This window comes from Kitasatospora sp. NPDC094028, from assembly GCF_049543595.1.
Classification (GTDB): domain Bacteria; phylum Actinomycetota; class Actinomycetes; order Streptomycetales; family Streptomycetaceae; genus Kitasatospora.
Genome location: NZ_JBMVFA010000001.1, coordinates 188,781 through 244,578 on the forward strand (window position 1 = coordinate 188,781; position 55,798 = coordinate 244,578).

54 protein-coding genes and 2 riboswitches (2 of these 56 only partly in view) are annotated in these 55,798 nt (G+C 72.9%); of the genes, 28 read left to right on the top strand and 26 right to left on the bottom strand.

Translation table 11 applies throughout. The annotated features are described in order from the left end of the window. Positions 1-81, bottom strand: the 5' end (the start) of a protein-coding gene (locus ACPC54_RS00805) for an NAD(P)/FAD-dependent oxidoreductase (protein ID WP_498959692.1). 1,251 nt of this gene lie to the left of the window's left edge; 81 of the gene's 1,332 nt are visible here — the first part of the coding sequence; its start codon is at positions 79-81; its stop codon lies off the left edge, out of view. Positions 82-574: 493 nt separating this feature from the next. After that, positions 575-1,480 (bottom strand): TIGR01777 family oxidoreductase, encoded by a 906-nt coding sequence (locus tag ACPC54_RS00810; protein WP_498959694.1) that lies wholly within the window; start codon positions 1,478-1,480, stop codon positions 575-577. A 64-nt stretch (positions 1,481-1,544) separates the two neighbouring features. Between ACPC54_RS00810 and ACPC54_RS00815 the strand changes: the two genes are divergently transcribed. Together ACPC54_RS00815 and ACPC54_RS00820 are read left to right on the top strand one after the other, a co-directional pair. After that, a complete protein-coding gene (locus ACPC54_RS00815; protein ID WP_498959696.1) occupies positions 1,545-2,042 on the top strand; it encodes a GNAT family N-acetyltransferase in 498 nt (165 codons plus the stop codon). Positions 2,043-2,155: 113 nt separating this feature from the next. Continuing rightward, positions 2,156-3,205, top strand: coding sequence for a DUF2510 domain-containing protein (locus ACPC54_RS00820; RefSeq protein WP_498959698.1), 1,050 nt, complete (start codon positions 2,156-2,158; stop codon positions 3,203-3,205). A 37-nt stretch (positions 3,206-3,242) separates the two neighbouring features. Here ACPC54_RS00820 and ACPC54_RS00825 read toward each other — a convergent pair whose 3' ends face one another. The 7 genes from ACPC54_RS00825 to cobU form a co-directional block, all read right to left on the bottom strand. Further along, positions 3,243-3,758, bottom strand: coding sequence for a DUF4240 domain-containing protein (locus ACPC54_RS00825; protein ID WP_498959700.1), 516 nt, complete (start codon positions 3,756-3,758; stop codon positions 3,243-3,245). A 154-nt stretch (positions 3,759-3,912) separates the two neighbouring features. Then, complete coding sequence (gene sucB, locus ACPC54_RS00830; protein ID WP_498959702.1) at positions 3,913-5,658, bottom strand: 2-oxoglutarate dehydrogenase, E2 component, dihydrolipoamide succinyltransferase; 1,746 nt, start codon at positions 5,656-5,658, stop codon at positions 3,913-3,915. Between the two features lie 66 nt (positions 5,659-5,724). Beyond that, positions 5,725-7,113 (bottom strand): dihydrolipoyl dehydrogenase, encoded by a 1,389-nt coding sequence (lpdA, locus tag ACPC54_RS00835; protein WP_045692197.1) that lies wholly within the window; start codon positions 7,111-7,113, stop codon positions 5,725-5,727. A gap of 413 nt (positions 7,114-7,526) precedes the next feature. After that, positions 7,527-9,032 carry a leucyl aminopeptidase gene (locus ACPC54_RS00840; protein WP_498959705.1) on the bottom strand — a complete coding sequence of 502 codons (1,506 nt, stop codon included), beginning with the start codon at positions 9,030-9,032 and terminating at the stop codon, positions 7,527-7,529. A gap of 257 nt (positions 9,033-9,289) precedes the next feature. Further along, positions 9,290-10,081: an adenosylcobinamide-GDP ribazoletransferase gene (locus ACPC54_RS00845; protein ID WP_498959707.1), complete on the bottom strand. Its 792-nt coding sequence runs from the start codon at positions 10,079-10,081 to the stop codon at positions 9,290-9,292. Positions 10,082-10,199: 118 nt separating this feature from the next. Continuing rightward, the gene (locus tag ACPC54_RS00850) at positions 10,200-11,321 is read right to left on the bottom strand and encodes a nicotinate-nucleotide--dimethylbenzimidazole phosphoribosyltransferase (protein ID WP_498959711.1); all 1,122 of its coding nucleotides are present in this window, start codon (positions 11,319-11,321) and stop codon (positions 10,200-10,202) included. Positions 11,322-11,332: 11 nt separating this feature from the next. Next, positions 11,333-11,917 (bottom strand): bifunctional adenosylcobinamide kinase/adenosylcobinamide-phosphate guanylyltransferase, encoded by a 585-nt coding sequence (gene cobU / locus ACPC54_RS00855; RefSeq protein ID WP_498959713.1) that lies wholly within the window; start codon positions 11,915-11,917, stop codon positions 11,333-11,335. Between the two features lie 112 nt (positions 11,918-12,029). On the opposite strand from cobU, the gene ACPC54_RS00860 reads away from it, so the two are divergent. Next, entirely contained in the window at positions 12,030-12,230 is a 201-nt protein-coding gene (locus ACPC54_RS00860; protein ID WP_498959715.1) for a hypothetical protein, read from the top strand. A gap of 22 nt (positions 12,231-12,252) precedes the next feature. Here the strand turns inward: ACPC54_RS00860 and ACPC54_RS00865 are convergent, their stop codons facing one another. Further along, complete coding sequence (locus tag ACPC54_RS00865; RefSeq protein WP_498960530.1) at positions 12,253-12,993, bottom strand: methyltransferase domain-containing protein; 741 nt, start codon at positions 12,991-12,993, stop codon at positions 12,253-12,255. 158 nt (positions 12,994-13,151) lie between these two features. After that, entirely contained in the window at positions 13,152-13,751 is a 600-nt protein-coding gene (locus tag ACPC54_RS00870) for a DUF3043 domain-containing protein (RefSeq protein ID WP_498959717.1), read from the bottom strand. A gap of 301 nt (positions 13,752-14,052) precedes the next feature. Between ACPC54_RS00870 and ACPC54_RS00875 the strand changes: the two genes are divergently transcribed. Beyond that, positions 14,053-14,865, top strand: coding sequence for a PspA/IM30 family protein (locus tag ACPC54_RS00875; RefSeq protein WP_498959719.1), 813 nt, complete (start codon positions 14,053-14,055; stop codon positions 14,863-14,865). A 32-nt stretch (positions 14,866-14,897) separates the two neighbouring features. Further along, positions 14,898-15,191 carry a PspA-associated protein PspAA gene (gene pspAA / locus ACPC54_RS00880; protein WP_498959721.1) on the top strand — a complete coding sequence of 98 codons (294 nt, stop codon included), beginning with the start codon at positions 14,898-14,900 and terminating at the stop codon, positions 15,189-15,191. Between the two features lie 85 nt (positions 15,192-15,276). Here pspAA and nadA read toward each other — a convergent pair whose 3' ends face one another. Beyond that, complete coding sequence (nadA, locus tag ACPC54_RS00885) at positions 15,277-16,461, bottom strand: quinolinate synthase NadA (protein ID WP_498959723.1); 1,185 nt, start codon at positions 16,459-16,461, stop codon at positions 15,277-15,279. Positions 16,462-16,770: 309 nt separating this feature from the next. Here nadA and ACPC54_RS00890 point away from each other — a divergent pair, with 309 nt between their 5' ends. After that, positions 16,771-17,235 (top strand): Lrp/AsnC family transcriptional regulator, encoded by a 465-nt coding sequence (locus tag ACPC54_RS00890; protein ID WP_045692189.1) that lies wholly within the window; start codon positions 16,771-16,773, stop codon positions 17,233-17,235. A gap of 221 nt (positions 17,236-17,456) precedes the next feature. Then, the gene (locus ACPC54_RS00895; RefSeq protein WP_498959725.1) at positions 17,457-18,824 is read left to right on the top strand and encodes a pyridoxal phosphate-dependent decarboxylase family protein; all 1,368 of its coding nucleotides are present in this window, start codon (positions 17,457-17,459) and stop codon (positions 18,822-18,824) included. A gap of 81 nt (positions 18,825-18,905) precedes the next feature. Here the strand turns inward: ACPC54_RS00895 and ACPC54_RS00900 are convergent, their stop codons facing one another. Beyond that, positions 18,906-19,766 (bottom strand): GNAT family N-acetyltransferase, encoded by an 861-nt coding sequence (locus tag ACPC54_RS00900; RefSeq protein ID WP_498959727.1) that lies wholly within the window; start codon positions 19,764-19,766, stop codon positions 18,906-18,908. Between the two features lie 268 nt (positions 19,767-20,034). On the opposite strand from ACPC54_RS00900, the gene erpA reads away from it, so the two are divergent. Then, positions 20,035-20,388, top strand: coding sequence for an iron-sulfur cluster insertion protein ErpA (erpA, locus tag ACPC54_RS00905; RefSeq protein WP_045692187.1), 354 nt, complete (start codon positions 20,035-20,037; stop codon positions 20,386-20,388). Between the two features lie 75 nt (positions 20,389-20,463). On the opposite strand, the gene ACPC54_RS00910 is transcribed toward erpA, so the two are convergent. Together ACPC54_RS00910 and ACPC54_RS00915 are read right to left on the bottom strand one after the other, a co-directional pair. After that, positions 20,464-21,129 carry a hypothetical protein gene (locus ACPC54_RS00910; RefSeq protein ID WP_498959730.1) on the bottom strand — a complete coding sequence of 222 codons (666 nt, stop codon included), beginning with the start codon at positions 21,127-21,129 and terminating at the stop codon, positions 20,464-20,466. Positions 21,130-21,230: 101 nt separating this feature from the next. Next, the gene (locus tag ACPC54_RS00915; protein WP_498959731.1) at positions 21,231-21,440 is read right to left on the bottom strand and encodes a hypothetical protein; all 210 of its coding nucleotides are present in this window, start codon (positions 21,438-21,440) and stop codon (positions 21,231-21,233) included. 283 nt (positions 21,441-21,723) lie between these two features. On the opposite strand from ACPC54_RS00915, the gene ACPC54_RS00920 reads away from it, so the two are divergent. Continuing rightward, complete coding sequence (locus ACPC54_RS00920) at positions 21,724-22,701, top strand: carbohydrate kinase family protein (protein WP_498959733.1); 978 nt, start codon at positions 21,724-21,726, stop codon at positions 22,699-22,701. Positions 22,702-22,708: 7 nt separating this feature from the next. Here ACPC54_RS00920 and ACPC54_RS00925 read toward each other — a convergent pair whose 3' ends face one another. Continuing rightward, a complete protein-coding gene (locus ACPC54_RS00925) occupies positions 22,709-24,103 on the bottom strand; it encodes a cysteine desulfurase/sulfurtransferase TusA family protein (RefSeq protein WP_498959735.1) in 1,395 nt (464 codons plus the stop codon). A 377-nt stretch (positions 24,104-24,480) separates the two neighbouring features. Between ACPC54_RS00925 and ctaC the strand changes: the two genes are divergently transcribed. The 4 genes from ctaC to ACPC54_RS00945 all read left to right on the top strand — a co-directional run bounded on the left by ctaC (position 24,481) and on the right by ACPC54_RS00945 (position 28,978). Further along, positions 24,481-25,335, top strand: a complete 855-nt coding sequence (ctaC, locus tag ACPC54_RS00930; RefSeq protein ID WP_498959737.1) for an aa3-type cytochrome oxidase subunit II — start codon at positions 24,481-24,483, stop codon at positions 25,333-25,335. After that, positions 25,332-27,110 carry an aa3-type cytochrome oxidase subunit I gene (gene ctaD, locus ACPC54_RS00935; RefSeq protein WP_498959739.1) on the top strand — a complete coding sequence of 593 codons (1,779 nt, stop codon included), beginning with the start codon at positions 25,332-25,334 and terminating at the stop codon, positions 27,108-27,110. Before ctaC ends, ctaD begins: the two co-directional genes overlap by 4 nt. Next, a complete protein-coding gene (locus ACPC54_RS00940; protein ID WP_498959741.1) occupies positions 27,107-27,523 on the top strand; it encodes a cytochrome c oxidase subunit 4 in 417 nt (138 codons plus the stop codon). The genes ctaD and ACPC54_RS00940 overlap by 4 nt, the downstream gene beginning before the upstream one ends. Before the next feature lie 198 nt (positions 27,524-27,721). After that, complete coding sequence (locus tag ACPC54_RS00945) at positions 27,722-28,978, top strand: L,D-transpeptidase (RefSeq protein WP_498959743.1); 1,257 nt, start codon at positions 27,722-27,724, stop codon at positions 28,976-28,978. 20 nt (positions 28,979-28,998) lie between these two features. On the opposite strand, the gene ACPC54_RS00950 is transcribed toward ACPC54_RS00945, so the two are convergent. The 5 genes from ACPC54_RS00950 to ctaE form a co-directional block, all read right to left on the bottom strand. Then, entirely contained in the window at positions 28,999-29,367 is a 369-nt protein-coding gene (locus ACPC54_RS00950) for a GntR family transcriptional regulator (RefSeq protein WP_498959745.1), read from the bottom strand. A gap of 110 nt (positions 29,368-29,477) precedes the next feature. Beyond that, positions 29,478-31,142 (bottom strand): cytochrome bc1 complex cytochrome b subunit, encoded by a 1,665-nt coding sequence (gene qcrB, locus ACPC54_RS00955; RefSeq protein WP_498959747.1) that lies wholly within the window; start codon positions 31,140-31,142, stop codon positions 29,478-29,480. After that, the gene (qcrA, locus tag ACPC54_RS00960) at positions 31,139-32,188 is read right to left on the bottom strand and encodes a cytochrome bc1 complex Rieske iron-sulfur subunit (RefSeq protein WP_498959749.1); all 1,050 of its coding nucleotides are present in this window, start codon (positions 32,186-32,188) and stop codon (positions 31,139-31,141) included. Before qcrA ends, qcrB begins: the two co-directional genes overlap by 4 nt. 8 nt (positions 32,189-32,196) lie before the next feature. Beyond that, complete coding sequence (qcrC, locus tag ACPC54_RS00965; RefSeq protein WP_498959751.1) at positions 32,197-33,006, bottom strand: cytochrome bc1 complex diheme cytochrome c subunit; 810 nt, start codon at positions 33,004-33,006, stop codon at positions 32,197-32,199. A 187-nt stretch (positions 33,007-33,193) separates the two neighbouring features. Next, positions 33,194-33,814 (bottom strand): aa3-type cytochrome oxidase subunit III, encoded by a 621-nt coding sequence (gene ctaE / locus ACPC54_RS00970; RefSeq protein ID WP_031071929.1) that lies wholly within the window; start codon positions 33,812-33,814, stop codon positions 33,194-33,196. Between the two features lie 398 nt (positions 33,815-34,212). On the opposite strand from ctaE, the gene ACPC54_RS00975 reads away from it, so the two are divergent. The 3 genes from ACPC54_RS00975 (at position 34,213) to ACPC54_RS00985 (ending at position 37,542) form a co-directional block, all read left to right on the top strand. After that, positions 34,213-34,638, top strand: a complete 426-nt coding sequence (locus ACPC54_RS00975) for a response regulator (RefSeq protein WP_498959753.1) — start codon at positions 34,213-34,215, stop codon at positions 34,636-34,638. Between the two features lie 160 nt (positions 34,639-34,798). Continuing rightward, entirely contained in the window at positions 34,799-35,875 is a 1,077-nt protein-coding gene (gene trpD, locus ACPC54_RS00980; RefSeq protein ID WP_498959755.1) for an anthranilate phosphoribosyltransferase, read from the top strand. Between the two features lie 108 nt (positions 35,876-35,983). Next, positions 35,984-36,101, top strand: a riboswitch (SAM riboswitch). A gap of 52 nt (positions 36,102-36,153) precedes the next feature. After that, positions 36,154-37,542 carry an aminotransferase class V-fold PLP-dependent enzyme gene (locus ACPC54_RS00985; protein WP_498959757.1) on the top strand — a complete coding sequence of 463 codons (1,389 nt, stop codon included), beginning with the start codon at positions 36,154-36,156 and terminating at the stop codon, positions 37,540-37,542. A 17-nt stretch (positions 37,543-37,559) separates the two neighbouring features. Here ACPC54_RS00985 and ACPC54_RS00990 read toward each other — a convergent pair whose 3' ends face one another. Together ACPC54_RS00990 and ACPC54_RS00995 are read right to left on the bottom strand one after the other, a co-directional pair. Further along, entirely contained in the window at positions 37,560-37,841 is a 282-nt protein-coding gene (locus ACPC54_RS00990; protein ID WP_045692172.1) for an Lrp/AsnC ligand binding domain-containing protein, read from the bottom strand. A gap of 41 nt (positions 37,842-37,882) precedes the next feature. Then, entirely contained in the window at positions 37,883-38,665 is a 783-nt protein-coding gene (locus ACPC54_RS00995) for a rhomboid family intramembrane serine protease (RefSeq protein ID WP_498959759.1), read from the bottom strand. Positions 38,666-39,087: 422 nt separating this feature from the next. On the opposite strand from ACPC54_RS00995, the gene ACPC54_RS01000 reads away from it, so the two are divergent. From ACPC54_RS01000 to ACPC54_RS01025, 6 genes are all read left to right on the top strand, one after another. Further along, positions 39,088-39,351, top strand: coding sequence for a hypothetical protein (locus ACPC54_RS01000; protein WP_498959761.1), 264 nt, complete (start codon positions 39,088-39,090; stop codon positions 39,349-39,351). Positions 39,352-39,484: 133 nt separating this feature from the next. Beyond that, a complete protein-coding gene (locus ACPC54_RS01005) occupies positions 39,485-40,924 on the top strand; it encodes an NYN domain-containing protein (RefSeq protein WP_498960533.1) in 1,440 nt (479 codons plus the stop codon). Positions 40,925-41,123: 199 nt separating this feature from the next. Continuing rightward, positions 41,124-42,161: a C40 family peptidase gene (locus ACPC54_RS01010; protein WP_498959763.1), complete on the top strand. Its 1,038-nt coding sequence runs from the start codon at positions 41,124-41,126 to the stop codon at positions 42,159-42,161. 354 nt (positions 42,162-42,515) lie between these two features. Continuing rightward, a riboswitch (cyclic di-AMP (ydaO/yuaA leader) is annotated at positions 42,516-42,669 on the top strand. Positions 42,670-42,679: 10 nt separating this feature from the next. Then, positions 42,680-43,783 carry a C40 family peptidase gene (locus ACPC54_RS01015; protein WP_498959765.1) on the top strand — a complete coding sequence of 368 codons (1,104 nt, stop codon included), beginning with the start codon at positions 42,680-42,682 and terminating at the stop codon, positions 43,781-43,783. Positions 43,784-44,008: 225 nt separating this feature from the next. After that, on the top strand, positions 44,009-45,055 hold the full coding sequence (locus ACPC54_RS01020; RefSeq protein ID WP_498959768.1) for a C40 family peptidase: 1,047 nt from the start codon (positions 44,009-44,011) through the stop codon (positions 45,053-45,055). Positions 45,056-45,228: 173 nt separating this feature from the next. Next, positions 45,229-46,263: a hypothetical protein gene (locus tag ACPC54_RS01025; RefSeq protein ID WP_498959770.1), complete on the top strand. Its 1,035-nt coding sequence runs from the start codon at positions 45,229-45,231 to the stop codon at positions 46,261-46,263. Between the two features lie 42 nt (positions 46,264-46,305). Here the strand turns inward: ACPC54_RS01025 and ACPC54_RS01030 are convergent, their stop codons facing one another. Further along, a complete protein-coding gene (locus ACPC54_RS01030) occupies positions 46,306-47,670 on the bottom strand; it encodes a glycosyltransferase 87 family protein (RefSeq protein WP_498959772.1) in 1,365 nt (454 codons plus the stop codon). A 217-nt stretch (positions 47,671-47,887) separates the two neighbouring features. On the opposite strand from ACPC54_RS01030, the gene ACPC54_RS01035 reads away from it, so the two are divergent. Beyond that, positions 47,888-49,024, top strand: coding sequence for a glycosyltransferase family 4 protein (locus tag ACPC54_RS01035; protein ID WP_498959774.1), 1,137 nt, complete (start codon positions 47,888-47,890; stop codon positions 49,022-49,024). Between the two features lie 49 nt (positions 49,025-49,073). Here ACPC54_RS01035 and ACPC54_RS01040 read toward each other — a convergent pair whose 3' ends face one another. Continuing rightward, the gene (locus ACPC54_RS01040) at positions 49,074-50,867 is read right to left on the bottom strand and encodes an AMP-dependent synthetase/ligase (protein WP_498959776.1); all 1,794 of its coding nucleotides are present in this window, start codon (positions 50,865-50,867) and stop codon (positions 49,074-49,076) included. A 382-nt stretch (positions 50,868-51,249) separates the two neighbouring features. Between ACPC54_RS01040 and ACPC54_RS01045 the strand changes: the two genes are divergently transcribed. The 5 genes from ACPC54_RS01045 (at position 51,250) to ACPC54_RS01065 (ending at position 55,610) form a co-directional block, all read left to right on the top strand. Next, positions 51,250-51,699 (top strand): SRPBCC family protein, encoded by a 450-nt coding sequence (locus tag ACPC54_RS01045; protein WP_498959778.1) that lies wholly within the window; start codon positions 51,250-51,252, stop codon positions 51,697-51,699. A 51-nt stretch (positions 51,700-51,750) separates the two neighbouring features. Continuing rightward, positions 51,751-52,923 carry an ArsA family ATPase gene (locus ACPC54_RS01050; protein ID WP_498959781.1) on the top strand — a complete coding sequence of 391 codons (1,173 nt, stop codon included), beginning with the start codon at positions 51,751-51,753 and terminating at the stop codon, positions 52,921-52,923. Between the two features lie 185 nt (positions 52,924-53,108). Continuing rightward, positions 53,109-53,543 (top strand): DUF5304 family protein, encoded by a 435-nt coding sequence (locus ACPC54_RS01055; protein WP_498959783.1) that lies wholly within the window; start codon positions 53,109-53,111, stop codon positions 53,541-53,543. 192 nt (positions 53,544-53,735) lie between these two features. Beyond that, a complete protein-coding gene (locus ACPC54_RS01060; protein ID WP_498959785.1) occupies positions 53,736-54,677 on the top strand; it encodes an ROK family glucokinase in 942 nt (313 codons plus the stop codon). Between the two features lie 171 nt (positions 54,678-54,848). Continuing rightward, a complete protein-coding gene (locus tag ACPC54_RS01065) occupies positions 54,849-55,610 on the top strand; it encodes an endonuclease/exonuclease/phosphatase family protein (protein WP_498959787.1) in 762 nt (253 codons plus the stop codon). Here the strand turns inward: ACPC54_RS01065 and ACPC54_RS01070 are convergent. Beyond that, positions 55,607-55,798, bottom strand: partial view of a hypothetical protein gene (locus ACPC54_RS01070; protein ID WP_498959789.1) — the 3' portion only. Its footprint extends 621 nt past the window's final position; the window shows 192 of its 813 coding nt (coding positions 622-813); its start codon lies off the right edge, out of view — the gene reads right to left on this strand; it ends in the stop codon at positions 55,607-55,609. The two genes, ACPC54_RS01065 and ACPC54_RS01070, sit on opposite strands and share 4 nt — an antisense overlap.

Here is a 55,798-nt window from a genome sequence, read left to right on the forward strand (position 1 = left end):
GCCCGCGAGTCCGGCACCGACCACGACGACGTCCGGGTCGGACGGTCGACGGGTACGGCGGGTGAAGTCGTACGTGGGCACTGGCGTGCTCCCTCCCAAGGGTTCCCGGGGCTCCGGCCGACGCGGGCGGCGAGGTGCCGGGCACGGTCCGACGATGTGATGCCCAGTCGATATGAGCATCAGACAGCCATACCGGGCCCGATCCGGGGGCCGGGAAGGGTTGTGCGGCACCGGCCGGGGGCGCGGTCACGGACAGTGCGCCGTGGTGGCCGCCAACCGGGGTCGACGGGCGCGTACGGTCACCGGGGGCGTGCGACGCGCCCGCCGTGTGCTCCCGTGCGCCCCCTCCCGGAGCCGGTCCGCTGGAGGCCCGATCGGGCCCGGCATATGCCCCTGGCCAGGGCGAACGTCGCACCGGACGTACTCCGCCGACCCACCCGCAGTCGGTGGCCGCAGCCGTCCGACGCGCCCCACCCGGCGCGCGTCGACGGAAGGGCGCCCCTGGTTGAGCGGGCGCCGGGAGGAGCCGGAGGGGGCGCTCCCGCAGCGGCGCGCCCCCCGCGTCGAGCGCCCGTCAGAGCGCCGCCCGCACCACCGAGTCCACGTCCGGGTGCGCGAACCGGAACCCCGCGTCCAGCAGTCGCCGCGGCACCACCCGGTGGCTGCCGACCACCTCGACCGCCAGTTCCCCGAGCACCGCCCTGAGCACAGCCTCCGGCACCGGGAACGGCGTCGGCCGTCGCAGCGCCCGGCCGAGCGCCGCGGTCAGCTCGGCGTTGGTGGCCGGCTCCGGCGCGGCGAGGTTGAAGGCGCCGGCGAGGTCCTCCCGGTCGATCAGGAACCGCAGCGCGGCGACCTCGTCGGCCAGCGAGATGAGGCTCCAGTACTGCTGCCCGTCGCCGAGCCGCCCGCCCAGGCCCAGCTTGAACAGCGGGAACAGCCGCTGGCCGGCGCCGCCGGCCGCGGACAGCACCATCCCGGTGCGCGGGTGGACGACCCGGATGCCGGCCCGCTCGGCCGGTCGCGCCGCGGCCTCCCACTCCACGCAGACCTCGGCCAGGAAGTCGTCGCCGGCCGGGGAGTCCTCGTCGACGACCCGGGCGCCGGTCTGCCCGTACCAGCCGACCGCCGAGGCGCTGACCAGGACGCGCGGCGGCTCCTTCAGCTCGGCCAGCGCGACGGCGAGCGTCTCGGTGCCGAGGACGCGGCTCTCCCGGATCTCGCGCTTGTACCGTTCCGTCCAGCGGCGGTCGCCGACCCCGGCCCCGGCCAGGTGCACCACCGCCTCGACCCCGGTCAGCCCGTCCCGCTCGACCTGGCCGAGCAGCGGGTTCCAGCCGATCGCGGTGCTGCCGTCCGGCTGTGGCCCGGTCCGGGAGCGGCTGCGGACCAGCCGCACCACCTCGTGACCGTCCGCCAGCAGCGAGCGGACCAGTGCCGAACCGATCAATCCCGTGGAGCCCGTGACAGCGATGCGCATGGGCCCATCCTCGCAGTCCTTAAACCGGTGTGACGTTCGCACACGCCTCCCTAGGCTGACGCCCATGCCCAACGACGATCTGATCATCCGACCGGCCCGGCCCGAGGACGAGCGCGAACTCGCCGCCCTCGACCGCGCCGCCTGGTCCACCCTGTCCGACGTCTCCCCGGCGCCGCGCGAGACGGACACCGTCTTCGACGAGCGGCACCGGCCCGAGCACTATCTGCTCGCCCTCCTGGGCGGCCGGATCGTCGGCTACGTCCGCCAGGTCCCGGCGACCCGGCTGGCGAGCAACGGGCACGTCCGCCAGATCCAGGGCCTGGCCGTGGACGCCGCGGTGCGCGGCCGGGGCGTCGGCCGCCGCCTGGTCGAGGAGGCCTGCGAGGCGGCCCGCGCCGAGGGCGCCCGCAAGCTGAGCCTGCGGGTGCTCGGCTGGAACGCCCCGGCCCGCCGGCTCTACGAGAGCTGCGGTTTCGTGGTCGAGGGCTCGCTGGCCGAGGAGTTCCTGATCGACGGCAGGTACGTGGACGACGTCTGGATGGCCCGCCGGCTGACCGGCTGAGCACCGCCCGCCCGGAAGCGCCTGACCAATCGTCAGAAACGCTGCCGGGGTGGTGCACAGTCGTGACCCAACCGCGCTGTCTGCGGCGCCGCCGGGCCGGGTACGGTACGCCCGTGAGCAACTCGACGCCTCCCGGGTGGTACCCGGTCCCCGGTGCGGACGGCACCCCCGGTCATGAGCGCTGGTGGGACGGCAGGGCCTGGACCGGCGAGACCCGCCCGCTCCCGGACGGCGCCGCCCGGCTCGCCGAAGCCCCGACCCAGGGCTGGCAGCCGCCCTCCCCGCAGCCCGGCTACGGCGGCCCGCAGCAGCAGCCCCCCGCCTACGGCTACCCGGGCGGCGCCCCGGCCCCGGGCTACGGCTACCCGGGCCAGGACGGCAGCGGCGCCGGCTACGGCTACCCGGGCCAGGAGTTCCAGGGCGCCGGCTACGGCTACCCCGGCCCGGGCTACCCGCAGCAGCGCCCCGGCCGGACGAAGCCGGGCGTGATCGTCGGCGTCTCCGTCGCCGTGCTCGCCGTGGGCGGGATCATCGCCGGTCTCGTGCTCAGCGGGGGCGACGACACCCCGCAGGCGGACCCGACCCCGAACCCCACGGTCAGTACCCAGAGCACCGCCCCCGCCCCCGGCCCGACGCCGAAGCCCAGCCCGCCCAAGCCGCTGCCCGCGGTCAAGTCCACGATCCCGGACTCGCAGCACGCGATCAGCGTCCCGGTCTACGACGGCTGGGACGCGGCCACCGACTCCCCGCACTCCACCGTCTACCTCGGCACCGGCAAGTACACCTGCCCGACCGGCGGGGCCTGCATCCGCGGCCAGTTCTCGGTCGAGAAGGACGTCATCCAGGGCTCCTCGGCCAAGGCCGCCGCCGACGCCGCGATGCCCGCCTACGCGGAGCAGATCTTCACCGGGATCACCTCGCACACCGACGCCGGCTCCGACAACGTCAGCGTCGCCGGCGTGCGCGGCTACGCCGTCCGCTGGCACGTCCGCACCTCGGACGGCACCCAGGGTTACGTGCTGCTGGCCGCCGTCCAGGCCAAGGGCGGCGGTTACGTGGTGTTCGAGGGCGGTGTGGACGACGACCCGCAGGCGCCGGACCCGTCGGTGCTCGACCAGATCCTCAAGGGCATCACCAAGGACGGCTCCGGCAGCGCCACCTGAGCCGGCCGGGGCCCGTGCCGGGCCCTGCCGGGGCGCCTCAGTCCCCGTAGCGCTCCCACAGCTTGGGGAAGCGCTTCGCCATCACGTCCGGGTCGTCGAAGTCCAGCGCGGGCCCGGCCGGGGCGGCCGGCTGGCGCCCGCCCACCTCGGGCAGCGGCAGGCCGGTCAGCCGCTCGTACGCCTCGTCGGCGGCGTAGCCGAGGTCCTCGGCCTCGCCGTCCTCCTCCTCGTCGAACTCGGGCAGCAGGTCCGCCAGGTCGTCCGGCTCGGCCAGGCCGCCTTCGAAGACGTCCCGGCCCTGGCCGATCAGCCAGCAGCGGAAGAGGTCGAAGACCTCCTCGGACGCGCCGTCCAGCAGCAGGTGGGCGGCGCCCCACAGGTCGTTGCGGTAGGCGCGCTGGAACCGGGCCTCGAACAGCCGGGCGAAGTCGATCACGTCGTCCGGGGTGAGCTGCACGAGCCGCTCCACCAGCAGGTCCGCCTGCTCGTCGGGATCGCCGTCGGCGCCGTCCCACGTCTCGTCGATGATCTGCCAGAAGTCCGTCTCGTCCATCACCGCTCCAGGATCCCCGTTCGTTCGTCTCCGCGCATGCCACGACCCGGGCCCGGTGCCCGGGGACGGCGGAGCCCCGCGTCGTCCGGGGACGACACGGGGCTCCGCACGGCCGCTGTACTCGACAGCCACTGTGTTCGACAGCCGATCGGCCTTACAGGCCGAGCTCGACCTCGAACTCGCCGGCCTCCAGGATCTCCTTGACCGCGACCAGGTAGCGGGCGGCGTCGGCGCCGTCCACCAGGCGGTGGTCGTAGGAGAGCGACAGGTAGGTCATGTCGCGGATGCCGATGGCGGTGCCGCCGTCGGCCTCGATCACGACCGGGCGCTTCACGGTGGCGCCGATGCCCAGGATGGCGACCTGGTTCGGCGGCACGATCACGGTGTCGAACAGCGCACCGCGCGAGCCGGTGTTGCTGATCGTGAAGGTGGCGCCGGACAGCTCGTCCGGGGTGATCTTGTTGCCGCGGACCTTGTCGGCCAGCTCGGCGGTCTTCTTCGAGATGCCGGCGATGTTGAGGTCGCCCGCACCCTTGATGACCGGGGTCATCAGACCCTTCTCCGAGTCCACCGCGATCCCGATGTTCTCGGTGTCGAAGTAGGTGATGGTGCCCTCGGCCTCGTTGATCCGGGCGTTGATGACCGCGTGGGCCTTCAGCGCCTGGGCGGCGGCCTTGACGAAGAACGGCATCGGGGACAGCTTCACGCCCTCGCGGGCGAGGAAGGAGTCCTTGGCCTTGCCGCGCAGCGACATGATCTTGGTGACGTCCACCTCGACCACGCTGGTCAGCTGGGCCTGCTCGTGCAGGGCCTTCAGCATGTTGTCGCCGATGACCTTGCGCATGCGGGTCATCTTGACCGTCTGGCCGCGCAGGGCGGACGGCGCGGCGGCGGCCTTCGGCGCGGCGGCCGGGGCGGCAGCGGCGACCGGGGCCGGAGCGGCCTTGGCGGCCTCCGCGGCGGCGATGACGTCCTGCTTGCGGATGCGGCCGCCGACGCCGGTGCCGGCGACGGCGGACAGCTCCACGCCGTGCTCGGCGGCGAGCTTGCGCACCAGCGGGGTGACGTAGGCGTCACCGGCGTCGGCCACCGGGGCGGCCGGGGCGACCGGAGCGGCCACGGGGGCCGGAGCCGGGGCGGCCACGGGGGCCGGGGCGGCGGCGACCGGAGCCGGAGCGGCAACCGGGGCGACCGGAGCCGGAGCGGCGACCGGGGCCGGAGCGGCCGCGGGGGCCGGGGCAGCGACCGGCGCCGGAGCGGCCACCGGAGCCGGGGCGGCGGCGACGGCACCGGCGGCACCGATCAGCGCGAGCTGGGCGCCGACCTCGGCGGTCTCGTCCTCGCCGACCAGGATCTTCACCAGGGTGCCGGCGACCGGCGACGGGATCTCGGTGTCGACCTTGTCGGTGGAGACCTCGAGCAGCGGCTCGTCGACCTCGACCGTCTCACCCTCGGCCTTCAGCCAGCGGGTGACGGTGCCCTCGGTGACCGACTCGCCCAGCGCGGGCAGCAGCACCGGGGTGGCGTCGCCGGCCGGAGCGGCCGGGGCGGCGGCGACCGGAGCGGCAACCGGGGCCTCGGCGACCGGAGCGGCGACCGGCGCCGGGGCGGCGACGGGCGCGGCCTCGGCGACGGGGGCCGGGGCGGCGGCCGGGGCGCCGGTGCCGTCGTCGATGATCGCCAGCTCGGCGCCGACCTCGACGGTCTCGTCCTCGCCGACCTTGATCGAGGAGAGGATGCCGGAAGCCGGGGCCGGGATCTCGGTGTCGACCTTGTCGGTCGAGACCTCGAGCAGCGGCTCGTCGACCTCGACACGCTCACCCTCGGCCTTCAGCCAGCGGGTGACGGTGCCCTCGGAAACGCTCTCGCCCAGCGCGGGCAGTGTTACTGAGACCGCCATGGTTTCAGCGACTCCTATCAAGTCTTGCGTACGGGAAGTACTGGAAAAGGGGGGTGGTGGGCGCGATCAGTCGTGCGCGTGCAGCGGCTTGCCGGCCAGCGCCAGGTGCGCCTCGCCCAGGGCCTCGGACTGGGTCGGGTGCGCGTGGATCAGCTGCGCGACCTCGGCCGGCAGGGCCTCCCAGTTGTAGATCAGCTGGGCTTCGCCGACCTGCTCGCCCATGCGGGCGCCGACCATGTGGACGCCGACCACGGCGCCGTCCTTGACCTGGACGAGCTTGATCTCGCCGGCGGTCTTCAGGATCTTGCTCTTGCCGTTGCCGGCCAGGTTGTACTTGAGGGTGACGACCTTCTCCTTGCCGTACAGCTCGACGGCCTTGGCCTCGGAGATGCCCACGGAGGCCACCTCGGGGTTGGAGTAGGTCACGCGCGGGACGCCGTCGTAGTCGATCGGCATCGGCTTGAGGCCGGCCAGGCGCTCGGCGACCAGGATGCCCTCGGCGAAGCCGACGTGGGCGAGCTGCAGGGTCGGGGCGAGGTCGCCGACGGCCGAGATGGTGGGCACGTTGGTGCGCATGTACTCGTCGACCAGGACGTAGCCGCGGTCCATCGCGACGCCGTTCTCCTCGTAGCCGAGGCCGGCCGAGACCGGGCCGCGGCCGATGGCGACGAGCAGCAGGTCGGCGTCGATCTGCTTGCCGTTCTCGGTGGAGACGCGGACACCGGTCTCGGTGTACTCGACGCCCGAGAAGCGGGCCTTCAGCTCGAACTTGATGCCGCGCTTGCGGAACGCGCGCTCCAGCAGCTTGGAGGAGTTCTCGTCCTCCAGCGGGACGAGGTGCGGCAGCGCCTCGACGATGGTGACCTCGACGCCGAAGGACTTCCAGACCGAGGCGAACTCGACGCCGATGACGCCGCCGCCCAGGATCACGGCCGACTTCGGGATCCGGTCGAGCTTGAGGGCGTGGTCCGAGGAGATCACGCGGTTGCCGTCGATCTCCAGGCCGGGGATCGAGCGCGGCACGGAACCGGTGGCCAGGACGATGTGGCGGCCTTCGATGCGCTGGCCGTTGACGTCCACCGAGGTCTGCGAGGAGAGCTTGCCCTCGCCCTGGACGAAGGTCACCTTGCGCGAGGCCACCAGGCCCTGCAGGCCCTTGTACAGGCCGGCGATGACGTCGTCCTTGTACTTGTGGACGCCGTTGATGTCGATGCCCTGGAAGGTGGCCAGCACGCCGAACTCGGCGGCCTCCTTCGTCTCGTCCGCGATCTCGGCGGCGTGCAGCAGGGCCTTGGTCGGGATGCAGCCGCGGTGCAGGCAGGTGCCGCCGAGCTCACCCTTCTCGACCAGGGCGACGCTCAGACCCAGCTGAGCGGCGCGGAGCGCCGCGGCGTAACCGCCGCTTCCGCCTCCGAGAATGACTACGTCGAAAACGGTGCTGGCGTCGTTCGCCACGTCACGTCCTCCATGCAATGGGGTGGGTCGCCGGGCCGGTCGCGGTCCGGTGGGTCGGAAGCCTTTGTGAGGCGCCCAGTCGTGCCGGAAATACATCTTCGCACTTGTTCGCGGTGGCTGATGTCCGGGTCTGCCCCGGGGGCGTCCCACAGAGTGGTCACCGGGGTGGTGGCACCCCCCGACGAAGGGCATCATCGCAGCTCAGCGCGGTGTTGACAGCCACCGGACGGGCGTCTTCCGCGCGTCCCGCCGGGGGCTCTTCCGCACTGTGGAACAAAGTTTCGCCCGCAGCGAACAGGGGTGCGCGCCACATCAGCGCCCTACTCGCAGGTAACCCGCCACGGAGTACGAGGCGGAGCGCGAAACGGGGCCCGGCGCACAAGCGCCGGGCCCCGTCGTGGAGCGGTACCGGATCAGGCCTTGCCGTTGGCGGCCGTCTGCTCGGCGAACCGGACCAGGGTGCGCACCGCGCTCGCGGTGCCGCCCTTCGGGGTGTAGCCGAACGGCGCGCCCTCGTGGAACGCCGGGCCGGCGATGTCCAGGTGAGCCCAGTCGATGCCCTCGGCCACGAACTCCTGCAGGAACAGGCCGGCCACCAGGCCGCCGCCCATCCGCTCGCCCATGTTGGCCAGGTCGGCGATGGTCGAGTCGGTCATGCCCTTGCGCAGGTCGGCCGGCAGCGGCATCGGCCAGGACTGCTCGCCGACCTCGCCCGCCAGGGTGTGCAGGGTGTCGCGCAGCTCGTCGTCGTTGGCCATCACGCCGAAGGTGCGGTTGCCCAGGGCCAGCACCATGGCGCCGGTCAGGGTCGCCACGTCGACGATGACGTCCGGCTGCTCCTCGCCGGCCTTCACGATCGCGTCGGCCAGCACCAGGCGGCCCTCGGCGTCGGTGTTCAGGACCTCGACGGTCTTGCCGCCGTACATCCGCAGCACGTCGCCGGGGCGGGTGGCGGAGCCGGACGGCATGTTCTCGGCCAGCGCGAGCCAGGCGGTCACGTTGACGGTCAGGCCGAGGCGCTTGGCGGCGACCACGGCGGCGAACACGGCGGCGGCGCCGGCCATGTCGCACTTCATGGTCTCGTTGTGGCCGGCCGGCTTCAGCGAGATGCCGCCCGAGTCGTAGGTGATGCCCTTGCCGACGAAGGCCAGGGTGGCCTTCGCCTTCGGGTGGGTGTAGGCCACCTTCACCAGCCGCGGCGGGTTGACCGAGCCGGTGCCGACGCCCAGCAGGCCGCCGAAGCCGCCCTTGGTCAGCGCCTTCTCGTCCAGCACCTCGACCTTGAGGCCGTGCTCCTTGCCGGCCGCCTGGGCGATCGCCGCGAAGCTCTTCGGGTTCAGGTCGTTCGGCGCGGTGTTGACCAGGTCGCGGGCGCGGTTCATCTCCTCGCCGAGCGCGGCGGCGCGCTCGACGGCGGCCTTGGCGTCCTTGCTGCCCTTGCGGGCGGTCAGCAGGACCAGCTCGCCGACCGGCTCCTTGCCGTTGCCCTCGCCCTTGTAGGTGCCGAAGGCGTACGAGCCGAGCAGGCCGCCCAGCGCCAGCGCCTCGATCTCCTCGGCGGACTCGGCCGGCAGGGCCAGCGCGGCCTTCTTGGTGCCGGCCAGGGTGCGGGCGGCGACACCGGCGGCGCGGCGCAGCGCCTCCAGCTCGTAACCGGACTCGGCGGCCTCGCCGAGGCCGACCGCGAGCACGAGCGCGGCCTTCAGGCCGGCGGCGGAGGGCACCTTGACGGCCTCGCCCTCGGCGCCGGTGGCGCCCAGGGTGCTGAGGACCTCGGCCAGCTTGCCCTCGAACGCCTCGTTCACGGCCTCGGCGCCCGGGGCCAGCACGATGCCCTTGGGGCCCTTGGCGACACCGACCACCAGGGCGTCCGCGCGCAGCGAGGCGGCGGAGGAGGTGCTCACAGACAATGCAGTCACGTAATGCGTCCTGTTCTTTCGCGGTCCACGGCCGGTCGCGGCGAGGCTGCCGCACCGGCGCAGCCCGCCGTCGCAGGCCGGTCCGCCGGCGCGCCTCCGGGTCCGGGCCCCCTGGTGCGCGCGTCCGCCGTCGCGGCCGCGCACACCAGAGGCCCCGGCTCCGCGGTACGGGCCGGACGGGCAGGACCTGCCACGGTGCAGGGCTGCGGTGCTCCAGGCATGGTAGTCCGCATGGTGGGATCACGCGCCGCCCGGTGTCAGCCGAGCAACGCCAAGGCGAACAGGGTGCCCGTGGCGGCCGTCTCCGCCATCGCGCCGAGCACGTCCCCGGTGATTCCGCCGAGGCGCCGCACGCACCGGCTGAGCAGCAGTCGGGCGAAGCCGACGCCGAGCACAACTGCCGCGGGGAGACGCAGGGCTGACCATCCGTCAAACAGTCCGAGCAGTGTCAGGGCGAGCGCCGTGCCGCCCGTCGCCGCGACCGCCGCGGCCGGCGTGACCGTGCTCGCCACCATCGCTCCGAGCCCGCCCGGCCGGGCGGCCGGCACCGACCGCAGGCAGCCCCAGGCGAGCGCGCAGCGCGCGGCGGCCGCCGAGGCCAGCACCGCGAGCGCGCCGCGCAGCGTCGAGTGCCCGAACTGTCCGGCCAGCGCGGCGACCTGGGCCAGCAGCACGAGCAGCAGGGTCAGCACGCCGAACGGCCCGATGTCGGACTGCTTCATGATCCGCAGCGCGTCCTCGGCCGGCTTGCCGCTGCCCAGCCCGTCCGCGACGTCCGCGAGGCCGTCCAGGTGGAGCCCGCGGGTCAGGGCGGCGAGCACGCCGACCGCGGCCACCGCGCCGAGGAGTCCGCCGGCCCGCCAGGCCGTGAACGCCCCGGCGCAGGCCGCGATCGCGCCCAGCGCCAGCCCGACCAGCGGCGCCGCCGTCATCGCCCGTCCGCCCGCCGCCCGGTCCCAGCGGTCGACCCGCACCCGCAGCACCGACAGCGTCCCGACCGCGAACCGCAACCCCTCGGCCCAGTCGGCCCGTTCACGCCCGTCCGGCATCGGCCCCGCTCCTCCTCCGTGTGCAACGAGAAACCCCGCGCCCCATCAGGGGGCGCGGGGAAGGCCGGCGCCCGTGTCCCGAAGTCGGGCCGGCGGCGCGGCAGTTGGGTGGCCGTGGTTACAGCCGGCGGAGCAGGTCCGCCGCCGAGGGCAGCTTCGGCTGCGGCTTCGGCTCCTGCGGAGAGCGCGGCACGTACGGCTGCGGCGCCTCGTCCGCGAGGGTGTCCCCGGCGGCCTGCAGCAGCGGCAGCGCCAGCAGCGCGCCGACGCCCTCGCCCATGGTGATCCCCTGGTCCTGCAGCGGCGTCAGGGTCAGCCGGTCGTACGCCTTGGCCTGCGCGGGCTCGCCGCTGGGCTGCCCGGCCCGCCACCACTCCGGCGCGCGGAAGGCGATCCGCTGGGCGACCAGCGCGCAGGCGGCCGAGACCACGCCGTCCAGCACCACCGGCAGGCGGCGGGCGGCGGCCTGCAGCAGGAAGCCGGTGATGGCGGCGAAGTCGGCGCCGCCGGTCGCGCCGAGCAGCGCCAGCTGGTCGCCGAGCACCGGGCGGGCCCGCCGCAGCGCGTCCCGGATGGTGGCGCACTTGACCATCCACACCCGGTCGTCGATGCCGGAGCCGCGCCCGCACACCGCGGCCGCGTCCGTCCCGCACAGCGCGCCGATCAGCACGCCGGCCACCGTGGTGGAGCCGATCCCGAGGTCGCCGAGCAGCACCAGGTCGGTGCCGGCGTCGGCCTCCTCGTCGGCGACGGCCATGCCGGCCCGGAACGCCCGGACGGTCTCCTCCTGGGTGAGCGCGTCCTCGATGTCGATCCGGCCGGAGCCGCGGCGGACGCGGTGCGCGACCACCTCCTCCGGGAAGTCGGCCGGGTCGGCGTCGACGGCGACGTCGACCACCCGCACCTCGGCGCCGTAGCGCGCGGCCAGCCGGGCGACCGGCGCGCTGCCGTCCAGGACGGCCCGCACCCGGGCCGCGGTGCCGCCGGCGGGCAGCCGGGAGACCCCGAGTGATGCCACGCCGTGGTCACCGGCGAACAGCAGCACCTTGGGGGCCGTCACCGGCCGTACCGGGGAGCGCCCCTGCACGGACGACAGCCAGCTGCCCAGCTCCTCCAGCTTCCCGAGCCCGCCGCGCGGCCGGTCGGCCGCCTGCCAGCGTTCGTCGGCGGCCCGCCGGGCGCTCTCGTCGGGGCGCTCGACGAGCGAGGAGAACGTATCGAGATCCACGGTCGTGTCCATCGTCCGGAAGGCTACACGCCGGGGGTGGGCCGACTCGGCTTGACCGTCAGAACCTGTCCGGCGACGACCAGCAGCACCCGTTCCGAGGCGTCCGCGACGGCCATGTTGAGCCGGCCCAGGGTGTCCCGGAAGCGCCGCCCGGCGGCGGTCGCCGGGACGACGCCCATGCCGACCTCGTTGCTCACCGCCACGACGGTGCGCCCGGTGGCCGCCCAGGCCCGGGCCAGCGAGTCGCAGCGCCGCTGCACCGCCGCCTCGCCGCCGTCCGCCCACACCCCGTCGTCCCAGGCGCCGCACTCGTCCATGACGGCGGTCAGCCACAGCGCCAGGCAGTCGACCAGCACCGGCGCCGGGTCGGCGGGGTCGGCGAGGACGGCCTCCAGCTCGCAGGTCTCGGCGGTGCGCCAGCTCGCCGGCCGCCGCTCCCGGTGCAGGGCGACCCGCTGCGCCCACTCGGTGTCGCCGTCCCGGGTGCCGCCGGTGGCCACGTACAGGACGTCGGGGTGCCCGGCCAGCAGTTCCTCGGCCCGGGTGGACTTGCCGGAACGGGCGCCGCCGAGCAGCAGCGTGCGGGGGAGCGGGAGGTGGGTCGCCATGGTGCCCATCCTGCCCGACCAGGCATACGGAAGATCCGGGCGGGCAGGCTATGGTGCGCAGCACACGCAGCAGCGCACAAGGCGGCGCGGCGTCAGGGGCGAAGGAGCCGACATGGTCTGGACGTGGCGGTACGAGAAGGCGGACGGCAGCGTGGTGACGCCGGCCGGCGGCCAGGAGGAGTTCGCCGGTCAGGGCGACGCCGAGACCTGGATCGGGGAGACCTGGAAGCAGCTCGCGGAGGACGGCGTGGACAACGCCGTGCTGCTGGAGGACGACCGGGTCGTCTACTCGATGAGCCTGCACGAGGCCTGAGCGCCAGGCCGTACGGCTCCGGCTACTTGGAGCCGATGACGTGCAGCAGCGCCGCGACCTGCCGGTACGGGTCGGTGCGGCTGGCCCGGTCCTCGGCCTCCAGCAGCTGGGCCAGCTGCCGCCCGTCCACCGGCGGCGCGGCGTCGTCGGGCGCGGTGTCGGTGAAGACGCGGACGCCGTACCAGTGCCGCAGCGGCACCGACACCTCGGAGAGGGTGACGGTCAGGTCGGCGAGCCGGTCGGCACGGGCGGCCAGCCCGAGCCGGTTGTAGTACCGGTCGCTCTCGAAGGCGTGCAGGGCGGCCCGCCAGTCCCCGGCGGCGGCGGGCCGCAGCGCGAGCGCGTCACGGTTGCGGACCAGCAGGGAGAGCAGCCCGCCGGGCGCCAGCAGCCGGGCCAGCGAGGCGATCATCGGGTCCGGGTCGGGCAGGTACATCAGGACGCCGTGGCAGAGCACCACGTCGAAGCTGCGCGGGCCGAACCAGCGCCCGCACTGGTGGCCGTCGCCGCTGAGCAGCTGCAGCCGGCCGCGCACCTCGGGCGGTTCCTCGGCGAGCGCCCCCTGGGCGACGCCGAGCGCGACCGGGTCGGAGTCGATGCCGGTCACGTAGTGGCCGGCCCGGGCCAGCCGGAGCGCCTGGGTGCCCTGGCCGCAGCCGATGTCGAGGACGCGCTGCGCGTGCCGCCCGACCAGCTGTTCGGCGAGCTGCCGGGTGACCAGCTCCTGGCGGACGAAGTTGCGCAGTCCGCCGAGCCGCTCCAGCCAGGCGCCGGTGCCGCCGGCGAAGGAGCCGCTGCGGGAGGGCAGCCGGCGCTCCTGGCCGATCCGGTCGTGACCGCCGTCGCCCTGCCCCGGGAGTGCGTAGAGGCCGGGCCCCTCCCAGTGCGGAGGGGCCCAGCCGGAGTCCACCGGTTCGGCGGTCAGGGCTTCTCCCCGCGCCGCACCTGCGGCTTGGGCAGGCGCAGCCGGCGCATCTGCAGGGTGCGCATGATGCCGTAGGCGACCGCGCCGCGGGTGTTCTCGTTCGGGAAGCGCGTGGCGAGCTGCTTGCGCAGGCCGAAGCCGAGCCGGACGAAGTCCAGGATCACGAACACGAAGAACAGCAGGAACAGCAGCGTGGACAGCAGCTGCACGTTGGAGATCTTGATGATGCTCATCACCAGGATCACCACGGCGGCCGGCAGGAAGAACTCGGCGAGCGACCAGCGGGCGTCCACGTAGTCGCGGGCGAACTTGCGCACCGGGCCCTTGTCACGGGCAGGCAGGTGGCGCTCGTCGCCGTCCATCAGGGCCTGGCGCTGCTTCTCACGCTCGACCCGCATCCGCTCGCGGGCCTGCTTGGCGGCCTCCTTGCGGTCCTTGGGCACGACCACCCGGGTGCGACGGCTGGCCTCGGCCTCGCTGCGCTTGGGGGTGGGGCGGCCCTTCTTGGCCTCCGGGTGGCGGGACTGCGGCGTCTCGTCCTGCTTCTCCAGCACGGAGGAGGAGGCGGCGGCATCATCTGAACGGCGTCGGAACACAACACCAGCGTACGGGGTGCGGAGGAGCTTCCACCGGTCCCCTCGGATCCGAACCCGTATCGATATCCGGCTCCGCGGCCCGACCGGGGTTTTCCCAGCCCTTCCCGTAGGGGATCAGTCGGAGGGACGATGGGGGGGATGAGTGGCAGATCCACCCGGGGGATGAGGAACCGCCGTCGGTCGCTGTAGCAGTCTTGTTGCAGGCAGGTGCACTGCGGCGACGGGCTCGCTGCACATACACTCGTCGTGTCTGGTAACGAGATTTAATACCGCAGGCCGGAGAAGGGGGCACCCGAGGCCCATGAGCGACGGAATCATGAAGCGTATGGGGCTGATCTTCCGCTCCAAGGCGAACAAGGCCTTGGACCGGGCGGAAGACCCGCGTGAGACGCTCGACTACTCCTACCAGAAGCAGCTCGAACTGCTGCAGAAGGTACGGCGTGGCGTCGCGGACGTCGCGACCTCGCGAAAGCGCCTGGAACTCCAGCTGACCCAGCTCCAGCAGCAGTCGGCGAAGTACGAGGACCAGGGCCGCAAGGCGCTCTCCCTCGGCCGCGAGGACCTGGCCCGCGAGGCGCTGACCCGCAAGGCCAACATGCAGTCCCAGATCAACGACCTGGAGACGCAGTACCAGCAGCTCCAGGCCGAGGAGGAGAAGCTCACGCTCGCCTCCCAGCGGCTGCAGGCCAAGGTGGACGCCTTCCGCACCAAGAAGGAGACCATCAAGGCGACCTACACCGCCGCCCAGGCGCAGACCCGCATCGCCGAGTCCTTCTCGGGCATCTCCGAGGAGATGGGCGACGTCGGCCTGGCCATCCAGCGGGCCGAGGACAAGACCGCCCAGATGCAGGCCCGGGCGGGCGCGATCGACGAGCTGCTGGCCTCCGGTGCGCTCGACGACGCGAGCGGTCTCGGCCGCAAGGACGACATCGAGGCGGAGCTGGAGCGGGTCGCTGGCGGCTCCGACGTCGAGCTGGAGCTGGCCCGGATGAAGGCCGAGCTGGGCGGCGGGTCGTCCTCCGGCCCGGCCGCGATCGAGCAGGGCAAGCCGCAGCAGGCGCCGCAGGACGCGCACCCGCAGGACACCCCCCGCATCAACTACAACAAGGGCTGAGCCCCGCCGCACGGACCAGGGAGACGCACGGCATGATCATGAGGGTCATGGGCGAGGGGCAGTTCGAGGTGGGGGAGGCCCACCTCAACCTGCTCAACCAGCTCGACGACGACCTCGTCAGGGCGCTGGAGTCGGGCGACGAGGGCGAGTTCAGGCAGGCCTACGGCAAGCTGCTGGACGCGGTGAAGCAGTACGGCACCCCGGTGCCGCTGGACTCGCTGGAGCCGTCCGAGCTCATCCTGCCGAGCGCGGACGCGACCATCGACGAGGTCCGCGAGCTGCTGATGGCCGATGGCGAAGGTGTGATCCCGGGCTTCCCGGAGTAGCACTGCGGCTGCTGCCAGACGAAAGGGCGGGTCCCCTCCACGTGGAGGGGACCCGCCCTTTCGCTGTTCCGCGCCCGCTCGCCGGCTACGGCAGGGCGAGCATCCGGTCCAGCGCCGCCTTGGCGTACTTCTCGGTCTCCGGGTCGACGGAGATCACGTTCGGCACCCGGCCCTCGACCAGCGACTCCAGCGCCCAGACCAGGTGCGGCAGGTCGATCCGGTTCATGGTCGAGCAGAAGCAGACCGCGCGGTCGAGGAAGACGATCTCCTTGTCCGGGTGCGCCTTGGCCAGGCGGCGGACGAGGTTCAGCTCGGTGCCGATGGCCCACTTGGAGCCGGGCTCGGCGGCGTCGAGGGCCTTGATGATGTACTCGGTCGAGCCCACCATGTCGGCGGCCGCGACGACCTCGTGCTTGCACTCGGGGTGCACCAGGACGGTCACGCCGGGGATCCGCTCGCGCACGTCGTTCACCGAGTCCAGGCTGAACCGGCCGTGCACCGAGCAGTGGCCGCGCCAGAGGATCATCTTGGCGTCGCGCAGCTGCTCGGCGGTCAGGCCGCCGCCCGGCTTGTGCGGGTTGTAGACCACGCAGTCGTCGAGCGAGAGGCCCAGGTCGCGCACGGCGGTGTTGCGGCCGAGGTGCTGGTCGGGCAGGAAGAGCACCTTCTCTCCCTGCTCGAAGGCCCACTCCAGGGCGCGCTGGGCGTTCGAGGAGGTGCAGATGGTGCCACCGTGCCGGCCGGTGAAGGCCTTGATGTCGGCGGAGGAGTTCATGTACGAGACCGGGACGGTCACGTCGGCTATGCCGGCGTCGGTCAGCACGTCCCAGCACTCGGCGACCTGCTCGGCGGTGGCCATGTCGGCCATCGAGCAGCCGGCCGCGAGGTCCGGCAGGACGACCTGCTGCTTCTCACTGGTCAGGATGTCCGCGGACTCGGCCATGAAGTGCACGCCGCAGAAGACGATGAACTCGGCCTCGGGGCGGGCCGCCGCGTCGCGCGCGAGCTTGAAGGAGTCGCCGGTGACGTCGGCGAACTCGATCACCTCGTCGCGCTGGTAGTGGTGGCCGAGGACGAAGACGCGGTCGCCGAGCGCGGCCTTGGCCGCCCGGGCGCGCTCGACGAGGTTCGGGTCCGAGGCCGGGGGGAGGTCACCGGGGCACTCGACACCGCGCTCGCTGTTCGGGTCGGCCTCCCGGCCGAGCAGGAGCAGGGCGAGCGGCGTCGGAGTGGGGTCTACGCCGTAGGGCTCGGTGATGGTGGTGGTCACGGGCGGGTGCCCTTCTGTGCGGCCGATCTAGCGGTGGGGCCTTTTCGTCTAACTGACGCTATCTATTCTAACCGGTTAGCGTCAGAGTGACGATGGCCATCCTGTCGATGTGACGAGAACCGCTCTTGTCGTCCTGTCCCGTCCCGGTTGCCTCCGGCCGGTGAGCCGGACGTCGCCCGACTGTCATCTGTCAGCGGTGGACTCGCTCCTGGCATCCGCCAGAATGGGTGGCGAACCGTTTCGGCAGTGCCGCCCGCCGACGCGACGCCCCGCCGCCGACCCTCGCACGACCCGTGGAGCCCCGCACCGATGACCAGCAGCCGAGCACACGAGGTGGTCGGGGCCGACCTCGACGAGACCGACCGGCTCCTGCTCGCCCGGCTCGGCAGCGACGGCCGCGCCTCGTACGCCGAGATCGGCCTGCAGGTGAACCTCTCCGCCACCGCCGTGCGCCGCCGGATCGACCGGCTGCGCGCCCGCGGCGTGGTGCGCGGCTTCACCGTGGTGCTCGACCCGGCCGTGCTCGGCTGGCAGACCGAGGCCTTCGTCGAGGTCTACTGCCGCGAGCGCACCGCCCCCGAGGAGATCCTGGCCAGCCTGCGCCAGTTCCCCGAGGTGGTCGCCGCCTGGACGGTCACCGGCGACCCGGACGCCCTCGTGCACCTGCGGGCCGCCGACATGCGCCACCTGGAAGCCGTCATCGAGCGCATCCGGCGCGAGCCCGGCGTGCAGCGCAGCCGCTCCTCCGTCGTCCTCTCCCAGCTGATCGGCTGAACCCGGCCGACCGGCCGGCCCGGCTGATCGGCACACCGTTCGGCCGTACGCAGGAAACCTGCGCCGACCGGCCCGAAGACGCCCGAAACCTGCCTGACCAGCCGCGTTCCGACGCGCGGCCGGGCCCTCCCGCTGCCTACCCTGATCACGTCCGGTTCCGCGCGGTGGAGCGTCCCGCCGACCGGACCGCCCCCTTCACCCCACAGCCGAGAGGGACAGCCGTGTCCGCAGCACCCGACCGCATGCACCGGCCCGACAACGAACTGGTCGACCTGGTTTTCGACTACATGCGGGAGCGGCTGCAGTACGACCCCGTTCCGCTCGACCACCCCGGTGACGGCGAGCACCTGCGCGCCCAGCTGTCCGGCCTGCTCAACCAGGACGGCAACAACCCGGCCGACGTGCTCAAGCTCTACGACCACGAGCTGTCCCGCGCGGTGATCTCGGCCGACAGCCCGCGCTACCTGTCCTTCATCCCGTGCGCCCCGACCAAGGCCGCGCTGCTGTTCGACATGGTCGTCTCCTGCGCCTCGCTGCAGGGCATCTCCTGGCTGGAGGCGGCCGGCGCGATCGCCGCCGAGAACCAGGTGCTGCGCCTGATCGCCGACCGCGCCGGCCTCCCGCAGACGGCCGGCGGCTGCTTCGTCTCCGGCGGCTCGGCGGGCAACCTGTCCGCCCTCGTCGTCGCCCGCGACACCGCCCGCCGCCGCCTGGGCGTCGGTCCGGAGGCACGGCTGCGGATAGCCGTCGCCGACCAGGTGCACTCCTCGGTCAAGAACACCTTCAACATCATCGGCGTCGAGGCCTTCAAGGTCCCGACCGTGAACCGCCGATTCACCGGTGAGGCGCTGCGCGCCGCGCTGGCCGCCGACCCCGACCCGGAGACGGTGATCGCCGTCGTCGGCACCGCCGGCACCACCAACGAGGGCATCGTCGACGACCTGGCCGGCCTCGCCGAGGTCGCCCGCGAGCGCGACCTCTGGTTCCACGTGGACGGCGCCTACGGCGGCGCCGGCCTGTTCGCCCCCTCGGTGCGCGAGCGCTACAACGGCATCGAGCACGCCGACTCCTTCGTCGTCGACCCGCACAAGTGGCTGTTCGCCCCCTTCGACTGCGCCGCGCTGATCTACCGCAACCCGCAGCTCGCCCGCGCCGTGCACACCCAGGACGCCTCCTACCTGGACGTCCTGCACACCGAGGGCGACGAGTGGAACCCCACCGACTACGCCTACCACCTGACCCGGCGCGCCCGCGGCCTGCCGCTCTGGTTCTCGCTCGCCGTCCACGGCGTCCAGGCCTACACCGACGCCATCGAGACCGGCCTGCGGCTGGCCCGCGACACCGCGCGGCTGATCGAGGAGACGGACCACCTGGAGCTGCTGTTCGACCCGCAGCTGTCGGCGGTCTGCTTCAAGCGCACGGGCTGGACCAACGACGACTACTACCGCTGGTCCCAGCAGCTGCTCGCGGACCAGATCGGCTTCGTCACCCCCACCGGCTGGGACGGCGAGACGGTCGCCCGCTTCGCCTTCCTGCACCCGGGCACCACCATGGAGATGGTCCGGGAGATCCTGGACACCATGGCCTGATCCGCGGCCCGCGTACGGCCCGCACGGCCCCGCACGGCCCCACCGGCGCGCCCGGTGGGGCCGTCCGCCGTTGCGGCGCCGCTACAGGAAGGCCCCGTTCGGCAGGTACGGCGTCGGCGGCCGCATGCCGCGCACCCCGACGAACCCCCGGGTCTGCGGAGTCAGCCCGACCTCCAGCCCGACGTCCAGTGCCCACTCCTGCTCGGCGGTCAGGTACTCCACCCGCGCCTCGGCGCCGTCCGGCACCCGGGACAGCGCCTCGCGCAGCAGCCGGGCCGCGATCCGCTTGCTGGTGGCGGCCAGCAGCCGGACGGCGCCGCCGTCCCGGTAGCAGTAGCCGCTGCCGGCCAGCGCGTCCGCGACCAGCAGCTCCTCGAAGTGCCCGAGCATCAGTTCGTGGTCCGGGCCGTGCGCGGAGCCGCGCAGCCGCCGGTCCACCGAGTCCAGCAGGTGCAGCTGGGTGGCGTTGCCCCGGTGCACCGGGATGTCCCCGGGGTCGATCAGCCCGTCCCGGTCCACCCGCCCGGTCAGCCGCATCGCCGGGTGCAGGGTGAAGCCGGCCAGCCGGTAGCGGCGGGCCGCCGCCGGGGAGGACGAGGCGCAGACCATCCCGCGCAGGCAGCCGCCCGCGTGCGCCGCCGCCCGCTCCAGCAGCAGCCGTCCGACGCCCCGGCCCTGCGCGGACGGCCGGACGGCGAACAGCGAGGGCACCCACAGGCCCTCCCGCCGCAGCGACAGCACCGCCCCGACCGGCTCCCCGTCGACCACGGCCAGCCAGCAGCCCCCGGGATCGGTGCGCGCCAGGTGTCTGGTGCGGGCCAGCTGCAGCGGCGTCGGCCGCGGCGGGGCGGTGTCGGCGGAGGGCTCGGCGAACGCGGCGAAGGACAGCTCCTGGACGGCCTCCGCGTCCGCGGCGGTGTCCCTGACCGGGCGAAGGATCATGGTGACCATCCTGGCAACCACCGGGCCGCCGCGGGGCCCGTTCGCCGGGATCGGGAGCCGGGCGGGGGTCGGGCTGCGGACGGCGGCGGTGACCGGTCCCGCCGGGTTGTGCGAGCATGGGTGGCGTAGGGGACACGGGTGGTTCACCCGGCCCACGGAAAACCGCCGCCGACAGGCCACCGAAAAACGTCCGCCGCCCGGGAAATGAAACCGGACGGCCGTTGGTTGGCACTGGCGGCAGACCGTCGTCAAGACCGGGAGAAAGCAGATGACCGTCCAGGACGAGACCACCGTCGAGAGTGGCATCCTCCTTACCGATGCCGCCGCGGCCAAGGTCAAGAGCCTGCTGGAGCAGGAGGGCCGCGAGGACCTCGCGCTGCGCGTCGCCGTCCAGCCCGGTGGCTGCTCCGGCCTGCGTTACCAGCTGTTCTTCGACGAGCGCTCGCTCGACGGCGACGTGATCAAGGACTTCAACGGTGTGAAGGTCGTCACCGACCGGATGAGCGCCCCGTACCTGGGTGGCGCCACCGTCGACTTCGTCGACACCATCGAGAAGCAGGGCTTCACCATCGACAACCCGAACGCCACCGGCTCCTGCGCCTGCGGCGACTCCTTCAGCTAAGCCTGGAGCGAGCGGAGAAGGCGGCCCCGGGATCATCCCGGGGCCGCCTTCCGCGTTCCTGCGCTCCTGCCGCCGCTACTGCGCGGCGCCGTCCGGGCCCACCGGGTCCGGCCCGGCGTGCGGGTCGCCCTCCAGCGGCACATCCTGGCCGCTCGACTGGTCGGTCACCGTCCGCCCGGCCAGCGGCGCGCGCAGATCGGTGGAGACCGCCTGCCGCTTGGCCAGCGCGTTGCAGACCTGCCCCGGCTGGGTGATCGGCGGGCCCGGCACGACCTGCACGTTCACCCGGCCCTGCGGCGACTCGTCCGCCTTGAGCGCGTACTTGGTGCAGACCCCGCCGAAGAAGTAGACGGTCAGCTTGTTGCCGCCGTCCGCCCGGTAGCCGACCGCCGGGCGGACCACGCCGCCGCCGTTCGGGTTGGGTTCCCCCGGGGCGATCCCGTTGGGCGGGGGAGTGGCCCCCGGGACGGACTGCCCCGGCGGGGGCGAGGCCGGGGTGGGGGTGAACGCGGTCGGCGGCTGGGCCGGCTGGCCGGTCGCCCCCGCGGACGGGCTGCCGGAGGCGGTCGGCGCCTGCGGGGAGGCGCTCGCGGACGCGGACGTCGCGGAGGCACTGCCGGTCGCCGAGTCCGAGCTCTTGCCGTCGCCGTTGCAGCCGGCCACCGTCACCACCGCCGCCAGCGCCAGACCGGCCAGGGCCACTGCCCGCCGACGGCGCCGGGACATCGTCTCCAGATCCATCTGCACATCCTCCCGAGGGCTCAGCGGCGCCGCTCCTCGGCTGCTCCGCGCGGATGTGACGTGACCGGGTCGAATCCGGTTCCCACCCCGTTCCGGCCGGGTCAGCCGCCGTACTCGGCCATCCCCGCGACCAGCCGCTGTGCCCCGGACGGCACCCGGACGAGCCCGGCCGGCGTCGGGGCCGCGGGCTGCGGGCCGTCCGCCAGCAGCGGCCAGAACCGGCGCAGCCGGCGCGAGTTGTCCACCAGCGCGTCCATCGTGTAGTCCATGTCGGCGCGCAGCGAGGGCAGCGGGGAATGATCGGTCGTCATCGGGCATCGCTCCGATTCCAGGGCCGTGGCGACACTGCCGCGGCCGGCGGCGGGGCCCGCCGGGCCCCCTGGGCCGACCCTAGGCCGGGGTGCGGACCGCCACCAGTGCTACCCGGAGGTAGTACACGTTCGAGGCCGGAGGGTGCCACGCTGGCACTGCGGGCCACCGGCGGGCGAGCCCCGATCGAGGCGGTCTTGCCGACGCCCGCACCCGGCCCGGTACCGTGTGTGGGTTCGTCCATGCCTGCCCGCTGGCCATGCCGCCACCCTGAGGAGACCTTCCGTGCGTATCGCCGTCGCCGGCTCGATCGCCACCGATCACCTGATGACGTTCCCCGGCCGGTTCGCCGACCAGCTCGTCGCCGAGCAGCTGCACACCGTGTCGCTGTCCTTCCTGGTCGACACCCTGGACATCCGCCGGGGCGGCGTCGCGCCGAACATCGCCTTCGGCATGGGTGTGCTGGGCCTGCGCCCGATCCTGGTCGGCGCGGCCGGCGCGGACTTCGCCGAGTACCGCAGCTGGCTGGAGCGCAACAACGTGGACTGCGAGTCCGTCCACATCTCCGAGACCCGGCACACCGCCCGTTTCATGTGCACCACCGACGAGGACCACAACCAGATCGCCTCGTTCTACACCGGTGCGATGGCCGAGGCCCGCAACATCGAGCTGAAGCCGATCGCCGACCGCGTGGGCGGCCTCGACCTCGTGCTGATCGGTGCCGACGACCCGCAGGGCATGGTCCGCCACACCCAGGAGTGCCGCACCCGCGGCTACGCCTTCGCCGCCGACCCCTCCCAGCAGCTCGCCCGCCTGGAGGGCGACGACATCCGCGAGATCGTCGACGGCGCCGCGTACCTGTTCACCAACGAGTACGAGGCCGCGCTGATCGAGAGCAAGACCGGCTGGGACGCCGACGAGCTGCTCGGCCGGGTCGGCACCCGGATCACCACCCTCGGCAGCAAGGGCGTGCGGATCGAGCGCAAGGGCGAGGCCCCGATCCTGGTCGGCTGCGCCAAGGAGGAGGCCAAGGTCGACCCGACCGGTGTCGGCGACGCCTTCCGGGCCGGCTTCCTGGCCGGCCTGTCCTGGAACCTCGAACTGGAGCGCGCCGCCCAGCTCGGCTGCATGCTCGCCACCCTGGTGATCGAGACCGTCGGCACGCAGGAGTACGAGCTGCGCCCGACCGCCTTCCTGGCGCGCTTCGAGGAGGCCTACGGCGCCGAGGCCACCGCGGACGTCCGCGCCCACCTGGTCAAGTAGTCCCCGCTCAGGAGCGACGCACCACGAGGTAGGCCGAGCCCCGGTCACCGCCGTAGTCGGCGGCCGGGGCCTCGCCCGCGTACTCCTGCTCGCGCATCTCGCACCAGGCGGGGACGTCCAGCCGGGCCGCCTCGTCGTCCGCGAGCACCGCGACCGTGCCGCCCACCGGCACCTCGCCGATCCGCTTCGCCAGCTCGATCACCGGCAGCGGACAGCGCTTCCCCAGCGCGTCGATGACGAGGGTCCCGACCACGGGCTCGGGCGTCGGCGCCGGCAGGTCCAGCCCGAGCGGGGCCCGGACGCCCGCCACCAGCTCGGGCAGCACGGCGAGGAAGCGCTCCACGTCCGCCTCGGCCGTCCCGTACGGCAGCGAGACCCGCACGTTGCCCTCGGTGAGCACCCCCATGGCGGCCAGCACGTGGCTCGGCGTCAGCGTGGACGAGGTGCAGGACGAGCCGGAGGAGACGGCGAAGCCGGCCCGGTCCAGTTCGGTGAGCAGCACCTCGCCGTCCACGTACAGGCAGGAGAAGGTGACGAGGTGCGGCAGCCGCCGGACCGGGTCGCCGACCACCTCGACCTCGGGCACCAGCCGCGGCACCCGGGCCCGGATCCGCTCCACCAGTTCGTGCAGCCGGGCGTTCTCCCGCTCGGCCTCGGCCCGGACGGCCCGCAGCGAGGCGGCCGCGGCGACGATCGCCGGGACGTTGACGAAGCCGGGCACCCGCCCGCCCTCGCGCTCGTCGGCCGGCAGCGGCGAGGCGTACCGGACGCCCTTGCGCACCGCCAGGATCCCGACGCCGGCCGGCCCGCCCCACTTGTGCGCGCTCGCGGTCAGCAGCGACCACCCGGCCGGGACGTCCGTCCGCCCGGCGCTCTGCGCCGCGTCCACCAGCAGCGGCACGCCCGCCCCGGCGCACAGCGCGGCGACCTCGCCGACCGGCTGGACGGTCCCCACCTCGTGGTTGGCGCTCTGCAGCGCGGCCAGTGCGGTGTCCGGGCGCAGCAGCGCGCCGAAGGCCGCCGGGTCCACCCGGCCGGTGCGGTCCACCGGTGCGACCGTCACCTCGCCACCGGCGGCCGCGTGGCGTTCGGCGACGTGCAGCACACTGGAGTGCTCGACCGCGGAGTGCAGCAGGTGCCCGCCGCGGCGCCGGTTGCCGGAGAGCGCGCCCAGCAGGCCGAGTTGGACGGCCTGCGTCCCGCTCGCGGTGAAGGAGACCTCGTCCGCCCGGGCGCCGAGCACGGCGGCGACCGTCTCGCGGGCGGCGTCCAGCAGCATCCGGGCCTGCCGGCCGGAGCGGTACAGCCGGGCCGGGTCGGCCCAGCCCTCGTCCAGGGCGGCGGTCAGTGCCTGCCGGGCGACGGGGTGCAGGGGGGCCGTCGAAGCCACGTCGAAGTACACGGTCACATTTAACGACACACCCAGGGGCGGACAATGGCGGGGAATTCCCGTGGCGCCGTCTCACCGGCCGTCAGTCGATCATCCTGAATGTCCGTTTCGTCCGCGTCCGACGAGTCGTCACCCGCGTTGTTCGAGGTCATCCCCCGATCGGGCGTACGGACCTCGAATGCCTGCGATGACCTGCGGCGCAGTGCCTGCCGGGCCTGATCGGGCGACCGGGCGGCGCGTTACCGGGGGCTGCCCGTCAGGAGCGCATAAGGCTGGAGTAGGGTTTGGCCCGCATAAGCATTCAAACCGTGCCCGTGGTCGGGTCGCCGGAGGCTCACCATCCTCCTCGGGGCGACGCGAAGGCGGGCGAGACTTCGGGAAGGCGCTACGTGAGTCCCAACGGCTCCGACCGCTCGCCGCGGCGCACGATGCGGCGGAAGCTGCCTCAGGCGCTGGCACTGGGCCTCGTCATCGCTACCGCCACCGGCTGCTCGGCCAACGACCTCCCCAGGCTTGGCCTCCCGAGCCCCGTCACCAAGGAAGGGCCGATGGTCCTCCAGATGTGGCAGGGGTCCTGGATCGCGGCGCTGGTGGTCGGCGTACTGATGTGGGGTCTGATCATCTGGAGCGTGATCTTCCACCGGCGCAGCCGCACCGGTGTGGAGGTTCCCCCGCAGACCCGGTACAACGTGCCCATCGAGGCGCTCTACACCGCGGTCCCCATCATCATCGTGTCGGTGCTCTTCTACTTCGTCGCCCGCGACGAGTCGAAGCTGACCAAGGTCTCCGAGAAGCCGCAGCACGTGGTCAACGTGGTCGGCTTCCAGTGGAGCTGGGCGTTCAACTACGAGAACACCGAGACCCCGGATCCGGCGAACAAGACCGCCGCGTACGAGGTCGGCACCCCCAAGAACGCGCCGACGCTCTGGCTGCCGGTCAACGAGACCGTGCAGTTCCGTCTCACCTCGCGTGACGTCATCCACGACTTCTGGCCCGTCAACTTCATGATGAAGATGGACGTCGTGCCGGGCGTGGTGAACAAGTTCGAGGTGACTCCGACCGTCAAGGGCGAGTACGTGGGCAAGTGCGCCGAGCTCTGCGGCGTCGACCACTCGCGCATGCTGTTCAACGTCAAGGTCGTCGACCGCGCCGAGTACGACAAGCACTTGGCCGAGCTTCGCGACAAGGGCCAGAGCGGTGCGGTGCCTTCCGGCCTCATCAGCATGGGAAGTGAAGAGAAGTGACCATCCTCAACGAGCCCGCCGCGGCCGGCGGGGGCGCCGGGGCCGTCACGGTCGGAGCGCAGCGGACCCGCAAGCCGGGTTCGACCATCATCAAGTGGCTGACCACCACCGACCACAAGACGATCGGCACCCTGTACCTGGGCACGTCGTTCGCCTTCTTCCTGATCGGTGGCATCCTCGCCCTGGTCATGCGCGCCGAGCTGGCTCGCCCCGGGACGCAGATCCTGTCGAACGAGCAGTTCAACCAGGCGTTCACGATGCACGGCACGATCATGCTGCTGATGTTCGCGACGCCGCTGTTCGCGGGCTTCGCGAACTGGATCATGCCGCTGCAGATCGGCGCCCCGGACGTGGCCTTCCCGCGTCTGAACATGTTCGCGTACTGGCTGTACCTGTTCGGCTCGATCATCGCCGTGGCCGGCTTCGTGACCCCGAACGGTGCCGCCGACTTCGGTTGGTTCGCCTACTCCCCGCTGTCGGACGCGGTTCACTCGCCCGGCATCGGCGGTGACATGTGGATCATGGGCCTGGCCTTCTCCGGCTTCGGCACGATCCTCGGTGCGGTCAACTTCATCACCACCATCATCTGCATGCGCGCGCCCGGCATGACGATGTTCCGGATGTCGATCTTCGTCTGGAACACCCTGCTGACCGCCGTGCTGGTCCTGCTGGCCTTCCCGGTGCTCGCCGCCGCGCTGTTCGCCCTGGAGGCGGACCGCAAGTTCGGCGCCCACGTCTTCGACCCGGCCAACGGCGGGGCGATGCTGTGGCAGCACCTGTTCTGGTTCTTCGGCCACCCCGAGGTCTACATCATCGCGCTGCCGTTCTTCGGCATCGTGTCGGAGATCATCCCGGTCTTCAGCCGCAAGCCGATGTTCGGCTACTCCGGCCTGATCGCGGCCACCATCGCGATCGCCGGTCTGTCCGTGACGGTGTGGGCGCACCACATGTACGTCACCGGGCAGGTGCTGCTGCCGTTCTTCTCCTTCATGACCTTCCTGATCGCGGTCCCGACCGGTGTGAAGTTCTTCAACTGGGTCGGCACCATGTGGAAGGGCTCGCTGAGCTTCGAGACCCCGATGCTCTGGACGGTCGGCTTCCTGGTCACCTTCCTCTTCGGTGGTCTGACCGGTGTCCTGCTGGCCTCCCCGCCGATCGACTTCCACGTCTCGGACTCGTACTTCGTCGTCGCCCACTTCCACTACGTGGTCTTCGGCACCGTCGTGTTCGCGATGTTCGCCGGCTTCCACTTCTGGTGGCCGAAGATGACCGGCAAGATGCTGGACGAGCGCCTCGGCAAGATCACCTTCTGGACGCTGTTCTTCGGCTTCCACGCGACCTTCCTGGTGCAGCACTGGCTCGGCGCCGAGGGCATGCCCCGCCGCTACGCCGACTACCTGGCCTCGGACGGCTTCACCACGCTGAACACCGTCTCGACCATCGGCTCCTTCGTGCTCGGCCTGTCGATCCTGCCGTTCCTCTACAACGTCTGGAAGACCGCCAAGTACGGCGAGAAGGTCGAGCAGGACGACCCGTGGGGCTTCGGCCGTTCGCTGGAGTGGGCGACCTCCTGCCCGCCGCCGCGGCACAACTTCCTCACGCTGCCGCGCATCCGCTCGGAATCCCCGGCCTTCGACCTCCACCACCCGGAGATCGCCGCGCTGGACTACCTGGAGAACCACGGCGAGCAGGCCAAGCACCTCGCCGGCGTGACCCCGGCGAAGTACGACGCCCCGAAGCTGGGCAAGGGCAAGCAGGAGGGTGACGCCCGATGAAGGAACAGGGAAAGATCTTCCTCGGCCTGTCGGTCTTCGTCCTCGCGATGGCGATCACCTACGGCCTGTGGACGAACAGCTCCGACCTCGGCATCGAGGCGGCCGGTACCACCGCGCTGTTCCTCGCCTTCTCGCTGTGCGCCTTCATCGGGTACTACCTCGCCTTCACCGCCCGCCGGGTGGACAGCGGCGCGGGTGACAACCCCGAGGCCGAGGTCGCGGACGACTCCGGCGAGCTGGGCTTCTTCGCCCCGCACAGCTGGCAGCCGCTCTCGCTGGCGCTCGGTGGCGCGCTCGCCTTCCTGGGCGTGATCTTCGGCTGGTGGCTGATGTTCTGGGCCGCCCCGATCATCGCGATCGGCATCTTCGGATGGGTCTTCGAGTTCTACCGGGGCGAGAACCAGAACCAGTAAGGTTCCGACTCCGACACCGGGGCCGGTCCTCCCGCAGGGGAGGGCCGGCCCCGGTGCGTTTCCCGGTCCCGGCCCCGGTGCGACGGGCTCCGGGCAGCGGGGCCTCACCCGCCCGGCCGAACGAGGGGACGCTCGGATGTCGCTCAGCCGCATGACGTTCCTACGATCTGATCAATCGTGCGAACCCCGGAGGCGGCCATGTCCGACAGGCGCGGCATCGCAGGCATCGGCAGCATCTCGCTGACCCTTGCCGTACTCACCCCGCTGGCCGCGTGCTCGTCCGGTGAGGAGGAGAGCGCCGGTCCGCACCGGATCGACGCGGCCCCGCTGGTGCACCTCTCGGCCGAGGGCAAGGCCGACCCCTCCCAGCCGGTCACCGTGACCGCCGTGGCGGGCAGCCGGCTCACCGACGTCACCGTGGTCGGCCCGGACGGCCGGGTGGTGGCCGGAAAGCTCGCCGACGACCAGCGCAGCTGGCAGACCACCGGGCGGCTGAAGGCCGGCACCGCGTACACCGTCCGGATCTCCGCCGACGACGGCAGGAACGGCCGCGGCGACACCACCGCCGGCTTCAGCACCCTCGCCGCCCAGCGCCTGCTCACCGCCAAGCTCGGCCCGGACTCCTCCGGCAGCGGCGTCTACGGCGTCGGCCAGCCGCTCACCGTGCAGCTCTCCGAGGCGGTGAAGGACCCGCAGGCCCGTCAGGAGGTCGAACGGGCCCTGACCGTCACCTCCCAGCCCGCCGTCACGGGCGCCTGGTACTGGGTGGACGACAAGGACCTGCACTTCCGCCCGGAGGACTACTGGCCGGCCGGCACCACCGTCTCGCTGGCCTTCGACGGCACCGGCAGCCGGATCTCGGACGGCCTGTACGGCGGCGACCGCAGCTCGCTGCGGCTGCGGATCGGCGAGCGGGTCGAGTCGGTGGTCGACGCCGCCGCCCACGAGCTCACCCTCAAGCGGGACGGCGAGGTGCTCCGGACCATCCCGGTGACCACCGGCAAGCCCGGCTTCGACACCCGCAACGGGGTCAAGGTGGTGCTCGGCCAGGAGCGGTCGGTCCGGATGAACGGCGAGACGATCGGCATAGCCGCCGGCGGCGCGGACTCCTACAACCTGGACGTGGAATGGGCCACCCGGGTGACCTGGAGCGGTGAGTACGTGCACGCGGCGCCCTGGTCGGTCGGCTCGCAGGGCGTCGAGAACGTCAGCCACGGCTGTACCGGTATGAGCACCGAGAACGCCAAGTGGTTCTACGAGAACACCCGGGTGGGGGACCTGGTGACGGTGGTGAACAGCCGGGGCGCCGACATGGAGCCCTTCGGCAACGGCTTCGGGGACTGGAACGTCTCCTGGGCGAACTGGGCCAAGCACAGCGCCCTCGGACAGGCCGTCAGCACCACCGCCCCGGCCTCCCAGGCCCCGGCCGTGGGGATGATCCGCCCGGAGGTCTGAGGCGGGGCCCGGGGCCGGTCCTACGCCTCCGGGAGGGCCCGCAGGGCGGTGTCCACCGCCGCCAGGGCGTCCCCGTGGGAGAGCCCGAGCCGGGCGGCCCGCTCCGCGTACGCGGCGGCGGCCTCGGCGGCCAGGCGGTGGGCGGTGTCCCCGGTGGCGGCGATCAGGGTGCCGCGCCGGCCGTGCGTCTCCACCACGCCGTCCGCCTCCAGCTCCTTGTAGGCCCGGGCGACCGTCCCGGCGGCCAGCCCCAGCTCCTCGGCCAGGGCCCGGACGGTGGGCAGCCGCAGCCCGGTCGGCAGCTCGCCGGTGCGGGCCCGCTCGGCGATCTGGGCGCGGATCTGCTCGTACGGGGGAGTGGCGGCGGCGGGGTCGACGGACAGCTGCACAGGGGCTCCAGGCGACGCGGGCGGGTACGGGGCGGGCGGGTACGGAAAAGCCCGAGGGCCGCCGACCAGGTGAACTCTGGTCAGCGGCCCTCGGGGTGGCGCGTACGGGATCAGTGGTGGCCGTGGCCGCTGGTGATCTCGTGGTGCTCCTCGGCGGTCGGCTTGGGGATCTGGCTTCCCTCGCCGTAGAAGCCGCGGGACAGCTTGGCCCGGGTGCGGGTGAGGACGCCGGCCTTGCGGGCCACGCCGTTCTCGTCCGTCTGGGCCGGCAGCTGGACCGGCTGGATCTGCTCGTGCGCGGTGAGCGTGTGCAGGTCCTTCTGCGGCAGCTGGGCGTGCACCTCGACGAACTCGCCGTGCGGCAGGCGCTTGATGACGCCCGTCTCGCGGCCGTGCAGCACCTTCTCCTTGTCACGGCGCTGCAGGCCGAGGCACCAGCGCTTGGTGACGATGAAGGTGACGACCGGGACGACGAAGAAGCCGACGCGGACGAAGTAGGTGATGGCGTTCAGCGACAGGTGCAGGTGGGTGGCGAACAGGTCGTTGCCACCACCGATCAGCAGCACCAGGTACAGGCTGATCCAGGCGGCACCCAGGGCGGTGCGGACCGGGGCGTTGCGCGGGCGGTCCAGGATGTGGTGCTCGCGCTTGTCGCCGGTGATCCAGCTCTCGATGAACGGGTAGACCGCGATCGAGACCAGGACCAGCGGGAAGACCACCATCAGCGGGATGAAGACACCCAGGTTCAGGGTGTGGCCGCCCCAGACGCTGATCTCCCAGCCCGGCATGACACGGATCAGGCCCTCGGAGAAGCCCATGTACCAGTCCGGCTGGGCGTCGGTGGACACCTGGTCGGGGCGGTAGGGGCCGTACGCCCAGATCGGGTTGATCGAGGCGATCGCCGAGATGGCGGCGATGAGGCCGAACACCAGGAAGAAGAAGCCACCGGCCTTGGCCATGTAGACCGGCATCAGCGGCATGCCGACGACGTTCTTCTCGGTCTTGCCCGGGCCCGCCCACTGGGTGTGCTTGTGGTAGAAGACCAGGATCAGGTGCGCCACCAGCAGGCCGAGCATGATGCCCGGGATCAGCAGCACGTGGATCGTGAAGAACCGCGGGATGATGTCGTGGCCGGGGAACTCGCCGCCGAACAGGAACATCTGGACGTAGGTGCCCACCAGCGGGACGGCGAGGATCGCGCCTTCCATGAAGCGGATACCGGTACCCGACAGCAGGTCGTCCGGCAGCGAGTAGCCGAAGAAGCCGTCGAACATGCCCAGGACCAGCAGCAGGAAGCCGAAGACCCAGTTGATCTCACGCGGCTTGCGGAACGCGCCGGTGAAGAACACGCGCATCATGTGCACGAGCATGCCCGCCACGAAGACCAGGGCGGCCCAGTGGTGGATCTGGCGGATCAGCAGACCGCCGCGCACCTCGAAGCTGATGTCCACGGTCGAGGCGTACGCCTCGGACATCCCGATGCCCTTGAGGGGGATGTACGAGCCGTCGTAGACGACCTCGCCCATCGAGGGCTTGAAGAACAGCGTCAGGTAGACGCCGGTCATGATGATGATGACGAACGTGTAGAGGCAGATCTCGCCCAGCATGAAGGACCAGTGGTCCGGGAAGATCTTCCGCAGGTTGGCCTTGGCGAGGGAGTAGATCCCCAGCCGGCCGTCCGTCCAGTCAGCGGCGGCTTCCCACTTGCTCGCGGGCTTGGCGCGCGTGCTGGCGGGCTTGGCGGCACCGGAGGTGGTGCTGCTCGCGCTACTCATCGAGCACGCTCCCAGTAGCTCGGGCCGACGGGCTCAGCGAAGTCGCCGGTGGCGACCAGGTTGCCCTTCTCGTCAGTGATGATCTTCAGCTGCGGCAGCGGGTGGCCGGCCGGGCCGAAGATGACGCGCGCGCCGTCCGCCAGGTCGAAGGTCGACTGGTGGCAGGGGCAGAGCGCGTGGTGGGTCTGCTGCTCGTACAGGCTGATCGGGCAGCCGACGTGGGTGCAGATCTTGGAGTAGGCGAGGATGCCCTCGAAGCCCAGCTCCCGGGACTTGTCGTCCTTGATGTCCTCCGGCGCGATGCGCACCAGCATCAGGGCGTCCTTGGCGATGCGCTGCTGGAAGTCCTCGTCGTGGGTGGTCAGACCCTTCGGCATGGCGAAGGTCAGCGAACCGATGACGATGTCCTCGGCCTTCATCGGCTGCATGGTGCTCATGTTGACGAGCTCCAGCGGCGTGGCCTGGGTGGCCTTGCCCCAGCCGGTGCCCATGAGCTTCTTCTCGGGCAGCGGGCCCAGGTCGCGGAGCAGGACCACGCCGGAGAGCGGGACCAGCGCCAGCGAGCCGAGGAGGGTGTTGCGGATCATCTTGCGGCGGCCGAAGCCGGACTCGGCGGCGCCGGTCTTGAACTGCTCGATGATGTCCGCGCGCAGCTCGTCGTCAGCCTCGATCGGGTGACGCTCGGCCGGAACCTCGACGTCCGACATCAGCGTGCGGGCCCAGTGGACCGCACCGGCGCCGATCATGAACAGCGCGACGCCCAGGGTCATGCCCAGCGCGAAGTTCAGCGCGCTGACCTTGCCCAGCGGGAAGATGTAGACGATCTTGTCGGGGTCGATGGCCACGAACGAGGCGATGAAGCCGATGGTGGCGAGCATCGAGACCACGAACATCAGCGAGACCTGGCGCTCGGCGCGCTTGGCGGCCCGCTCGTCGATGTCGGTGCGACGCGGCTCGTGGGCCGGCAGGCCCGGGTCGGCGAACGGGTTGCCGTGTTCGGCGACCTCGCCGGCGGAGCCGTGCGACTCCGGGAGGTTCTCTGACATGTCGTGGCTCATGACTTCTTGGCCTTGGTGGTGTGGGCGGCGACCCAGATCGCGACCGCGATGAGCGTGCCGAGGCCGAAGATCCAGCCGAACAGACCCTCGGTCACCGGACCGAGGCTGCCGAGCGTGAGACCACCGGGGTTGGGCTCATCGGAGGTGGTGTGGCGGACGAAGGCCACGATCTGCTTCTTCTGGTCCTCGGGCATGGTGCTGTCCGGGAACGACGGCATGTTCTGCGGGCCGGTCTGCATGGCCTCGTAGATGTGCTTGGCGTCCACGCCCTCCAGCGAGGGGGCGTACTTGCCCTTGGTCAGGGCACCACCCTGGCCGGCGAAGTTGTGGCACTGGGCGCAGTTGGTGCGGAACAGCTCGCCACCCTTGGAGATGTCCTCCGGGTTGGTCGAGGTGTACTGCTCAGGCTTCGGCGCCACCGGGCCGGGGCCCAGCGAGCCCACGAAGGCGGCCAGCTGGTCGATCTCGGACTGCGAGTAGATGTCCTTCTTGCGCGGGACCTGGGCGCCGGGCTGCTGGGCCGGCATGCGGCCGGTGCCGACCTGGAAGTCGACGGACGCGGTGCCGACGCCGACCAGGCTCGGACCGTCGCTGCTGCCCTGGCCGTTCAGGCCGTGGCAGGAGGAGCAGCCGACGGCGAAGAGCTTCTTGCCCTCTTCGATCTCGAGCGACTGCGCGGTGACGTCGGCCTGCGCCTTGCTGGCGGGCGCGAACGCGGCGTACAGCCCCCCGGTGGCCGCCAGGGCGAGAAGTAGGACGACCAGCGCCGCCAATGGGTGGCGCCGTCGTGCGGAGAGCTTTTTCACGGAATAACCCCGGTGTCAGGATCTGGTCGACTGGTGGGTGCACCCGGCGGCCGGTCTGGCCGGCACGAGGCTGCCTCTCGAGGGCTGCGCGCGCGGTCGGTCGGTGGGAGCGTCGGCACCGGCAGAAGCGGCCCTGCGCCGGTGAGGGCGGGGGCCGCAGCCGGTGGCCAGCGACCTGATCAGCTGGTTACTTGATCAGGTAGATGGTCGCGAACAGGCCGATCCACACGACGTCGACGAAGTGCCAGTAGTACGACACGACGATCGCCGCGGTGGCCTGCTCGTGCGTGAAGCGCTTGGCTGCGTACGTCCGTCCCAGGACCAGCAGGAAGGCGATCAGACCACCCGTCACGTGCAGACCGTGGAAGCCGGTCGTCAGGTAGAACACCGTGCCGTACGGGTCGGAGGACAGCGACAGGCCGTCCTTCTTGACCAGCTCGGTGTACTCGAAGATCTGACCGCCGATGAAGATCGCGCCCATGAAGAACGTCAGGATGAACCACGCGCGGAGCTTCTTCACGTCACCGCGCTCGGCGGCGAACACGCCGAGCTGGCAGGTCAGCGAGGAGAGCACCAGGATCGTGGTGTTGCCCGCGGAGAAGGGGACGTTGAGGGCGTGTGCCTTCTCGGTCCAGAACTCGGCCCCCTTGACGGAGCGGAGCGTGAAGTACATCGCGAAGAGGGCCGCGAAGAACATCAGCTCGGAACTGAGCCAGACGATCGTTCCGACGCTGACCATGTTCGGTCGGTTGACCGATCCATGCGCGTGCCCGGTTTCTACTGCTGTTGCTGTCGCCACGACGGACATTATGTCGGTCCCTTATTCCGTCTTCACGCCGGGGGGTGTCCCTCGGAGTGTCCGGTGCGTGCGGTATGCCCGCTTGGGGGGCGGCCGGGGGGCCGTACGGGGGCTGAGCAGCGGCGTGTCCCTTTTCTGACGGTTCCTCGGTGAGGCCGTGCCGCCCGGTGCTCAGCGTGTCGCTGCCGGGTCGCGCGGGCGCGCGGGGGTAAGGGGAGAGGGCCCGGGGTCGGCCGTACGGGTGGACCGCGGGAGACGGGGTGACGGGGTGTCCTCCAGGCGGCCGAGCGGCGGGCGCGGCGGCCTGGGGAGGAAGGTGCGCGCGGGGGAGTCGGCGACGGGGCAAAGCGGAGTAGCATCCGGATCAGGCGAACGTGGTCCGGATCACACTTGAGGGAGCAGGGTCCATGGCGTACACGACCGACGAGACGCTCACCGTCCTCGTCTACAGCGACGACCGCAACACCCGCGAGCAGGTGCTGACGGCGCTCGGCCGCCGGCCCGCCGAGGATCTTCCGGAGCTGTCCTACCTGGAGTGCGCGACCACCCCCGCGGTGCTCAAGGCGCTGGAGAAGGGCGGCGTAGACCTCTGTGTCCTGGACGGCGAGGCGGTGCCGGCCGGCGGGCTCGGGCTCGGGCGCCAGCTCAAGGACGAGATCTACGGCTGCCCGCCGGTGCTGGTGCTGATCGGCCGGCCGCAGGACTCCTGGCTCGCCGCCTGGAGCCGGGCCGACGCCGCGATCTCCCGCCCGGTGGACCCGGTGGCGCTGGCCGAGGCCGCCGCCGTCCTGCTGCGGGCCCGGCTGGCGAAGCGGGCGCCGGCCGCCCGCTGAGCGGCGGCGGACGGGCCGGGAACCGTTCCAGCACGAAGTTGCCGGAGCTGTCTCAGTACGAGAGAAGGGGCCGCCGCGGGGACCCTTCCGCTCGATAGGCTGACTTACATCCGTACGGACGTCCCCCGAAGTGGGGGAACCGACAACAGTGGAGTCAGCCATGGTGAACGTGAACCCTGCGAACGGCGGTAGCGACCCCGCGCAGGTGGTCCGCACCTGGCCGGACATCCTGGCGACGCTGTTGAAGGGGGAGGACCTCGACCGCTCGGCCACCGCGTGGGCGATGGACCGGATCATGAGCGGCGAGGCGTCCCCCGTCCAGGTCGCCGGCTTCATGGTCGCGCTGCGGGCCAAGGGCGAGACCGTGGACGAGATCACCGGTCTGGTGGACTCGATGTACGCGCACGCCGAGCCGCTGACCATCCCCGGCCCGGCGGTGGACATCGTCGGCACCGGCGGTGACCGGGCGAAGACCGTCAACATCTCCACCATGTCGGCGATCGTCGCGGCCGCCGCCGGCGCCAAGGTGGTCAAGCACGGCAACCGGGCGGCCTCCTCCGCCAGCGGCTCCTCGGAGGTGCTGGAGAAGCTCGGCGTCTCGCTCGACCTGTCCGCGCGGCGGGTCGCCGAGGTCGCCGAGGAGGTCGGGCTCACCTTCTGCTTCGCCGCGAAGTTCCACCCCTCGATGCGGCACGCCGCCACTGCGCGGCGCGACCTCGGGGTGCCGACCGCGTTCAACATCCTCGGCCCGCTCACCAACCCGGCCAAGGTCACCGCACACGCGATCGGCTGCTTCGACACCCGGCTCGCCGCGCTGATCGCCGGGGTGCTCGCCCGGCGCGGCGCCGGCGCCCTGGTGTTCCGCGGCGACGACGGGCTGGACGAGCTCACCATCACCACCACCTCGCAGGTGTGGATCGTGCGGGACGGCGTCGTCACCGAGACCTCCTTCGACCCGCGGGAGGTCGGCATCGAGCTGGTCGGCATCGAGGCGCTGCGCGGCGGGGACCCGTCCTACAACGCCGAGGTCGCGCGCCGGCTCCTGGCCGGGGAGCACGGGCCGGTGCGGGACGCCGTCCTGCTGAACACGGCGGCGGCGCTGGTCGCACTCGAACCCGGCGACGCGTCGCTCATCGAGCAGCTCCGCGCGGGCATGGCGCGGGCGGCCGAGGCCATCGACTCGGGCCGGGCCGAGGAGCTGCTGCGCCGCTGGTCGGCGGCCACCAGCCGCGGCTGAGGCGGCAGTTGACGGGCCCGTGGCGATTCCTCGCCGCGGGCCCTCGTCGTGTCCGGATGGTGGATGGTCGTTTGACCACCCGACGTACGCGACCTAGAGTCTTCGCCAGGTCATGAGTGACAGCGACAAGCCCCAGCTTGCTGTCCGGCAACCCTCCGTCCGTGGCGGGGTGCCCTGGGTGAGGACCGGGTCGCTCGGCGAATCGTCCGTGCGGCAAGCGCGGACACCGGACGATCAGCACTCCCGGGGTCCCTCATCCCCTGAAGGAGTGCATCCTCATGTCGATCGCCACCGAAGTCCGCACCCCGGTCCGCACCCCGCTCGCCGTTCTCGGCCGGGACGTCCAGGTCCCGCTCGCCAGCGGGGAGAAGGTCGGCTACGCGGCGCTCGACTACGCGGCCAGCTCGCCGGCGCTGCAGCGGGTCTGGGACGACGTCGCCGCCTACGCGCCGTACTACGGCAGCGTGCACCGGGGCGCCGGGTACCTCTCCCAGCTGTCCACCGACCTGTTCGAGCAGAGCCGCCGGACCGTCGCCGAGTTCCTCGACCTGCGCGAGGGCGACCAGGTGGTGTTCACCCGCGCCACCACCGACTCGCTCAACCTACTGGCCGGGGCCGTGCCGGCCGGCACCCGGGTGTTCGCCTTCGAGACCGAGCACCACGCCTCGCTGCTGCCCTGGGCGCACGCCGGGCTCGACGTCAGCTACCTGCGGGCGCCGCGCTCGCGGGCCGAGGCGGTGGCCGCGCTGGACGCCGCGCTCGCCGGGGCGCCCGAGGGCCCCAAGCTGCTCTGCGTCACCGGGGCCTCGAACGTCACCGGCGAGCTGTGGCCGGTCGCCGCGCTGACCGAGACCGCGCACCGGCACGGCGCCCGGGTGGTGCTGGACGCGGCGCAGCTCGCCCCGCACCACCGGGTGTCGGTCCGGGAGTCGGGCGTCGACTGGATCGCCTTCTCCGGCCACAAGCTCTACGCGCCGTTCGGCGCAGGGGTGTTGGCCGGTCGCTCGGACTGGCTGGACGCCGCCGAGCCGTACCTGGCCGGCGGCGGGGCGACCCGGACGGTGGCCCGGGAGACGGACGGCTCGGTGGCCGTGCAGTGGCACTCCGGCCCGGCCCGGCACGAGGCCGGTTCGCCGAACGTCATCGGCGCCTACGCGATCGCCTCCGCCTGCCGGGCGCTCACCGAGGCGGGCTTCGACGCGCTGGAGGCCCGGGAGCAGCAGCTGATCGCCCGGCTGACCGCTGGGCTGGCGGAGATTCCGCAGGTCAAGGTGCTGAACCTGTTCGGGGAAGGCTCCGCGAGGGTCGGCGTGCTGTCCTTCGTCGTCCAGGACTGGAACAGCTCGCACTTCTCGGCCGCGCTGTCCGCCGAGTACGGCATCGGGGTGCGCGACGGACTGTTCTGCGCCCACCCGCTGGTGCGCACCCTGCTCGGGGACGATTCGGGGGTCGCGCCCGCTCCGGTCTCCGCGTGCGGCGCTCCCGAGCCGTCGCTGCCCGGTGAGCGCAGCCTGAACGCGATCCGGGTGAGCTTCGGCGCCGGGACGCCGGACGAGCACGTCGAGCGCTTCCTGACCGCCGTCCGTGAGCTGGTCGCGGACGGCGCGGCGTGGAACTACCGCAACGAGGGCGGGCGTTGTGTCGCCGACAGCCGGCGGGAGGGCTGAGGGCCGCCCGGGGTGCCCTACTCGTCGAGGCCGAGGGCGAAGGCGGCTTCCAGGTCGTGCTGGGAGTAGGTGCGGAAGGCGATCTGGGTCTCGGTCTGGGCCACGCCCGGGACCTTGTTCAGCCGGCCCGGGATGACATCGGCCAGGTCGTCGTGGCGGCGCACCCGGACCATCGCCACCAGGTCGTAGCCGCCGGTCACCGAGTACACCTCGCTGACGCCCTCGATCGCGGCGATGGCCTCGGCGATCTCCGGGATGCGGTCGACGCTGGTCTTGATCAGGACGATGGCGGTGATCACTGTTCGCGCTCCTTCGTGGGTTGCCGCCAGGGTATCGGGCGTCAGCCGGGGCGTCGCGGGGGGTGACCGGCCACGGCGCAGGCGTAGAGGAACCCGGCCGAGAAGCCGATCACGTGCACCAGGTACGCCACCCCGGGGCCGGCCGCGTGCACCGACCACCACTGCAGCGCGAACCACAGGCCGAGCACCAGCCAGGCCGGGAAGCGCAGCGGCAGGAAGAGCAGCAGCGGGACGAGGGTGGTCACCCGGGCGCGCGGATGGAAGCGCAGGTAGGCGCCGAGCACGGCGGAGATCGCGCCCGAGGCGCCGAGCAGGACGCGGGTGGAGCCCGGCGAGTGCGCCTCGGCGAGCGCGAAGCCGTACGTGGCCAGGCTGCCGGCGGCCAGGTAGAAGACGGCGAACCGGGCCCGGCCCAGGCGCTGTTCGACGGTGGGGCCGAAGACGTAGAGGAAGAGCAGGTTGCCGGCCAGGTGCAGCCAGCCGGCGTGCAGGAAGAGCCCGGTGAGGACGGACAGCGCCGGGTGCTTGCCCGGGGTCGCGGCCACCGGGCAGCCCGGGACGGGGTCGGGGGCCTCGGCCAGCTGTTCGGAGGTCAGCGGACGGCCGGCCAGGATCTCCGCCGGGATCGTGCCCCAGCGCTGCTCGTACCGCTGCTCGGCGCAGACCCGGGCCTGGCCGGTGCCGTAGAGCGGGTTGAGGCCGGCGGCCGGGGCGAGCAGGAACACCAGCGTGTTGACGGCGATCAGGGCGTAGCTGACCGCCGAGGCGGGCCCGGCCGGGCGGCCGGCCGGCGCGCCGGTGTGGTCGGGAGCCGCGAGCGCCATGCGGCCAAGCATCCCTCCGGGCGGCCGAGGTGACACGGCGCAGTACGGCAGGTGGGTTAGGGCGTGTCTTGGGGATCTTTGCCGGGTCCGCGACGCTCCCCCGGCCTCCGGCCGGGAGGTACCCCCAGGGCACGCACCTCGCCGCGTTGTCGTCGGTCGCCAATGGCCCCCAGCCTTCGGCCGGGAGGTGCCCCCACCGCAGTGGCTCCCTCCTCCGCCTTGCGATGCACGCACCCCAACGCCGCGGCCTGATCCGACAAGATCCACAAGACGCGCCCTGGGCGGCGGCTTCGCTGAACTGGTGGCCGGGGCGGTTGCCCCAGGCAATAGGCTTGGGGCGGGCATTCCCGCCTCCCGCCGCCGACGCCGGGGCTCCGGGGGGAGCGCCTGGCCCACCCAGGGACCACCCGAGAGGACCCCCGATGACCGTCCCCGCCCTGACCGCAGAGACGCGCTGGCGCTGCACGCTGTGCGGCAACCTCACCCGCTTCGACGTGACCCGCACCGCGCGGGTGACCGAGTTCCTCCACTTCGACCTGGCCGGCGAATCCAAGGTCGAGGAGACCCAGGTGCTGAGCGAGACGATCGAGTCGGTGCGCTGCCGCTGGTGCAACGCGGTGGACCAGGTCGAGCTGGTGGCCCGCCCGGGGGCCGAGAGCGTGGAGACCCCCGCCGAGCAGGGCTGATGCCGGGGGTGCGGTGGGCGGTGCGGGCGCGCCCGTCCACCGCACGGGACAATACAGACAAGACGCACGGAGCGTGACGACAGGGGCGGCCGCGGCCGTGCCCCGCTGGAGCAGGATCGGAGCCGAGGACGTGGTGGACGCAGCGAAGGAGCCCGTCGAGCCGGCCGCGTCCGAGTCCGGGGCGCCCGGGGCGTCCGGCACGGCCGAGGGGCCCGGGGCGGCGGAGGTGGCCGGGGAGACCGGCGCGGCGGCGGAGCGGGCGGTCGAGAAGCTCGACCGGCCGCTGCCCGAAGGGGTGCGCCGGCGCGTGGTCGGGCTGGCCTCGGACGCGCTCGGCGGGCTGCCGGCGGCCGAACTGCCGCAGAGCCTGCGCCAGTACGCGAAGTTCACCCCCGCGCGGCGGGCCAAGTACGCGGCGACGGCCCTGGCGGCGGCGCTGGAGTCGGAGCCGGCCTTCCGGGTGCGGATAGCGGAGCGGCTGCGGCTCGGCCAGCCGGACCTGGTGAAGGCGCTGGAGTCGGGCACCGTGCCGGGCGCCGCCGACCCGATGGACGTCGCGGCCGCCGCCTACCTGGTGCGTTCGGCCGGGTGGAGCCGGCTGGTCGCGGAGGCGGGCGAGGAGGCCGAGCGGGCCGGGGCCGAGGGTGCGGCCGCGGAGTCCGCGCGGCTGCTGGAGAAGCTGCAGGCCGAGCTGGCCGAGCTGCGGGCCACCGCCCGCGCGGACCTGGACCGCCAGCGCGCGGAGTCCGAGGAGGTCCGGCGGGAGGCCGAGTCGCTGCGCAAGAAGGTGCGGTCGCTGGAGAGCGACACCCGCCGGGCGCAGGCCGAGGCGCGCCGGCTGGCGGGGGAGCTGGAGTCCGTGAAGGCCCAGGCGGCGGCCGAGCGCGGCACCGCGGAGAGCGAGGCGCGGCGGCTGCGGCACCGGGTCTCGGAGCTGGAGAACGCCGCCGAGCAGGGCCGCCGTTCGGCCCGCGAGGGGCGCAGCGTGGAGGACATGCGGCTGCGGCTGCTGCTGGACACGGTGCTGCAGTCGGCGCAGGGGCTGCAGCGGGAGCTGGCGCTGCCGGTCTCGCAGATCCGCCCGGCGGATCTGGTGGAGGCGGTGGTGCCGGGGGCGGCCTCGCCGCACGACGTGGCCAGGCGGGGTCTGGCGGACGACGATCCGGCGCTGCTGGACCAGCTGCTGGCGATCCCGCAGGTGCACCTGGTGGTGGACGGCTACAACGTGACCAAGACCGGCTATCCGACGCTGCCGCTGGAGCAGCAGCGGATCCGGCTGCTGGGCGGGCTGGCGATGCTGGCGCAGCGCACCCAGGCGGAGGTCACCTGTGTGTTCGACGGCCAGGACCTGGACGTTCCGGTGATCATGGCGCCGCCGCGCGGGGTGCGGGTGCGGTTCAGCCGGACCGGGGAGACGGCCGACGAGCTGATCCGCCGTCTGGTGCGGGCCGAGCCGCAGGGCCGTCCGGTCGTGGTGGTGTCCACCGATCGGGAGGTCGCGGAGGGCGTGCGGAAGGCGGGCGCGCGCCCGGTGGCCTCGGTGCTGCTGCTGAACCGGCTGGCCCGGCCCTGACCCGGGCCGGAGGGCGTGATGCCTGGTCAGCGCCCGGATGGCGGTCATGTGCGGATCTGGTGAAGTCAGCGTCGGAGGCCGGTTTCACGCCATTGGGGGGTTGGCGAAACGCAGAGATCTTCACTAGGGTCTGGCGTCAAACCTATTTTCCGGATTCTCACTCGTACAGGTGAGTCCGATGGAAGAAGGAGCCGGTCTCTTGGCCTCCCACCGCCGTCCGAAGCAGCCGAGTCGCGCACGGGTCTCCGTGCTCACCGCTGCCGCTGCGACCGCGGTCGCCCTCTCGGCCCAGGTGGGCGCGCACGCCGCGCCCCAGCCCAGCAAGGACCAGGTCAAGGAGCAGATCGACCAGCTCCAGACCGAGCAGGAGCAGGCCGCCGAGAAGTACAACGGCGCCAAGGAGCGGGCCGACCAGCTGCGCAAGCAGTCGGACCAGCTGCAGGACCAGGTGGCGCGCAGCCAGGACCAGATGACCCAGCTGAAGTCGGGTCTGGCCGAGGTGGCCGGAGAGCAGTACCGCACCGGCGGCATCGACCCGTCCGTCCAGCTGATGCTCTCCTCCGACCCGAGCGGCTACCTGCAGAAGGCGTCCAGCGTCCAGCAGGCCAGCAACAGTCAGGCCGAGGCGCTCAAGGGGCTGCTGGACCAGCAGCGCCGGCTGGACCAGCAGAAGACCGAGGCGGCCGCGGTGCTGGCCTCGCTCGACTCCACGACCAAGGACCTGAACCAGGCCAAGGCGGACGTCAACCAGAAGCTGAAGGCCGCGCAGGACCTGATGAACTCGCTCAGCGCCGCCGACCGTGCCGCGCTGAAGGCCCAGCAGGCTCAGGTGGACCGGGCCTCGCGCGGCTCCGACCGCCCGGACATCGGCCCGCTGCCGCAGGCGAGCGGCTACGCGGGCGTCGCGGTGGCCAAGGCGATGAGCAAGCAGGGCTCGCCGTACCAGTGGGGCTCCACCGGGCCGAGCACCTTCGACTGCTCGGGCCTGATGGTCTGGGCGTACGGCCAGGCCGGCGTCTCGCTGCCGCGCACCTCGCAGGAGCAGGGCAACGTCGGCACCCGGGTGCCCTCGCTGGACCAGGCCCAGCCGGGCGACCTGGTGGTCTACGGCAGCGACCGGCACCACGTCGGGATGTACATCGGCAACGGCATGGTGGTGCACGCGCCGCACACCGGTGACGTGGTGAAGGTGATGAAGGCCGACGCGATGCCGATCAACACCATCCGCCGGGTCTGACGCCCGCGGGGCCGACGGACCGGCAGGCCGCAGGGCCGCTCCGAACGCTTGTGACACCCGCCACCCCTCGTTCCGGGGGGTGGCGTTCGGCTGTGACCGCCCGGCTGGCCGATTCGTGAAATCCGATCAGCTATGCGTGTGGACGTGATCACCTTCGGTCATTTTCACAGAAGAACTTCGGCATTCTTACGTCTTTTTTCTGACAAGGATTTGAACGGATCACGGTCCAGTTACTAGGGTCATGACCCGAACCACCGCACTGTCGATCACCCAGCCTGGGTGGCGGCGGTGGTTTCCGTCGAGTTCGCGAGACAGCGGGGCAGGTCGAAGCGACTGCCCGACAGGGGAGCCCAGTGGTCGGGGGCGCTGTGGAGCGGAGCCGGGGAACCACGTTCCTCCGGGGTGAATCGGCGCCAGGTCGGCCGATGGAACGGCCGTGAGGCGTCGTAGGGCATGCTTCCGGCCCGAACCCGTCAGCTCACCCGGTAGGCGGACGTAGGAAGAAGGAGCCCGCCTTCGTGGCGTCCCATCGTCGTCCCAAGCCCGCCGGCCGCGCCCGCGTCTCGATCCTGACCGGCGTCGCCGCCGCTGCCGTCGCCCTGTCCGCACAGGGCGCGCACGCCGACCCGCAGCCGACCAAGGACCAGGTCAAGGAGCAGGTCGACAAGCTCAACGAGCAGGCCGAGCAGGCGACCGAGAAGTACAACGCCTCGCAGGAGAAGCAGCAGGAGCTGCAGAAGCAGGTCTCCGGCCTGCAGGACAAGATCGCGCGGCAGCAGGGCCAGGTCACCGACCTGCAGGGCGGCCTCGCCGAGATCGCCGGCGAGCAGTACCGCAACGGCGGCATATCGCCCACCGTCCAGCTGATGTTCAACTCCAGCCCGGACACCTTCCTCAGCCAGGCCGGCACCCTGAACCAGGTCGGCGGCACCCAGAAGAACCAGCTGAAGGAACTCCAGGACCAGCAGCGCAAGCTCGACCAGGACCGCAACGAGGCCCAGGGCAAGCTCAACGAGCTGGAGTCCACCACCAAGCAGCTCAAGTCGGACAAGGAGGAGGTCCAGGGCAAGCTCAAGGCGGCCCAGGACCTGCTCAACACGCTGACCGAGCAGGAGCGCCAGCAGCTGGCCGCCGCCGAGGCGAAGGCCGCCGCCGACGCCAAGGCCAAGGCGGACGCCGCCAAGCCCGCGCAGTCGACCCCCGACCGCGCCTCGCGCGACAGCAGCCGCAGCGACCTCTCCGCCCCGGCCCCCGTGATCGCCCCCGGCAGCTCGCACGGTGCCGCGGCGCTCCAGTACGCCGCCTCCAAGCTCGGCAGCCCGTACGTCTACGGCGCCACCGGCCCGGGCTCGTTCGACTGCTCCGGCCTGATGCAGTGGGCCTTCAACCAGGCCGGCGTCTCGCTGCCGCGCACCTCGCAGGAGCAGGCCGGCGCCGGCACCCGGATCGGCTCCGACCTGTCCCAGGCCCAGCCGGGCGACCTGCTGATCTTCTTCGGCGACGCCCACCACGTCGGCATCTACGCCGGCAACGGCCAGGTGCTGCACGCGCCGAAGCCGGGCGCCGTGGTGCGCTACGAGGCGGTCTCCAACATGCCGCTCTCCTCCATCGTGCGGGTCTGATCCCGCGCAGCCTCCGTCAGGCCCGGTCTTCCCCAGGGGAGGCCGGGCCTGCGGCTTTGCCGGCGGCTCGTCCTGATGTCCGATTAGGGGGCGAATATTCGGACCGGTGGGGGTTTGGACTCGATTGCCCGGACTCGCTAACGTCTGCCACCGGACCCCCGCTCCAGAGCCGCCCGTTCCGGTGCGGCGGCGGGGCCGCGCCGCAGGATTGGAGCCGCCGCCGCCATGCCCGTGCATCGCCGTTCCCAACTGCTCGCCCGCGCGCTGGTGCTGACCGCGGCCGCCACCACCGCCCTCGGGGTGGCGACCGCCGGCTCCGCGCAGGCCGCCCCCGGCGGCCCGGACGCGCCCGACCGCAAGGACGTCAAGGTGCAGGTGGAGCGGCTGTACGACGAGGCCGAGCAGGCGTCCGAGAAGTACAACGCGGCGCAGGACGCCCAGCGGCGGCTCCAGGGCGAGACCACGATCCTGCAGAGCGAGATCGCCACCGCCCAGGACCAGCTCAACCAGCTGCGCGGCGACCTCGCCACCGTGGCCGGCGCCGAGTACCGCGGCGGCGGCCTGGCGCAGACCGCCCAGCTGATGCTCTCCAGCGACCCGGAGGGCTACCTCTCCCGGGCCCGCACGCTCGGCCAGGCCGCCACCCGCCAGCAGGAGACCCTGCACGAGCTGGTCACCCGTCAGCGCGGGCTCGACCAGCGCCGCACCGAGGCCGGCGGCAAGCTGGCCGCGCTGGAGGAGTCCCGGCGCACCCTGGCCGACAGCAAGCAGCAGATCCAGCAACGGCTCGCCAAGGCGCAGAAGCTGCTCAACAGCCTGGGTGCGGCCGAACGGGCCAGGATGACCGCCCAGGACGCCCGGGACGCCGAGCAGCGCGCCACCCGCGGCACCGACCGGCTGGACCTCGGCACCGCCCCGCCCGCCTCCGAGCGCGGGGCCGCCGCGCTGGCCGCCGCGGTGCGGATGATCGGCTCGCCGTACGTGTACGGCTCCACCGGGCCCCGTGCGTTCGACTGCTCCGGTCTGATGTACTACAGCTGGCGGCAGGCCGGAGTGACCCTGCCGCGCACTTCGCAGGCCCAGGCGTCCGCCGGGCAGCGGATCAGCCTCTCCGAAGCGCGGCCGGGAGACCTGGTGATCTTCTACCGGGACATGCACCACGTCGGCATGTACGCCGGCGGCGGGGTGATCGTGCACGCCCCCTACCCGGGCGCCAAGGTCCGCTACGAGAGCGTCAACGCCATGCCGGTCTCGGGGGTGGTCCGGCTCTGAGAGCGGCGACCTCCGACCCGGGCGGCCGCCTCCCGATAGCCGGAGCCCGGACCCACCGCACGCTGTCCCGGCGCGGCGCGCTGCTGCTCGCGGCCGGCGGGCTGGCCCAGCTGTCCCTGCCCCCGGCCGCCCCGGCCCCGCCCGCCCGGCCCGCGGCCGACCTGCGGGCCCGGGTGACGGCGCTGCTGGCGGCGCGCGCGGCGGCCCTGCCCGGCCTGGCCGGGGTGCCGCTGACCGGTGCGGCCTACCGCAACCTGGTGCTGCCCCCGGCGGCGCCCGGCGCGGACCGGCTGACCGCCGCCGCCGACCTGGCCGTCCGGGTCACCGGCTACGACGAGTACCCCGTGGTGTACCCGCGCCGGATCGAGCTGGTCCGGGCGGGGGACGACTGGCAGGTCGAGCACGAGGAGAGCACGAGCGGGCCCCCGGCACTGTGGGACCTCGGCGCCGCCTCGGCCGCGGCCGGCGCGCACTGCCTGGTGCTGGGCCTCGCGGACGGGCCGACCCTCGCCGCCCTGGCCGCGCTGGGGGACCGCGCGGTGCCGGCCGTCGGCGAGCTCTGGGGCGCGGCCTGGCCGGGCCGGCTGCTGCTCGAACTGCCCGCCACCGAAGCGCAGTTCGCCCGGCTGCTGGAGGCCGACCCGGCCGGCTGGACGGGCATGGCGGCGGTCACCGTGGCCGCCCCCGGCGCGCCCTGGCACACCCCGGCGGACCGGGTGCTGGTCAACCCGGAGGCGTACCGCAAGCTCAGCGACTTCGGCCGGCAGGTCGTCCTCACCCACGAGACCACCCACGTCGCGACCAGGGCCGACACCCGCGCCTGGACGCCGCTGTGGCTCTCCGAGGGCGTCGCCGACTGGACGGCCTACCGGGACTCCGGCCGCACCCCGCAGCAGATCGCCCCCGAACTGGCCCGGGACGTCGCCGCCGGGAAGCTGCCCGCCGCGCTGCCCGCCGACCGGGACTTCGCGGCTGGCGCCGAGGGCATCGCCCAGGCGTACGAGCAGTCCTGGCTCGCCTGCGAGCTGATCGGCCGCCGGTACGGGCCGCAGCGGCTGGTCGCCTTCTACCGGGCGGTCGGCGCGGACGACGGCGCCGGCGAGGACCGCGAGCGCCGTACCGACCGGCTGCTGCGCGCCGAACTGGGCATCGGGCTGGCCGAGTTCACCCGGCTCTGGCTGGACGAGGTGGCGGCGCTGGGGCGTTGAACGCCCGGACCGTCAGCGCCCAGACCATCAGCGCCCAGGCCGTCAGCGCCGCTTCGCCGGAGCGGTGCCCGGGTGGTCGATGCCGTCGAGCAGGTCCTGCTCGTACGCGATCCCCGGGCGCACCGGGTAGCCGGCCGGCACCGGCTCGGGCGGGGCCAGCACCACCGTGGCCGGCAGCTGCGCCGGGCCGCGGGTGGCCCGCCACAGCCGGACGCCGGAGAGGATCGCGGCGGCCAGCAGCAGCAGGTTGCGGGAGCCGAGCAGGGCGATCGCCAGCGGGTCGCTGGCCAGCACCTGGGTGAACATGGTCGGGAATTCGAGCAGGGTCAGCGGGCAGGCCAGCAGGATCAGCAGCGCCACCGGCCGCTGGCTGCTGCCGCGCACCGTCAGGCAGACCGCCGCCACGCCGACCAGCCACACCAGGTACTGCGGGCTGATCACCCGGCTGGTCACGACGAAGATCAGCAGCGCGCACAGCGCCGCGTCGTACATGGTGGCCGCGTTGCGGCGCTTGGCGGTGAAGCGCCAGAGCAGCAGCCAGCCGAAGCCCAGCACGGTGCCGGCCAGCATCACCTTGCTGATCACGCTGACCCACGGCCCGAGCATCTCGGGGGAGCCGTAGTTCATGGTCACCCGGCCGTCCCAGCCGCCGGCGATCCGGGCGATGTGCAGCGGCAGCGCGCCGACCGACTCGACCTCGATGCCGCGGTCCTTCTGGAACGCCAGGAAGCCGAAGGCGCCGTTCATGCCGGCCGCCAGCAGGAAGCCCACCGAGACGGCGGTGGCCGCCGCCAGCGTCCAGGAGCGGCGGGTGCGGCGGCCGGACGGCGTGCCGATCAGGCCGATCAGCGGCCAGAGCTTGACGATGCCGCCCAGGCCCAGCAGCAGCCCGCCGACCGCCGGGCGGCGCACCAGCGCCAGCAGCCCGGCCAGCGCGACCGCGGTGACGATCAGGTCGAAGCGGTTGTAGATCATCGGGCCGAGCAGCGGGACGGCCACCACCCACATCCAGGCGCCGGTCAGCGCCCGGCCCTTGCGCAGGCCGGTGCGCACCAGCAGCACCGCCGCGACGGCGTCGGTGATCCCGCAGATCACCCAGAACGACACCAGGTACGACCAGGGCAGCAGGCCCGGCAGCAGGATCACCAGGGCCGCGCCCGGCGGGTACTGCCAGGTCACGTCGTCGAACGGGAAGGTGCCGGTCTGCAGCACCACGTACCAGGCGTGGTAAATCACGAAGACGTCGGCGCTGACGTCGCCGCCCGGCGCCTTCAGCACCCCGGTCATCGCGAGGAGCAGCACGGCCCTGGTCGCCAGCCAGGTCACGCCGAGCGCGGCGAGCGCCCCGAGCGGGCGGCCGAGCCGGCCGCGCGAAGAACCGGGCTCGGTGGCCGGGGCCAATTCCACTGCGCTCCCTCGTTCGTCTCGGGCGTCCTCACCGGAGGCGTCGTGCAGACGGACGCCCGGGCCGCGCCACCTTGCCGACTGCCTAGGTATGAGGACTGACCCGGGGGTCAAACGGTTGCCGTGTTCGGTTCCGTTCCCGGCGGGCCATGGTGTTGACCTATCGTACGGATCACCCAGCGGTGCGCCGAGCACCCCCTACCGAGCGAGCCGTGGCCCGATGCACAGAACCTTGATCGTCACCAACGACTTCCCGCCCCGCCCGGGTGGCATCCAGGCCTTCGTCCACAACATGGCCGTCCGTCAGCCCGCAGGGAGCGTCGTGGTCTACGCCTCCACCTGGCGGGACGGCAGCGAGGTGCGGAGCTTCGACGCCGAGCAGCCGTTCCCGGTGATCCGGGACCGGACGAAGGTGATGGTTCCCACACCGCGGGTGACCAGGCGGGCCGCCGAGATCCTGCGCGCCGAGAAGTGCGACTCGGTCTGGTTCGGCGCCGCCGCCCCGCTCGGCCTGATGGCCCCCGCGCTGCGCCGGGCCGGGGCCGGCCGGCTGCTCGGCATGACGCACGGGCACGAGGCCGCCTGGGCCCAGCTGCCCGGCTCCCGGCAGCTGCTGCGCCGGATCGGCGCGGGCACCGACGTGCTGACCTACCTCGGCGAGTACACCCGCTCCCGGATCGCCGGCGCCGTCGGGCCGCGGGCCGCGGCCCGGATGGTGCAGCTGCCCCCCGGCGTGGACGAGACGGCCTTCCACCCCGGGTCCGGCGGCGCCGAGGTGCGCCGGCGGCTCGGCCTGGCCGACCGGCCGGTGGTGGTCTGCGTCTCCCGGCTGGTGCCGCGCAAGGGCCAGGACACCCTGATCGAGGCGATGCCGCAGATCCTCGCCGACGTGCCGGACGCCGTGCTGCTGATCGTCGGCGGCGGCCCGTACCGGGCGGACCTGGAGAAGCTGGCGGACGCCCGGGGCGTGCGGGCCGCGGTGCGGTTCACCGGCTCGGTGCCGTGGGAGGAGCTGCCCGCCCACTACGGGGCCGGGGACGTCTTCGCGATGCCCTGCCGCACCAGGCGCGGGGGGCTGGACGTGGAGGGCCTGGGGATCGTCTACCTGGAGGCCTCGGCGACCGGCCTGCCGGTGGTCGCCGGGGACTCCGGCGGCGCGCCCGACGCCGTGCTGGAGGGCGAGACCGGGCACGTGGTGCCCGGCGGCTCGGCCGCGGCGGCCGCGGAGCGGATCGTCCGGCTGCTGCGGGACGAGGAACTGCGCCGGAGCATGGGCGAGGCCGGGCGGCGCTGGGTGGAGCGCTCCTGGCGCTGGGACCTGCTGGCCGGGCGGCTGACCTCGCTGCTGGCGGGCTGACGCGGCGAAGGGCCCCGGACGGCGTCCGGGGCCCTTTCCGTACGGCGGGCTACTTCTGGTAGATGGCCTCGACGTCGGCGGCGAAGTCCTTCAGCACCAGGTTGCGCTTGAGCTTGAGCGAGGGCGTCAGGTGGCCGCTCTCCTCGGAGAACTCGGTGTCCAGCAGACGGAACTTCTTGACCGCCTCGGCGTGCGAGACCGCCTTGTTGCCGTCGTCCACGGCGGCCTGCAGCGCGGCCCGCAGGTCCGGGTCGTCGGCGAGGTCGGCGACGGTGGCGCCGGCGGGCTTGCCGTTCAGCTCCTTCCACTTGGGGAAGAAGTCCGGGTCGACGGTGATCAGGCAGGCGACGAACGGCTTGCGGTCGCCGACCACCATGACCTCGCCGACCAGGGCGTGCGCCCGGATGCGGTCCTCGATCACCGCCGGGGCGACGTTCTTGCCGCCGGCCGTGACGATGATCTCCTTCTTGCGGCCGGTGATGGTCAGGTAGCCCTCGGAGTCCAGCGAGCCGATGTCGCCGCTGGCCATCCAGCCGTCCTTGAGGGCGTCGGCGCTGGCCTGCGGGTTGTTCCAGTAGCCGGTGAAGACGTGCGGGCCCTTGAAGAAGACCTCGCCGTCGTCGCCGACCCGGACGGAGCAGCCGGGGACGGGCTGGCCGACCGTGCCGATCTTCGGCTTGTCCCACGGGTTGAAGGTGGTGGCCGCGCAGGTCTCGGTCAGGCCGTAGCCCTCCAGGACGGTGAAGCCGATGCCCCGGTAGAAGTGGCCCAGCCGCTCGCCGAGCGGGGCGCCGCCGGAGATCGCGTGGGTGGCCCGGCCGCCGAGGGCCGCGCGCAGCTTGCTGTAGACCAGCTTGTCGAAGACCGCGTGCTTGATCCGCAGGACCAGGCCCGCGCCGCCGGCGTCCAGCGCCCGGCTGTACGCGATCGCGGTCTCGGCGGCCTTGTCGAAGATCTTGCCCTTGCCGTCCGCCTGGGCCTTGGCGCGGGCGGTGTTGTAGACCTTCTCGAACACTCTGGGCACACCGAGGATCAGGGTCGGCCGGAAGGCGGCCAACTCGGCGGTGACGTCCCGGATGTCGGAGACGTGGCCCAGCTTGATCGGCGCCATCGCCGGGGCGATCTCGGCGATCCGGCCGAGCACGTGGGCCAGCGGCAGGAACAGCAGGACCGAGCTCTCGCCGGTGCGGAACAGCGGGGCCAGCCGCTCCACCACGTTGCCGCACTCGGCCATGAAGTTGCCGTGCGTCAGCTGACAGCCCTTCGGGCGGCCGGTGGTGCCGGAGGTGTAGACGATGGTCGCGATCGAGTCGGCGGTGGCGATCGCCCGGCGCTCGGCGACGGTCGTGTCGGCGACCTGGCGGCCGGCCTCGGCCAGCGCGCCGATCGCGCCCTGCTCGATCTGCCAGGTGTTCTTCAGCTCCGGCAGCCGGTCGCGGACGTCCTCGACGGTCTTGCGGTGCTGGTCCGTCTCGGTGATCACGGCGACGGCGCCGGAGTCACCGAGGATCCACTGCACCTGCTCGGCGGAGGAGGTCTCGTACACCGGGACGACGATCGCCCCGGCCGTCCAGATCGCGAAGTCCAGCAGCGTCCACTCGTAGCGCGTCCGGGACATGATGCCCACGCGGTCGCCCGGGCGGACGCCGGAGGCGATCAGGCCCTTCGCCGCGGCGTGCACCTCGACCAGGAACTGGGCCGCGGTCAGCTCCTGCCACTGGCCGTCCACCTTGCGGCTGAGGACGGCGACGTCCGGGTGCCGCTCGGCGTTCTGGTGCACGAGGTCGGAGAGGTTACCGCCGCTCGGTACCTGGTAGAGGGCCGGAAGGCTGAAGTCGAGCAAGACTGCTCCTCGTTCGCGACGCTGCGGGACGGCAGGACGTTACTGCCCGGTAGGCGGCTACGGCCAGGGTGTCGGGTCCGGTGTTCGAAGTGTCACATCCGGGCGGGTTCGACCAGGCCGCGACCGGGTCGTTCGAATGGCACCCTACGACAGACGGGGGGTGACCGGTCGGTAGCGTTCCGCGCCGGGCACCGCGCCCGAGCTGCCGCCATGGCTCCGGCGGGCCCCGCCGCCCCGCTGCCGCACCGCCGTCCGTGCCCGCGCCCCCAGGGCCGACAGTCGGGCGCCGCACCCGGGCGCGGTAGCCTGCTCCGGGCGGACCGGCCCGAGCGGGGCGCTCGACCGGACCGGCAGGCAGAAGGACGACGCGGAGGGTCATTCCATGGCGGAGCACACCAGGTCGAGCATCACCATCGACGCGACCCCGGCCACGGTCATGGCCGTGATCGCCGACTTCGCCGCGTACCCGGCCTGGACCGGCGAGGTCAAGGAGGTCGAGGTCCTGGCGACCGGCCCGGACGGCCGCGCCTCCGAGGTCCGGCTGCTGCTCGACGCCGGGGCCATCCGCGACGAGCACGTCCTCGCCTACACCTGGGACGGCGACCGCGAGAGCGCCTGGACCCTCGTCCGCAGCCAGATGCTCCGCTCGCTGGACGGCTCGTACACCCTCGCCCCGGTCGCCGGCGGCCGCACCGAGGTCACCTACCAGCTCGCCGTGGACGTCAAGATCCCGATGCTGGGCATGATCAAGCGCAAGGCCGAGAAGGTCATCATCGACCGCGCGCTGGCCGGCCTGAAGAAGCGCGTCGAGGACACCGCCGCCAAGGGCTGACGGCGGAGGAACGGGAACGGGACACGGCAGCGGGGACGGGGGCCGGACGGCATGACGGCGAAGCGCACCATCCTGATCAGCGGTGACGCGGGCGCGCCCGCGGTGGCCGCCGCCACCGCCCTGCACGCCGCCCGGCGCGGCCACCGCACCTGGCTGCTCGCCGCCGACGACCCGCACCGCGCGCTCGACGCCGCCCTCGGCACCCGTCTGGAACCCGAACCGGCCGCGTACGCACCCGGGCTGACCGTCTCGCGGATCGACGAGCAGGCCGCCTTCCGCTACGCGGTCGGCGAGCTGACCGACCGGCTCTCCCCGCTGTTCGACCTGCTCGGCGCCGACCGGCTCGACCCGGAGGAGCTGACCGCCCTCCCCGGTATCGCCCGGCTCGCCCTGCTGCGCGCCCTGCCGGCCGCCGACGGCGACGTCCTGGTGGTGCTCGCCCCGCCGCCCGCCGAACTCATCGCCACCCTCGCCCTGCCCGAACAGCTCACCCGCTACCTGGACCGGCTCGTTCCCGAACAGCGGCAGGCCGCCCGGGCGCTGCGCCCGTTGCTGGCCGGCCTGGCCGGCGTCCCGATGCCCGCCGAGTGGCTGTACGAGGGGCGCGGCAAGGCCGCCGCGGCGCTCGCCGAGTCCCGCGCGGCGATCGCCGACCCCGGCACCAGCATCCGCCTCGTCGTGCCGGCGGACGGTCACCCGTTCCGGGAGCTGCGCCGGGTCCGGGCCGGGCTCGCCCTGCACGGGCACCGGCCGGACGCCGTGGTGGTGCACGGCGCGCTGCCCGAGGGCGCCGTCGACTCGCCCGACCCGTGGCTCGCCGGGCTGGCCCGCCGCCGGGCGGAGGAACTGACCGCGCTCGCCGCAGAGACCGACGCACCCGTGCTGGTCACCGGCCTGGCCGAGGCCACCCTGGAGGCCGTCGCCGACCGGCTGTACGGCGACGGGGACGGGCCCGAGCGGCTGGAGCCGCAGCCCTGGCCGGTGGAGGACCGGCTCGCCGAGGAGGGCCTGCTGGTCTGGCACCTCGACCTGCCCGGCGCCGACCGGGCAGAGCTGGACCTGGTCCGCCGGGGCGACGAACTGGTCGTCGGGGTCGGCACGCACCGCCGGGTGCTCGCCCTGCCCTCGGCGCTGCGCCGCTGCACGGTGGCGGGGGCCGGGCTGGGCGACGGGGTGCTCGCGGTGCGGTTCGCGCCGGACCCGGCGCTCTGGCCGCGCGGCTGAGCGGGCCCTGACGGCTTCGCGGGCTCTGACGGCTGACCGGGCCCTGGCGGCTTCGCGGGCCCTGGCGGCCGAGTGGGCGCCGACGGCTTCGCGGCCCGGTTCCGGCCGGCCGGGGGCCCGTGGCCGTTCGGGTAGCGTCGGGGCGGGGGCCGCGCGGTGCGGCCACGGCTGAGGAGGCGCCCGCGATGACCACCACCGACGACCGTACCGAGCCCGCCGGGCCGCCCGTCGACGAGGCCGCGGCCGAGCCCGTCGACGAGGGCTCCGCCGGGCCGGGTGGCGAGGGCGGTGCGCCGGGCAGCCCGTTCGGGCCGGAGCTGGGCCCGCTGGTGGACGAGGTCCGCCGCTTCGCCGGCGCGGTCGGCGAGAAGGCGCAGGCGGCCGGCGCCGACACCCTGATCACCCTCTCCGGGCTGGCCGACCGCCTGCGCACCCAGCAGCCGGAGGTCTACTCCCACCTCGCCGCCGCCGGCTCCGGGCTGGTCGCCGCGGGCGCCGAGCTGCTGGCCGCCTACCGCGCCGCCGTGGCCGGTCACGAGGGCCGCTGGACGGCCGATCCGGGCGCCCCCGCCGAGAAGATCGACCTCGACACCCCTGACGAGCCCTCCGCCAAGCAGTGAATCCGTAACCTTCGAAGCGTGATCGCCTCGCTCGCATGCGTCACGAAGCGGGCGAATTGATACGACTTTTAAAGGATCGCGGCCTCGCTGGCGGGAAATTGTCTTCGGATAATGTATGCGGGGAGGTGTACGGGGGCAGGGTTGGGCGGTACCGTTCCGTCCAGCGGGAACGAGTGAATAGCTGAGGCACACATGGCTCTGACCATCGGCGTCGATGTCGGCGGGACCAAGATCGCGGCAGGCGTGGTCGACGAGGCGGGCACGATCCTCGCCCGGACCAGGGTGCCCACCCCGGCCGACCCGCAGTGGGCGGTCGACGCCATCGCGCAGGCCGTGCGCGAGCTCAAGGACCAGCACCCCGGCGTCGCCGCGGTCGGCGTCGGTGCCCCCGGCTTCGTCGACAGCAACCGCTCGACGGTGATCTTCGCCCCCAACATCGACTGGGAGAACGAGCCGCTGCGCGGCCGGATCGAGGAGCTCACCGGCCTGGACACCGTCGTCGAGAACGACGCCAACTGCGCCGCCTGGGCCGAGTTCCGCTTCGGCGCGGCCGCCGAGCACCAGGACATGGTGCTGATCACCGTGGGCACCGGCATCGGCGGCGGCATCGTCCTGGACGGGCGGCTGCACCGCGGCCGCTTCGGCGTGGCCGGCGAGATCGGCCACCTCAACATGGTCCCGGACGGCCTCCAGTGCGGCTGCGGCGGCAAGGGCTGCTGGGAGCAGTACGGCTCCGGACGGGCGCTGCGCCGCTACGGCCGGGAGAAGGCCGCCGCCGACCCGGTGCTCGGCAAGCGGATGCTGGAGCTCAACGACGGCGTCGCCGAGACCATCCGCGGCATCCACATCACCGAGGCGGCCGAGGCCGGCGACCCGCTCGCCCTGGAGTGCTACAGCGAGCTCGCCGACTGGCTGGGCCGCGGCATGGCCGACCTCGCCGCGCTGTTCGACCCGGCCGTGTTCGTGCTCGGCGGCGGCGTCTCCGACTCCGGCCGGCTGCTGCTCGACCCGGTCGCCAAGGCCTTCGAGCACTACCTGACCGGCGGCGTGCACCGCCCCCGCGCCGAGGTCGTGCTGGCCTCGATGGGCTCCGCGGCCGGCATCGTCGGCGCGGCGGACCTCGCCCGCACCTGACGGCCGTCCAGCCTCCCCACACCCCCCGCCTCGCGGGGGAGCTCAGCCCGCCGGCGGCGGTGCGACCGGGCCCCGACCAATCCCGGACGCGCCGCCGCCGTCGCACGCCCGGCGGGAACCGCCCGGGTCGCACTACGGTCGGAGGCAGTCGACACCGTCCTGGGGAGGACCATGCCCGCCGCGCCCGTCGAACCGCCGCCGTCCGGCCCGCGCCGGTTGCGGCTGCTCAGCTACAACATCCGCTCGCTGCGCGACGACCGGCGGGCGCTGGCCCGGGTGGTCCGGGCCTGCGCGCCCGACCTCGTCTGCGTCCAGGAGTCGCCGCGCTACTGGCGGCCGGAGGGCCAGGCGGCCTGGCTGGCCCGGAGCACCGGGACGGCCGTCCTGGCCGGCGGCGGACGGACGGCCGCCGGGCCGCTGCTGCTCGGCCGCCCCGGCGCGGTGCAGGTGCTGGGCGTCCACGACCGGCTGCTGCCCAAGACCCGCGGCCTGCACGCCCGGGGCTTCGCCACCGCGCTGCTGCGGCTGCCCGGCACAGCGCCGTTCACCGTCACCAGCTGCCACCTCAGCCTGGACCAGGAGGAGCGGTACGGGCAGTTCGAGCTGCTGCTCGACCAGCTCAGGATCGCCGAACTCGGCATCGTGGCAGGGGACTTCAACGAGCACCCGGACGGGCCGGGTTGGCGGCTGCTGGCCTCCCGGCTGCAGGACGGCCACCCGACCGCGCCCTGGGGCGGGGAGTTCACCTCGGTGCCCGAGCGGCCGTACCAGCGGATCGACGCGGTGTTCGCCACGCCCGGGATCACCGTGCTCGGCTGCGGCGTCCCGCACGGGCTGCCCGGTGTCACCGAGGCCGACCTGCGGGCCGCCACCGACCACCTGCCGGTGCTCGCCGTCCTCGAACTGCCCGCCGGCGGGCGGGAGATGTCCTAGACCACCGCGCCGTGGTTCGGGTCCTCCGGCTCGTCGTCGTCGCGGTCCTTCATCCGGGCGACCAGGGTGACGAAGCCGCCGAGGAAGGCGGTGATGCCGACCCAGGCCGGCCAGCCGGAGACCTCCTGCCAGACCACCGCGTCGACCAGCAGCAGCGCCGGGCCGCCGAGCACCGCCAGCCAGGCGAA

Coding starts and splice junctions, on each gene's coding strand:
- ACPC54_RS00810 (WP_498959694.1), bottom strand. CDS start 1,480: ATGCGCATCGCTGTCACGGGCTCCACGGGATTGATCGGTTCGGCACTG.
- ACPC54_RS00815 (WP_498959696.1), top strand. CDS start 1,545: ATGCCCAACGACGATCTGATCATCCGACCGGCCCGGCCCGAGGACGAG.
- ACPC54_RS00825 (WP_498959700.1), bottom strand. CDS start 3,758: ATGGACGAGACGGACTTCTGGCAGATCATCGACGAGACGTGGGACGGC.
- sucB (WP_498959702.1), bottom strand. CDS start 5,658: ATGGCGGTCTCAGTAACACTGCCCGCGCTGGGCGAGAGCGTTTCCGAG.
- ACPC54_RS00845 (WP_498959707.1), bottom strand. CDS start 10,081: ATGCCGGACGGGCGTGAACGGGCCGACTGGGCCGAGGGGTTGCGGTTC.
- ACPC54_RS00850 (WP_498959711.1), bottom strand. CDS start 11,321: ATGGACACGACCGTGGATCTCGATACGTTCTCCTCGCTCGTCGAGCGC.
- cobU (WP_498959713.1), bottom strand. CDS start 11,917: ATGGCGACCCACCTCCCGCTCCCCCGCACGCTGCTGCTCGGCGGCGCC.
- ACPC54_RS00860 (WP_498959715.1), top strand. CDS start 12,030: ATGGTCTGGACGTGGCGGTACGAGAAGGCGGACGGCAGCGTGGTGACG.
- ACPC54_RS00875 (WP_498959719.1), top strand. CDS start 14,053: ATGAGCGACGGAATCATGAAGCGTATGGGGCTGATCTTCCGCTCCAAG.
- pspAA (WP_498959721.1), top strand. CDS start 14,898: ATGATCATGAGGGTCATGGGCGAGGGGCAGTTCGAGGTGGGGGAGGCC.
- ACPC54_RS00890 (WP_045692189.1), top strand. CDS start 16,771: ATGACCAGCAGCCGAGCACACGAGGTGGTCGGGGCCGACCTCGACGAG.
- ACPC54_RS00900 (WP_498959727.1), bottom strand. CDS start 19,766: ATGATCCTTCGCCCGGTCAGGGACACCGCCGCGGACGCGGAGGCCGTC.
- erpA (WP_045692187.1), top strand. CDS start 20,035: ATGACCGTCCAGGACGAGACCACCGTCGAGAGTGGCATCCTCCTTACC.
- ACPC54_RS00910 (WP_498959730.1), bottom strand. CDS start 21,129: ATGGATCTGGAGACGATGTCCCGGCGCCGTCGGCGGGCAGTGGCCCTG.
- ACPC54_RS00915 (WP_498959731.1), bottom strand. CDS start 21,440: ATGACGACCGATCATTCCCCGCTGCCCTCGCTGCGCGCCGACATGGAC.
- ACPC54_RS00940 (WP_498959741.1), top strand. CDS start 27,107: ATGAAGGAACAGGGAAAGATCTTCCTCGGCCTGTCGGTCTTCGTCCTC.
- ACPC54_RS00945 (WP_498959743.1), top strand. CDS start 27,722: ATGTCCGACAGGCGCGGCATCGCAGGCATCGGCAGCATCTCGCTGACC.
- qcrB (WP_498959747.1), bottom strand. CDS start 31,142: ATGAGTAGCGCGAGCAGCACCACCTCCGGTGCCGCCAAGCCCGCCAGC.
- qcrA (WP_498959749.1), bottom strand. CDS start 32,188: ATGTCAGAGAACCTCCCGGAGTCGCACGGCTCCGCCGGCGAGGTCGCC.
- ctaE (WP_031071929.1), bottom strand. CDS start 33,814: ATGTCCGTCGTGGCGACAGCAACAGCAGTAGAAACCGGGCACGCGCAT.
- ACPC54_RS00975 (WP_498959753.1), top strand. CDS start 34,213: ATGGCGTACACGACCGACGAGACGCTCACCGTCCTCGTCTACAGCGAC.
- trpD (WP_498959755.1), top strand. CDS start 34,799: ATGGTGAACGTGAACCCTGCGAACGGCGGTAGCGACCCCGCGCAGGTG.
- ACPC54_RS00985 (WP_498959757.1), top strand. CDS start 36,154: ATGTCGATCGCCACCGAAGTCCGCACCCCGGTCCGCACCCCGCTCGCC.
- ACPC54_RS00995 (WP_498959759.1), bottom strand. CDS start 38,665: ATGGCGCTCGCGGCTCCCGACCACACCGGCGCGCCGGCCGGCCGCCCG.
- ACPC54_RS01000 (WP_498959761.1), top strand. CDS start 39,088: ATGACCGTCCCCGCCCTGACCGCAGAGACGCGCTGGCGCTGCACGCTG.
- ACPC54_RS01020 (WP_498959768.1), top strand. CDS start 44,009: ATGCCCGTGCATCGCCGTTCCCAACTGCTCGCCCGCGCGCTGGTGCTG.
- ACPC54_RS01035 (WP_498959774.1), top strand. CDS start 47,888: ATGCACAGAACCTTGATCGTCACCAACGACTTCCCGCCCCGCCCGGGT.
- ACPC54_RS01045 (WP_498959778.1), top strand. CDS start 51,250: ATGGCGGAGCACACCAGGTCGAGCATCACCATCGACGCGACCCCGGCC.
- ACPC54_RS01050 (WP_498959781.1), top strand. CDS start 51,751: ATGACGGCGAAGCGCACCATCCTGATCAGCGGTGACGCGGGCGCGCCC.
- ACPC54_RS01055 (WP_498959783.1), top strand. CDS start 53,109: ATGACCACCACCGACGACCGTACCGAGCCCGCCGGGCCGCCCGTCGAC.
- ACPC54_RS01060 (WP_498959785.1), top strand. CDS start 53,736: ATGGCTCTGACCATCGGCGTCGATGTCGGCGGGACCAAGATCGCGGCA.
- ACPC54_RS01065 (WP_498959787.1), top strand. CDS start 54,849: ATGCCCGCCGCGCCCGTCGAACCGCCGCCGTCCGGCCCGCGCCGGTTG.